Raw genomic sequence first — 46,025 nt, 5'->3', positions numbered from 1 at the left:
CCGCACCGGCGACGGCGGCCGCACCGGCGACGGCGGCCGCCGCGCCGGCCGCCAGGTCCGCGCCGTCCGAGCTCTCCGGCATCGCCGCCCTGCTGCAGGGCGGCCGCCTGCTCGCCATCATCCCCGCCTTCATCCTGCTCGGCCTCGGCCTGGCGTTCACGCCCTGCGTGCTGCCAATGGTGCCGATCCTGTCCTCGATCATCGTCGGCGAAGGCCAGCAGAGCGGGCGCGGGCGCGGCTTCGTGCTGTCGCTCTCGTATTCGATGGGGATGGCGATCGTCTACACCCTGCTGGGCGTGGCCGCCGGCCTGCTCGGCGAAGGCCTTGCCGCGGCCTTGCAGAATCCCTGGGTACTGGGTGCTTTTGCCCTCTTGATCGCGGCGATGTCGCTGTCGATGTTCGGTGTGTTCCAGCTGCAGGTGCCGGCCGCGCTGCAGACCCGCCTCGCCGACGCCTCCGGGCGCCAGGCTTCCGGCAAGCTGGCCGGGGTGTTCGTGATGGGCGCGATCTCGGCCCTGATCGTCGGCCCCTGCGTGGCCGCCCCGCTGGCCGGGGCCCTGGTCTACATCAGCCAGACCCGCGACGTGCTGATCGGCGGCGCCGCGCTGTTCGCGATGGCCGTCGGCATGAGCATCCCGCTGCTGCTGGTCGGCGTCTCGGCCGGCTCGCTGTTGCCGCGTGCCGGTTTGTGGATGGAGTCGGTCAAGCGCTTCTTTGGTGTGCTGATGCTGGCGATGGCCCTGTGGATGGTGGCGCCGGTGCTGCCTGGCCTGCTGCAGATGCTGCTGTGGGCCGCGCTGCTGCTGGGTTACGGCTTCTACCTCCTGCGCGCCGCCGGCAAGCCGCGCCACTGGGCCGGCATGGCCTTCGGCGCGGCGCTGGCCGTGCTCGGCGCGACCCAGCTGGTGGGCCTGGCCAGCGGCGCGCGCGATCCGCTCGCGCCGCTGTCGCGCTTCGCCGGCGGCGCCCCGGCCGAGGGTCTGGCCTTCACCCGCATCAAGACCGTCGAGCAGCTCGACGCCGCGCTGGCCGCCACCAATGGCAAGACCGCCATGCTCGACTTCTACGCCGACTGGTGCGTGTCCTGCAAGGAGATGGAAAAGCTGACCTTCATCGCCCCCAAGGTCAAGTCGCGCCTGGCGAACACCGTGCTGCTGCAGGTGGACGTGACCGCCAACGATGCGGCCGACCGCGCGATGCTGAAGCGTTTCGGCCTGTTCGGGCCGCCGGGCATCATCCTGTTCGACCGGGCAGGGAAGGAGATTCCCGATGGGCGGGTGATCGGCTACCAGGACAGCGCCAAATTCCTGGCCTCGCTGGACCGGCTGCAGTAAAAAAAGGAGCGCCGCGGCGCTCCTTGTTCATGGTGCGGACCGATCAGCCGCGCGCGGTCTCGCCGCCGCGGTGCTGCCAGCCGCCGTGGCCGCCATGGCGGCCGAAGCGCGACTGCATCTGCGCCGCCTTCTCGTCGAAGACCTTCTTCTGGTCCGGCGACAGCACCGAATAGAAGCTGTTCAGGGCGCCCAGGCGCTGCTCCATGAAGGCGGTGCGCTGCTTCTGCAGTTCGATCATCTTCTGGGCGCGCTGCGGCGCCGTCAGGCCGGCCCAGGCGGCGCGGTCATGCTGCCAGGGGCGCTGGGCCGGCTTCATCGAGGCGACGAAGCTGTTCCAGGCGTTTTCCTGGGCCGGCGTGATCTTGAGCTCGTCGTGCAGCTTGGCGATGCGCTCGGCGCGCATCTGCTCGCGCTTGGCCGCGAACTCGGCGCGCTTGGCCTGGTGCGCTTCCTTGCTCAGCTGCGCTTTCGGGTGCGCGTCGGGCGCCTGGGTTTGCGCCTGGGCGCCGATCATTGCGCCGCCCAGCGACAGGGCGGCCAGTCCGGTGAGGAGGGTTTTGCGTAAGGTGTTCATCTCTTTTTTCCTTATCCACTAGTGCGTTGAATGTGGCGGCTGCCACGGCGGCGTGCATCCGACTTCGGATAACTTCGGGAACTTCGGAGAACATCTCCTTGCACGGTGATGTCATCATCGGTGAAAGATGTAAGCGCAGCGTGTCCGCTGTCTCGCCCTTTGTATCAATTTGTTTCCCTGTGCCATCCATATACATGCCGATACAAAGTCGCTGTTCAGGGGTACGCTAAGTCGCGATAATGATGTCATGGATACTCCATCTACCATTCTGATCGTCGACGACGACCGTGACATCCGCTCGCTGCTGGCCGATTACCTGGAAGCGAACGGCTACCGCGCGCTGGCTGCCGCCGACGGCACGGCAATGTGGAAGACGCTGGATGAGTCGCGTCCCGACCTGATCGTGCTCGACCTGAACCTGCCGGGCGAMGAYGGCCTGACCCTGTGCCGCAAGCTGCGCGCCACCTCGACCCTGCCGGTCATCATGCTCACCGCCCGCAACGAGCCGCTGGACCGCATCCTCGGCCTCGAGATGGGCGCCGACGACTACCTGCCGAAGCCCTTCGAGCCGCGCGAACTGCTGGCCCGCATCCGCAGCGTGCTGCGCCGCAGCCACGCGATGCCGCCCAATTCCCAGGCCGAGAACGTGCAGCAGATGAAGTTCTCGGGCTGGACCCTGGACCTCACCGCGCGCCACCTGGTCAACCCGCAGGGCGTGGTCATCATGCTGTCGGGCGCGGAGTTCCGCCTGCTGCGCGTATTCCTCGAACATCCGAACCGCGTGCTGAACCGCGACCAGCTGCTGAACCTGACCCAGGGCCGCGACGCCGATCCCTTCGACCGCTCGATCGACATCCAGATCAGCCGCCTGCGCCAGAAGCTGGGCGAGGACGCACGCATGCCCCAGATTATCAAGACAGTCCGTAACGGCGGCTATGTGCTCGCCGGCCAGGTGAGCGTGGAGCCCGGCGCGTGAAGGCATTCTTCGGCTCGATGACGGGCCGTGTGTTCATCACCCTGCTGCTGGGGATCCTGCTGACCGCCGCGCTGACCCAGCTGCTGGCCGATGCGGAGCGCCAGCGCGTGCTCGACGAGTTCCGCGACCTGCATTCGCTCGACCGCGCCGAACAGCTGATCGTGGCCACCGAGATCGTCCCCGAGTCCGCGCGCAGCGCCTACCTGCAGGTGGCGAACCGCCCCGGCATGCGCCTGGAGGCGGTCGGCCCGAACCCGCCGGCGCTGACCCCGACGCCGAGCGAGTTCGTCGCAGACCTCGACGCGCGCATGAACAAATCCCCCGGCAACAAGCCCTACCGCCTGCAGTCGCTGGCGGTGCGGCCGGAGTCCTGCGCGCGCGCGCGCGAGCAGCCGGTGGTGTTCGGCCTGCTGCGCATGAAGTGGCGCGGCACCTGCGAGAGCATCATGGTCAATCTGCGCGACGGCACTCCGCTGATCCTGTCGGTGCTGCCGCCGCGCTCGGCCACCTCGCCGGAGCGCACCGACTACCGCGGCACGATTTCGCTGTTCCTGGTCAGCATCGCCTTCCTGGCCTACCTGGTGGCGCGCATGACCACGCGTCCGCTCAAGCAGCTGGCCCAGGCCGCGAAAGACCTCGGTAACGACATCAACCACCCGCCGCTGGACCTGACCGGCGCCGACGAGATCCGCCAGGCCAGCGCCGCCTTCAACGCGATGCAGGCGCGGATCCGCCAGTACATCTTCCAGCGAACCCAGATGCTGGCCGCGATCACCCACGACCTGCAAACCCCGCTCACGCGCATGCGCCTGCGGCTGGAGAAGGTCAGCGAGGAAGAGCTGCAGCAGCGCCTGATCGGCGACCTGTCGGCGATGCAGGCGATGGTGAAGGAAGGCCTGGACCTGGCGCGCAGCATGGATACCACCGAGACCATGCAGATGATGGACCTCGATTCGCTGCTCGATTCGGTTTGCGCCGACGCCGCCGACGCCAGCCAGCGCGTGACCCTGAGCGGCACCGCCAACATGGCGCTGCTGGGCCGTCCGATGGACCTGCGCCGCTGCCTGGTCAATCTGATCGACAACGCGGTCAAGTACGGCCACTCGGCCAAGGTGTCGGTGGACCGCATCAACGGCGCGGCGCGGATCCGCATCCGCGACGGCGGGCCCGGCATTCCGGGCGCCGAGCTGGCGCGCGTGTTCGATCCCTTCTACCGGGTCGAGGGCTCGCGTTCGCGCGAGTCGGGCGGCACCGGCCTGGGACTGACGATTGCGCGCAACATCGCCGAACAGCATGGCGGCAGCATCGTGCTGGCCAACCACCCGGAAGGCGGGCTCGAAGTGACGCTCATGCTGCCGGAGTATTACCCAGGGAAGTAACGACGCGGTCATCCCGATGTGCGAAAATCGCCGCGGGGACCACGTGTCGACTGCGTGTATCTCATCCTCATCGATAATCATAAAAATGAAGCCGCCGGCACTGGCGGCATAGGGAGTGGAATGAAAAGGAATCACCTCGGACTCATCGCCGCAGCCGTCATCATCGCGGGCGCCGGCGTCAGTGCTTGCAGCCAGGAGAAGGACGGCGCCAATGGCGGCGCCGGCGGCGGCGCCAAGGGAAAGGGCGGCCAGCCGCCCGCGGTCGTCAACGTGGTGGCGCTGCAGCGCCGCGACGTGCCGGTGGTCCAGCAGGCCAGCGGCACCGTCACCCCGATCCGCACCGTCGACCTGCATCCGCAGACCACCGCGACCATCCGCCAGGTCCACATCAAGGAAGGCCAGTTCGTGAAGGCAGGCGAGCTGCTGTTCTCGCTCGACGACCGCGCCGACCGCGCCAACCAGGACAAGGCCCAGGCCCAGGTCGAACGCGACCGCGCCCAACTGGCCGACCTCGAGCGCCAGTACAAGCGCAGCCAGGACCTGTTCGCCCAGAAATTCATCGCCCAGAGCGCGGTCGACACCCTGAAGGCCCAGGTCGACCAGGCGCGCGCGACCCTGCAGTCGGACATCGCGGCCGCGCGCGCGGCCGGCGTCTCCACCAGCTACACCGCGATCCGCGCGCCGATGTCCGGCCGCGTCGGCGGCATCGGCGTCTATCCGGGCAGCCTGGTGCAGCCGTCCACCTCGCTCACCACCATCACCCAGCTCGATCCGATCACGATCGCCTTCACGCTGCCGGAAGCCAGCCTGCCGTCCCTGCTGGCGGCGCAGAAGCGCGGCAAGATCGAGGTGCAGGCCATCCCCGGCGCCGGCCTGGAGCCGGTCACCGGCACCCTGAGCTTCATCGACAACACCGTCGACCCGACCGCCGGCACCATCAAGGTGAAGGCCGAGTTCGCGAACCGCGACACCACCCTGTGGCCGGGCCAGTACGTGAACACCAAGGTGACGGTGCAGACCATCAAGGATGCCGTGGTGGTGCCGCAGAGCGCCATCATCACCAATGCCCAGGGCACTTTCGTGTACGTGCTGGAGAAGGACCACTCGGCGCGCCAGGTGCCGGTGCAGCGCCTGTACGGCGCCGGCATCGATGCCGCCGTCAGCGGCCTGAGCGGCAACGAGCAGGTCATCACCGAGGGCAAGCAGAACGTGCGCCCGGGCGGCAAGGTGCGCCTGGCTTCCGAAATGGGCAAGGGCGAAGGCAAGGGTAACGGCGCGGGCGAAGGCAAGGGCGCCGGCGCGGGCAGCAAGGGCGGGGCCGCATGAACCTCTCCGAACTATGTATCCGCCGGCCGGTCATGGTCGTGCTGCTGTCGATCAGCCTGATCCTGGTCGGCGTGCTGGCCTACACGCACATCCCGGTCGCGGCGCTGCCCAGTTATAACACCCCGGTCATCAACGTCAACGCCAACCTGTCGGGCGCCAGCCCGGAGATCATGGCGTCGTCGGTCGCGCTGCCGCTCGAGAAGCAGTTCTCGACCATCGCCGGCATCAACCTGATCACCTCGACCAGCACCCAGGGCAATACCTCTCTGACGCTGGAATTCGATTCCTCGATCGACGTCAACAAGGCGGCGGTCGACGTCCAGGCCGCGCTGCTGGGCGCCCAGCGCCAGTTGCCGCAGGAGATGACGGACCTGCCGTCCTACCGCAAGGTCAATCCGGCCGACGCGCCGGTGCTGTTCATGACCATGACCTCGCCGTCGATGAACCTGTCGGAGCTGAACGACTACGCCGAGAACCTGGTGTCGCCGGCGATCTCGACCCTGCCGGGCGTGGCCCAGGTGCAGGTCAACGGCGGCAAGAAGTTTGCCGTGCGCGTGCGCGCCAAGACCGACCTGATGAACGCGCGTAACCTGACGATGGACGAGCTGGCGGCTTCGCTGCGCACGGCCAACTCGAACGCCGCCCTCGGTATCCTGGACGGTCCGCAGCAGACCCTGACCATCCAGGGCCCGCCGCAGATGATGAAGGCGGCCGACTTCGCCGAGCTGATCGTCGCCACCCGCGACGGCCAGCCGGTGCGCCTGAAGGACGTCGCCACCGTCGAGGACAGCTACCAGTCGACCAAGGCCTACGGCGCCTACAACGGCGAGCGCGCGATCGTGCTGCTGGTGCAGCGCCAGCCGGACGCCAACACCGTCGCCGTGGTCGACCACGTGCGCAAGCTGCTGCCGCGCTTCCAGTCGCAGCTGCCGGCTTCGATCAAGATCAACCTGGTCAACGACCGCTCGGTCTCGATCCGCGAGGCGATCCACGACGTCAACTTCACGCTGGCGCTGACGGTCGGCCTGGTGGTGCTGGTGATCTTCCTGTTCCTGCATCGCCTGTCGGCCACCTTCATCCCGGCGATCACGATGCCGATCTCGCTGCTGGGCGCCCTGAGCCTGCTGTACGCGCTCGGCTACAGTCTCGACAACATCTCGCTGCTCGGCATCACGCTGGCGGTGGGCCTGGTGGTCGACGACGCCATCGTGGTGCTGGAGAACATCGTGCGCCACATCGAGATGGGCAAGAAGCCGCTGCGCGCGGCGCTCGAGGGCTCGCGCGAGATGGGCTTCACCATCATCTCGATCTCGGTATCGCTGGTGGCGGTGTTCATCCCGATCTTCTTCATGCCGGGCGTGATCGGCCTGCTGTTCCACGAATTCGCGGTGATCGTCGGCCTGTCGATCCTGGTGTCGGCGGTCGTCTCGCTGACCCTGGTGCCGATGCTGTCCTCGCGATTGCTGCCCGCTCATGAGGCAAATGCGGGCCACGACCACAGCGAAGAGAAGAGCTTCATCGGCCGCCATTTCGAGCGCGCCTTCACCAAGGTCCGCAACGGCTACGAGAAGACCCTCGACCTGGCGCTGCGCTTCCGCTTCGTGGTGCTGCTGATCGCCTTCGGCACCTTCGCCCTGACGGTGGTGCTGTACACGACCATCCCGAAAGGCTTCTTCCCCGAAGAAGACATCGGCCAGCTGCGCGTGTCCACCGAAGCCTCCGAAGACATCTCGTCGGCCGCCATGGTGGCGCTGCAGACCCAGATCGCGGCCATCATCCAGGCCGATCCGGCGGTGCAGGACACGACCTCGTTCTCGGGCGGCGGCAACAACGGCCGCATGTTCGTGGTGCTCAAGCCGCGCGACCAGCGCGACAAGATGCCGCAGATCATGGAGCGCCTGCGCAAGGCGACCCGCAAGGTCGCCGGCATCAACGTCTACATGTCGCCGGTGCAGAACCTGCAGCTGGGCGGCCGCCAGAGCAAGAGCCGCTACCAGTACACGCTGCAGAGCGTGTCGGGCGGCGACATCGGCCACTGGGCTAACGAGTTCCAGGAACGCATGCGCAACAACCCGCTGTTCCGCGACGTCACCAGCGACACCCAGGAGAAGGGCCTGCAGGCGACTCTCGACATCGACCGCGACAAGGCCAACCTGCTGGGCGTGCAGCTGGGCGACGTGCGCACCGCGCTGTACGCCGCCTTCGGTGAACGCCAGGTGTCGACCATCTACTCGACCGCGGCCAGCTACTACGTGATCCTGGAAACGGCCAACGAAGACCGCCAGTTCGAAGACGCGCTGTCGCGCCTGTCGGTGCGCAGCAAGAACGGCCAGCTGGTCCAGCTGTCCAGCCTGGCCACCGTCAAGCGCACGGTCGGCCCGATCGCCGTCAACCACCAGGGCCAGCTGCAGGCGATCACGCTGTCCTTCAACCTGGCGCCGGACGCCCCGTTGGGCGACGCCACCGCGGCGATCGACCAGATGGGCCGCGAGATGAAGATGCCGGCCTCGGTCATCACGAAATATGGCGGGGATGCCGCGGTTTTCCAGGATTCCCAGTCGAGTCAGCTGATCCTGATCATCGCGGCGGTGGGCGTGATCTACGTGCTGCTGGGCGTGCTGTACGAGAGCTTCATCCACCCGATCACGATCCTGGCCGGCCTGCCGTCGGCGGCCGTCGGTGCGCTGATCACGTTGCGCCTGTTTAACCTGGACCTGACGATGATCGCCATGATCGGCATCCTGATGCTGATCGGTATCGTGAAGAAGAACGCGATCATGATGATCGACTTCGCCCTGGACGCCCAGCGCAACCAGGGAATGACGCCGCAGCGGGCGATCCGCGAGGCCTGCATCCTGCGCTTCCGTCCGATCATGATGACGACCCTGGCCGCGTTGATGGGCGCGCTGCCGATCGCCCTCGGCCTGGGGGCCGGCGCCGAGCTGCGCCAGCCGCTGGGCCTGGTGGTGTGCGGCGGCCTGATCTTCTCGCAGGTGATCACGCTCTACATCACCCCGGTGATCTATCTCTATCTCGACAAGTACAGCGGCAAGGGTCCGATGACCGATGACCACCTGGCCGAGCTGGAGTCGCCTCACCATGAGGCGCCGAAGGTCGTCCTGACCAAGGCTGCCTGATCGAAACGATTGCGTTGGTCACCCCCGGTGACCAACGCTCTGTCGCGCCGCTGATACACTCTGTAACATCCATTAATCCGACCAGCTTGTAAGCTGTTAGCGAAGGTCCAACAAACGTGCGCGGGCCGCCCGAAACAGGGTAGACTGCGGCCCTCGGATCATTCTTTGCTACTTCCCGGAAAGTTGTACAGCTATCTTGCGTGACCATTCCCATACTCCATCGGACGAGAGCGATGTGTGCGCACATTGCGGCCAGCCCTTGCCTGGACGAAAGGTAGCGACGTATGGGGAGCGCCGCCTCAATCGTACCGGCCTGATCGTCACGATCGGCCTGCACCTGCTGCTGGTGGCGATCTGGCTGTTCCATCCACAGCGCGACCAGCACGCGGCGCCGCCGAAAGGGGAAGAAGCGATCGTCTGGCTGCCGCCCGAGAAGCCGAGCAAGCCGGCGCCGAAAACCCCGCAGCAGGAATCGAAACAGAGCGCGAAGCCGGCGCCGTCGAAGCCGAGGCCGCGCGTGACCCAGGTCCAGCGCCTGCCCGACACGATCACCTTGCCGAACGAAAAGCCGGTCGAGCAACCCAAGCCGCAGCCGAAGGAAGAGACGAAGCTGCAGCCGGACGAGACCGACATGGCGGCCTATATCGAGAAACGCCGCCAGGCACGCGGCGCCCGCAGCGAGCAGCCGGCCGAGGAAAGCGACGCCCAGCGCGGCATGCGCAACGCCCTCGCCAACGTCGCCGCCATCAACGGCCGCGGCGGCCAGGATCCGAACGAGACCGGCGGCGTGTTCAGCGTCACCAACAAGAGCTTCAGCCACGCCGACCTGAAATTCCGCGGCTGGAACCCGAACTTCAAACGGCGCTGGCTGACCGCGGTGTCGGTGGAGCGCGGCAGCGATCCGGACATCGAGACCGCCATCGTCAAGAAGATGATCGAGCTGATCCGCAAGGAAAAGACTGGCGACTTCGAGTGGGATTCGCATCGTCTGAACAAGGTGGTGACCTTGTCGGCGCGGCCTCAGGATACGAAGGAGCTGATGGACTTCCTGTTCAAGGAAATGTTCCCGGATTACAAGCCACCAAAGTGATCGGAATCCGGCAACAAAAAACCGCGCCTCGGCGCGGTTTTTTCATTGTTCAATTTATTTAAACAATCAAGCCATCGCCTTCAAACGACGCGCCACATCCAGCGCGAAATAGGTCAGCACGCCATCGGCGCCGGCGCGCTTGAAGGACATCATGGTCTCCAGGATGATCTTGTCCGGATCCAGCCAGCCGTTCTGGAAAGCCGCCTGCAGCATCGCGTATTCGCCGCTGACCTGGTAGGCGAAGGTCGGCACCTTGAACTCGTCCTTCACGCGGCGCACCACGTCCAGGTAGGGCATGCCGGGCTTGACCATGACCATGTCGGCGCCTTCGGCGATGTCCAGCGCCACTTCGCGCAGGGCTTCGTCGCTGTTGGCCGGGTCCATCTGGTAGGTGTTCTTGTCGGCCTTGCCCAGGTTGGCGCTTGATCCGACCGCGTCGCGGAAGGGGCCGTAGTAGCCGGAGGCGTACTTGGCCGAGTAGGCCATGATGCGGGTGTGGATGAATTCCCTTTCTTCCAGCGCCATGCGGATCGCGCCGATGCGGCCGTCCATCATGTCCGAGGGGGCGATGATGTCGACGCCGGCCTCGGCCTGGGCCATCGCCTGGCGGGTCAGCATGGCGATGGTCTTCTCGTTGACGATGTAGCCGTTCTCGTCCGGCAGGCCGTCCTGGCCATGGGTGGTATAGGGGTCGAGCGCGACGTCGGTCATGATGCCCAGCTGCGGGAAGTTGCGCTTGAGCTCACGGACCGCGCGCGGCACCAGGCCTTCCGGATTGGTCGCTTCGACGCCGTCATAGGTCTTCAGCGAGGCGTCGACCATCGGGAACAGGGCCAGTACCGGGATTCCCAGGCTCACGCACTCTTCCGCGACCTTCATCAGCAGATCGACCGACACGCGTTCCACGCCGGGCATCGAGGCGACCTGCTGGCGCTGGTTATGGCCGTCGATGATGAACACCGGGTAGATCAGGTCGGACGCGGTGACGGTGTTCTCGCGCATCAGGGCGCGCGAGAACGGGTCGCGGCGCATGCGGCGCATGCGCACGGCTGGGTACTGGGAAGGGGTAATGATCGGCATGTCTTTTCCTTGAAAGGTTCAGAGCGGAGCGTCCTGCGGGGCCTCGTCTTCTTCGGTACCGTCGTCGTCCAGGCCCAGCAGTTCGATGATCTTGTCGTTCGCTTCGTCGATGCCCACGCGCTTGAGGGCCGAGAACAGCTGCACCGTGAACGGGAAGCCATTGCCTTCCTCGTCGACGTAGCTGTCGAGCACCTGTTGCGCCTGGCGCAGCGCATTCGTCGACTCGTTGCGGTTCAGCTTGTCCACCTTGGTCAGGATGCAGTGGATCGGCTTGCCGGTCGGGGCGAACCATTCCAGCATCTGGATGTCGAGCTCGGTGAACGGGCGGCGCGAATCCATGATCAGGACCAGGGCCGCCAGCTGCTCGCGGCGCTGCACGTAGTCGCCCAGCAGCCTTTGCCAGTGCAGCTTGGCGTCGCCCGACACTTCCGCATAGCCATAGCCGGGCAGGTCGACCAGCAGGGCGCGGATCTCGTCGACATTGGTCGCGTCCTTGCGGTGCATGGCCACGTGGGCGCCGCCGATCGAGAAGAAGTTGATGTGCTGGGTGCGTCCCGGCGTCTTGGAGGCGAAGGCGAGTCCCTTCTGGTTGGTCAGGATATTGATCGCCGTCGACTTGCCCGCGTTGGAGCGTCCGGCGAAGGCGATTTCCGGCACCTGGGTGCGCGGCAGGTCGCGCAACTGGTTGACGGTCGTGAAGAAGCGGGCTTGCCAGAGTTTGGACATGGGTGGGGGCGCTTGTTGAAGCGAAAAAGACAACAAAAGAGGCGGTTCGGAAACAAAGCTATTGTACAATAGGGAGTTACCTGTCGTCGGCGCTAAGAACGCGAACGCTCTTCGATGGCAGGACACGAGCATGGCCGCTGCACTGTACGCAAGAATTATTGTCTTAATTTTTTCAGGGTGCTTGAATGAATCGTGTGTTTCTCCCGGCCGCCGGCGCGGCAATCGTAAAGTCCTTGTTGCTCGCGACCCTGGTGGTTGCCGGCAGCGCCTCCGCCGCCGATGCGGCGCATGGCTCCGCTCCGAAGCTTGACCCCGCGAAGGGCGGCTCCCTGTACGACTCCGGCGACAACGCACGCGGCCTGCCGGCCTGCGCTTCCTGCCATGGCGCGGGCGGCAACTCCACCATCGTCGCCAATCCCAAGCTGGCCGCCCAGCCGGCGGCCTACATCCACAAGCAGCTGGTCGACTTCACCACCCCGAACCGCCAGCAGCCGGTGATGACCACCTACGCCAAGATGCTGAGCGACGACGAGAAGTCCAATATCGCCGCCTGGCTGTCGACCCAGCAGGTCAAGCCGGGCGCGGCGAAAAACAAGGACACCGTCGAACTGGGCCGCAAGATCTATCGCGGCGGCATCGCCGACCGCGGCGTGGCCGCCTGCGCCAGCTGCCACGGCGCCACCGGTTCGGGCATCCCGGCCCAGTATCCGCGCCTGGCCGGCCAGCACCAGGACTACACCTTCACCCAGCTGCAGGCCTTCAAGAGCGGCGCCCGCAACAACAGCCCGCAGATGGGCACGCTGGCCAAGCGCATGTCGGACGAGGAAATGAAAGCCGTCGCCGACTATATCGCCGGCCTGAAATAATCCGCCTGCGCGGGAGCGCGACGGGCGGCCGCGGCTGCGGCCGCGTGTTATCTTAGGAAGCGATGAGTACCACCGGAATTGAACTGAAGACCCGCCGCCGCGGCCTGGCCGAGGCGGTCGAACTGGTATCGTCGATGCGCTTCGCGATCACGCTGCTGGTAATGGTGGCGATCGCGGCCATCATCGGCACCGTGATGAAGCAGAACCAGGCCTCGCCCGACTACGTGAACCAGTTCGGTCCGTTCTGGTTCGAGATCTTCCGCAAGCTGGGCCTGTACACCGTCTACAGCGCCTGGTGGTTCCTGGCGATGCTGGCGATCCTGATCGTCTCGACCAGCCTGTGCATCGCCCGCAATGCGCCCAAGATGCTGCGCGACATGCGCAGCTGGCGCGAAAGCGTGCGCGAGGAATCGCTGCGCAACTTCCACCACAAGACCGAATGGACGGCCGCGGGCAGCCCGGTGGCGCTTGCCAGCCGGACCGCCCAGCGCCTCGGCAATGCCGGCTACCGCGTGAAGCTGGTCGACAAGCCGAACGGCGTGCTGGTAGCGGCCAAGAAGGGCGCCGGCAACAAGTTCGGCTATATCTTCGCCCACTCGGCCATCGTCGTGATCCTGCTGGGCGGCCTGCTCGATTCCGACCTGCCCATCCGCTTCCAGCAATGGTTCATGGGCAAGACGCCGTATATGGGCGCCGGCCTGATCTCGCAGATCCCGCCCCAGCACCGCCTGGGCCTGGGCAATCCCAGCTTCCGCGGCAACACCATGATCCCGGAAGGGCAGAACAGCAGTACCGCCATCCTGCAGCAGGCGAACGGCGTGCTGGTGCAGGAGCTGCCGTTCACGATCCACCTGAACAAGTTCATCGTCGACTTCTACTCGACCGGCATGCCCAGGCTGTTCGCCAGCGAAGTCGTGATCCGCGATCACGAGACCGGCAAGAGCTTCCCGGCCAGCATCAAGGTCAACCAGCCGCTGATCTACCGCGGCGTCGCCGTCTACCAGTCCGGCATCGAGGATGGCGGCAGCAAGCTGAAACTGACCGGCTACCCGATGACGGGAAGTTCGGATAAGGCGTTCGCGATCGAGGGCGAAGTCGGCGGCGCGACCGAATTGAAACCCGCCGAACTCCAGCGGGCCGGCGGCGCCTACACGATCGAATGGTCGGGCTTCCGCGCCTTCAACGTCGAGAACACGAAGGAAGGCCAGGACACGCGGGACGTCAAGAAGGGCGAGTCGTTCAACGAGCAGTTCGCGCGCACCCTGTCCCAGCATACGGGCTCGGCCGCCAAGAACGCCAACAACAAGGACCTCAGGAACGTCGGCCCGAGCGTCCAGTACAAGCTGCGCGACAGCACCGGCCAGGCCCGCGAATTCATGAACTACATGCAGCCGGTGACGCTCGAAGGCGCCCAGGTCTACCTGGCCGGCGTACGCAACAACCCGGGCGACCAGTTCAGCTACCTGCGCATCCCGGCCGACGACCAGCACAGCGTGCGCGAATGGATGCGCCTGCGCGCCGCGCTGGCCGATCCCGCGCTGCGCGAGGAAGCCGCGCGCCGCTATGCCGAGCGGGCGATGCCGCAGTCGCGCGATGCGCAGTCAAAGCTCGATCCCGCCCTGGCGCGCCAGCTCGAGGAATCGGCGGCCAAGACCCTGGCGATCTTCGCCGGCGACGGCAAGGGCSGCAGCGGCGGTTATGTGGCGGTCTCGCAATTCCTCGAACGGATTCCGCCGGCCGACCAGGAAAAGGCGGCCAATGTCTTCATGAAGATGCTCAACGGCGTGATGTGGGAGCTGTGGCAGGCTGCGCACGTGCATGCGGGCGAGCCGCCGGTCGAGCCCAGCGAGGCCCACGGCCGCTTCCTGCAGCTGGCCACGAACGCCTTGTCCGACAGTTTCTTCTACGGCGCACCGGTCTACCTCTCGCTCGAGGATTTCACGGAAGTGAAGGCTTCGGTGCTGCAGGTGACGCGCTCGCCGGGCAAGAAAGTGGTCTACCTGGGCTGCCTGCTGCTGGTGATGGGCATCTTCGCGATGTTCTACATCCGCGAGCGCCGCATCTGGGTCTGGGTCAAGGAACAGGACGAGGATGCACATGCGCTGATGGCGATGAGCACCCAGCGCAAGACGCTCGACTTCGAACGGGAGTTCGATGATTTGAAGAACAGGCTGCCGCAAGCGGAGCAAATCGGCGTAAGCTAGGCCTGGCACCGGAGATAGAGAGGACCTATGTCTCAAGCAACCCAACCACCCAGCACGCCTTCGCAGGCGGCATATACGCAGCCGCCGGGCTTCTTCAAGAGCCTGACCGTCATCGACTGGCTCTACGGCGCCGGCCTGCTGGCGGCCGTGCTGTTCGCCCTGCAGCGTTTCGGCAGCTTCATGGACGTCTACGAGCAGGCGATCCTGGTGCTGGCGGCGCCCACCTTCGCCCTGCTGGGCTGGCACTGGAAGCCGGTGCGCTGGCTGATCCCGCTGATCGCCGTGCTGTCGCTGTGGGGCGTGTCGCTGTACGGCGGCTCGCTGGATGCCGCGAACCAGAAATTCTTCCTCAAGTACATGCTGTCGAGCCAGTCCGCGATCCTGTGGATGAGCGCCCTGTTCGTGTTCTCGACCGTGTTCTACTGGGGCGGCCTGATCGCCAGGTCGCCGTTCGGCGCCAGCGTCGGCTCGACCCTGTGCCGGGCCGCCGTGGTGCTGGGCTTCACCGGCATGATGGTGCGCTGGTACGAGTCCTACCTGATCGGCAGCGACGTCGGCCACATCCCGGTATCGAACCTGTACGAAGTCTTCATCCTGTTCTCGATGATCACGGCGCTGTTCTACCTGTACTACGAACAGCGCTACAAGACCCGTCAACTGGGGCCGTTCGTGCTGCTGGTGATCTCGGCCGCGGTCGGCTTCCTGCTGTGGTACACGGTGGCGCGCGACGCCGCCGAGATCCAGCCGCTGGTGCCGGCCCTGCAGAGCTGGTGGATGAAGATCCACGTGCCGGCCAACTTCATCGGCTACGGCACCTTCGCGCTGGCGGCCATGGTCGGCTGCGCCTACCTGCTCAAGTCGCACGGCATCCTGGCCGACCGCCTGCCTGCGCTCGAGGTGCTGGACGACGTCATGTACAAGTCGATCTCGGTCGGCTTCGCCTTCTTCACGGTGGCGACCATCCTGGGCGCGCTGTGGGCGGCCGAGGCCTGGGGCGGCTACTGGTCCTGGGACCCGAAGGAGACCTGGGCCCTGATCGTCTGGCTGAACTACGCGGCCTGGCTGCACATGCGCCTGATGTCCGGCCTGCGCGGCCGCCCGGCCGCCTGGTGGGCCCTGATCGGCCTGCTGGTCACCACCTTCGCCTTCCTGGGCGTGAACATGTTCCTGTCGGGCTTGCACTCCTACGGCAAGCTTTGAATGACAGTCCGATTACAAATCTGTCAGAAGGCTCTACGGTAACAGCTAACCGGGAACAGATGGTGTAAGGTTGATATGTCCGGCGCATGTCGTGCGCCGGACATGCTTAGTGGAGCCAGCCATGCTGATCAAACGAAACCCGAACGGTATCGACTTGCCGTTTCCTTCCGAAATTACGCCGCGCGAGGTCTATGAAGGCCGGCGCAAGTTCATCGCGCAGATCGCCGCCACCGCCGCGGTTGGCTCCTCGCTGTGGGAGCTCGCCAACCGCGAAGCCTTTGCGCAGGGCGCTCCCGCCGCCAAGCTGGCCGCCACCCGCAACGCCGCCTTCTCGACCACCGAAAAGCCGACCTCCTTCGAGGATGCGACCCACTACAACAACTTCTACGAATTCGGCACCGATAAATCCGACCCGGCCCAGAACGCCCATACGCTGCGCACCCGGCCGTGGACGGTGCAGATCGACGGCGAAGTCAAGAAGCCGCTCACCCTCGACATCGACCACCTCACCAGGCTGGCGCCGCTGGAAGAGCGCATCTACCGCCTGCGCTGCGTCGAAGGCTGGTCGATGGTGATTCCCTGGGTCGGCTACTCGCTGGCCAACCTGATCAGGCAGGTCGAGCCGAACGGCAATGCGAAATACGTGGAGTTCACCACCCTGGCCGACAAGCGCCAGATGCCCGGCGTCGGCAGCCGCGTGCTGGAATGGCCCTATGTGGAAGGCTTGCGCATGGACGAAGCCATGCATCCGCTGGCCCTGCTCACGGTGGGCATGTACGGCCAGGTGTTGCCGAACCAGAACGGCGCGCCGGTGCGCGTGATCGTGCCCTGGAAATACGGCTTCAAATCGGCCAAGTCGATCGTGCGCATCCGCTTCGTGCGCGACCAGCCGCGCACCGCCTGGAACACGGTGGCGCCCGAGGAATACGGTTTCTATTCGAACGTGAACCCGAACGTCGACCACCCGCGCTGGTCCCAGGCCAGCGAGCGCCGCATCGGCGAAGGCGGCTTCTTCGCGCCGAAGCGCAAGACCCTGATGTTCAACGGCTATGATCAGGTGGCTTCCCTGTATAGTGGGATGGACTTGAAGAAATTTTTCTGACCAAGGAACGATGACAGCCAACGCGACCCAAAGACCGGCCATCAAAAAGCCGTCTCTCGGCCCGACGCCCAAGCAGCTCGCCGCGCTCAAGGCCGTGGTGTTCGTGCTGGCGCTGCTGCCGTTCGCGCGCATCGTCTGGCTGACGGTTCGGCAGGTGCCGGTCGACCCGGTCGAGTTCGTGACCCACGGGACCGGCGACTGGGCCCTCTACCTGCTGTGCGCCACCCTGGCGATCACGCCGCTGCGCCGCTTCACGGGCTGGAACTGGCTGATCCGCCTGCGGCGCATGCTGGGCTTGTACACTTTCTTCTATGCGCTGATGCACTTCCTCACCTTCCTGTGGGCCGACCACCGCTTCGACTTCGGCGCCATGTGGAAGGACGTGCTCAAGCGCCCCTTCATCACGGTCGGCTTCATCGCCTTCGTGCTGCTGCTGCCGCTGGCCGCGACCAGCACCAACGCCATGATCAAGCGCCTCGGCCGGCGCTGGGCCCAGTTGCACCGCCTGATCTACCTGATCGCGCCGCTGGCGATCCTGCATTACTGGTGGATGAAGGCGGGCAAGCACAACTTCGAGCAGCCCATCGTCTGGGGCCTGGTCGTCGCCGTGCTGCTCGGCCTGCGCGTGGTCTGGAGCTGGAACCGCGCGCGCAGTCCCGCTCCCTCGCGATCGGTGGGTTCCTGACGTGATGAAGGGGCCTTCCGTCATCGGCCTGCTGCTGGCACTGGTGCTCGTGCTGGTGCTGGCCGCGTCGCGCTTCCGTACCGGCTCGTCGGTCGACCGCTGCCTGGTGCTGGACGGACGCTGGAACGAGCAGGCCGCGGCCTGTGCACGCCAGGCCTGGCCGGAAGACCGTTCCCGCGGAAGAGATTAAGAGTTACAAATCGGCGCTGCAAACCGTGCAATCTGACCTAGAATTCAGTAAGGATCGCACTTGAGGACGTCGACATGGACACCCGTACGAAAGGCGCGGCGAAACGCCTGATTCTTTCGCTGGCGGCCGCAAGCCTGTCGGGCTGCGTCTACGCGCCGCCGCCCTATGCCGCCTACGATGCCTACGGCTCGGCGCCGGTGGCGGCCTCTCCCTATTATTACCCCTACAGCTACGGCTACCCGACCTATGTCGGGCCGCCGCTCTCGCTGAGCTTCGGCTTTTACGAGCACAGCTACCGCGGCGGCTATCGCGGCGGCTGGGGCGGCGGGCGCGGCTGGGGAGGCCGCGGCGGCTGGGGTGGACGGCACTGAGCGCTAGCGTACCAGCGAACGCGGCGTCGGCGCGAGGCGCAGGGTTTGCGGCGCCCCTGCCATGCGCGCCGCGGCGACCGCCTGCATGGCACGCCAGCGCTGGTCCGCCGCCAGCGTCTTCAGGTGCCTGTCGTAGGCGTCCGCATCGTCGAAGGCGGCAAAGCTGACGAACACGTTTTCCTTTTCCCGCACCGGCAGGCGCTCGAAGGTATTCCTGCTCCTGTCCGTCACATACTGGGCGAGGATGCGCGCGCCGCGGCCTTCGAGCAGCGGCGCCATCTCGCGCCGGAACGCGGCGGCGAATTCCGCCAGTGTGTCTTCCCGCAAGTAATAGATCGTCGCGACCACCAGGCGGCTGGCGGCAATGTCTCCCCTGGCCGGGCGGGCCAGGCCGTCGAGGGCGAAGCCGCTGCCGGCGAAGGCCGGGTGCAGCAGCAGCACGTTGTCGTTGTCGGCCAGGGTGGCGTTGGCCTGGTTCCGGTTGGCCTGCCATACGGGACCGTAGTAGAAGGCGGCAAGGGCGTCGTGGCGCTTCTGCATGTCCGCAAAACCGCGCACCCACACGAAACGGTCGGGGTCGGCGAGGTCGCGGAAGGTGGCGGCGATGCGCATGCCGGTGGCTTCCTGGCTTTCGATGAAGCGGTCCTCGAACAGGGAGATGAGTTCGTCGCGCTTGCCCGGGTACATCGTGTACTGGCGCAGCTCGACGATCGGGCAGCAATCCTGGGCGGCCATGGCGGCGGACGAGCTCAGCGCGCAGGCCAGCGCCGCGCCGGAAAGGATACGGCGGCTCATGCCTGCCACCCTTGCACGACGGTGACGATGCCGGTGCCGACCAGCAGCATGCCGACCGCGCGCGTGGCCAGCCCGCTGGCGCCGAGCGAGCCGCCGGCCCTTTGCGCCAGCAGGGCGACGCCGCCGTAGACGCCGGCCTGGGTGCCGGCCGTGATCAGGCCCAGCGCGGTGGCCTGGGCCCAGATCGGTCCCTGGGCCGGCTTCAGGAATTGCGGGAAGATCGCCAGCATGAACACATAGGCTTTCGGGTTCAGCAGGCAGGTCGCCATCCCCTTCAGGAACACGGACGACGCCGGCTGCGCGGGGGCGTCGGCGCGCACCTCGAGCGTGGTGGCGCCGGCGCGCGCCAGGTTCCAGCCGATCCAGGCGATATAGGCCGCGCCGGCCACCAGCAGCACATTGAACAGCGCGGGCCACAGCCGCACGATGGCGGCCACGCCGAGCGCGCCCATCGCGATATGGCAGACGCCGCCGGCGACGATGCCGCCCACCGCGGCCAGGCCGGCGCCGCGCCCGCCGGTCAGGGCATTGGCCAGCACATAGGCCATATCGAGCCCGGGCAGGGCGATGATGCCGAATACAAGGACAAAATACAGCCAGAGCGAGCCGCTGCCGTTCATGTTCGCCTCCATGGTCAAAATGTCAGCGTAAGCGGTATATAGGTCATAATCGGTCCTATGTACCATCCGACCACCCGCGTTCTCGCCTTGCTCGAACTGCTGCAGACCCATGGCCGCATGAGCGGCGCCGAATTGGCGCCGCGCCTGGGCGTGGACCGCCGCACCCTGCGCCGCTACGTCGGCAAGCTGGAAGACATCGGCATCCCCATCACGGCCGAGCGCGGACGGGCGGGCGGCTATGCGCTGATGCCCGGCTTCAAGCTGCCGCCGATGATGTTCACCGAGGACGAAACCCTGGCGCTCTCGCTCGGCCTGCTCGCCGCGCGCGGACTCGGGCTGGCCGAGGCGGCGCCGGCGGTGGCCAGCGCCCAGGCCAAGCTGGAGCGCATCATGCCCGACCAGCTTCGGCGCCGCGTGCGCGCCGTCGACGAAACCGTCAAGCTCGATGCGGCGCGCGCGCTGGCGCCGGCCAACAACCAGCCGCTGGTGCTGCTGACCGGTGCGGCCCAGGCTTGCCGCCGGGTGCTGCTGCGCTACCGCGACCAGCACGGCAAGGAGTCCGTGCGCCGCTTCGATCCCTATGGCGTGGCGCTGCGCCACGGGCGCTGGTACGCGGCCGGCATGTGCCATCTGCGGCAGGCGTTGCGCACTTTCAGGCTGGACCGGGTCGCGGGCGTGGAGCCGCTGGAGGAAGATTTCGAGCGGCCGCCCGGCTTCGATCCGATGGCCCACGTCGTGCGTTCCATCGCGACCCTGCCGCGCGCCTTTTCCATTGAAGTGCTTTTGAAGGCCGACCTGGCCTCGGTGCGGGCCCACCTGTTTGCCGAAGCGGGAGTATTGGAGGAAACGGCCGGCGGCGTGGTGGTGCGCGCCCAGTCCGACGAACTGGACTGGTTCGCGCGCCAGCTGGCCGGCATGCCCTTCGAGTTCGAGATCCGCCACCCTCCAGAGCTGAGGGCGGCGGTGGGGGACTGCGTCCGGCGCCTGCTGCGCTGCACCGGGGAGTAATGCTTATTTGACGATACTTACTTGACGATGGTTTCCAGCGCAAACAGCTCTTCCGGCGTCTCGCGGCGGCGGATCAAATGGACCTGGTCGCCGTCGACCAGCACCTCGGCCGCGCGGCCGCGGGTGTTGTAGTTCGAGGCCATCGTGAAGCCGTAGGCGCCGGCCGCCATCATCGCCAGCACGTCGCCCGGCTCGACCGCCAGGTCGCGGTCGCGCGCCAGCCAGTCGCCCGATTCGCAGACCGGGCCGACCAGGTCGTACTTCACGGTGCCGCCTGCGCGCGGGACCACCGGCTTGACGTCCATCCAGGCCTGGTACAGGGCCGGACGGGCCATGTCGTTCATGGCGGCGTCGATCACGCAGAAGTTCTTTTCCTCGCCCGGCTTCAGGAATTCCACCGACATCAGCAGCACGCCGGTATTGCCGACGATCGAGCGGCCCGGTTCGAAGATCACCTTGATCGGCTTGCCCTCGTACTTCTCGGCGCGCCAGGCGTCCACGCGCGCGAACACGCGCGACACGTAATCGCCGATCGCCACCGGGGCGTTGTCGCCGGTGCCGTAGTCGATGCCGAGGCCGCCGCCGACGTCCAGGTGGTGCAAGTGGATGCCTTCGCCGGCCAGAGTGTCGATCAGCTCGATCAGCTTGTCCAGCGCTTCCAGCAGCGGTGCGTCATCCAGCAGCTGCGAACCGATGTGGCAGTCGATGCCGACCACTTCCAGGTGCGGCAGGGACGCCGCGGTACGGTAGGTGTCGAGCGCGTCCGAGAAGGCCACGCCGAACTTGCTGGCCTTCAGGCCGGTGGCGATGTAGGGGTGGGTCTTGGGATCGACGTTCGGGTTCACGCGCAGCGACACCGGCGCGCGCTTGCCGCGGCGGCCCGCCACCTCGTTGATGCGGTGCAGTTCGGGGATCGATTCGACGTTGAAGCACAGGATGCCCTGGTCGAGCGCCAGCTCGATCTCGGCCACGGTCTTGCCCACGCCCGAGAAGATCACCTTGCCGGGATCGCCGCCGGCCGCGATCACGCGCAGCAGTTCGCCGCCGGAGACGATGTCGAAGCCGGCGCCTTCGCGCGCCAGGATGTCGAGGATGGCCAGGTTCGAATTCGCCTTCATCGCATAGCAGACCAGGGCATCGCGGCCCTTGGCCGGCGCCGCATAGCCGCGGAAGTTCTGCAGCAGCTGGGCCTTCGAATACACGTAGGTCGGGGTGCCGAAGCCTTGGGCGATGGCGGACAGGGGGACGCTTTCGGCGTGCAGGACGCCGTCTTGGAACGAGAAGTGCGACATGGTTACTGTTGGCTGGCCGGGGTGGGCGGGTTGGTGGCTTGGGTATTGTTGGCGTTCGATCCCGCGCTCGGCGTGGTCGTGCCGGCGGCCGGTGCCGGCGGCGTGGCGGTGGTGGCCGGAACCACGGCGGCCGGGGCCGGAGCGGCGGGGCGGGCCGGCGGCTTGGGCATGTAGAGGGGGCCGGGCTGGCCGCAGGCGGACAGCAGGACCAGCGTGGCCACAGCAAAGGCCGGGAGCGCAAATGGGGACTTCACGATTAGAATCACGGTTTGATTAGCAGACCTTGGAGTGTAGCATGACCGAAACCGAATTTTTGGACCTCGCCGAGTCCACCCTGAACGAGATCGAACTGGCCTTCGATCGCCTGTTCGAGCAGGACGTCGTCGACGTCGAATGCAAGCGCAGCGGCAATGTGCTTGAGATCGAATTCGTCGACAACGGTTCGAAAATCATCGTCAACAGCCAGGCCCCGCTGCAGGAGATGTGGGTGGCAGCGCGTGCCGGCGGCTTCCACTACAAGCGCGTCGGCGACCAATGGCGCAATACCCGCGACGACAGCGAGCTGTTCACCTCGCTGTCCGACTACGCCACCCAGCAGGGCGGGGCGCCGGTCAAATTGCGCTGAGGACGCCCAGCAGGGCTTCCATGTCCACCGGCTTGACGAAATGATGGTCGAAGCCGGCGGCGCTGGTCCTGGCGCGGTCCGCGTCCTGTCCATAGCCGGTGATGGCGATCAGGATCGCCTGCGCCATGTGCGGCAGCCGGCGCAGGTGCTGCGCCAGTTCGTTGCCGTCCATGTCCGGCAAGCCGATGTCGAGCAGGCAGGCGCCGAAGGGCTCGGCGGCGGCGGATGCCAGTGCCGCGTGGGCGCTCTGCACGACCACGACCCGGTAGCCGGCGGTTTCCAGGAACAGGCCGAGCATCTGGCCGGCATCGTCGTTATCGTCGACGACCAGCAGGCGCAGTCCATGGGTGTCGCTCGGCGCCTCGCCGTGCTGCGCAGGGGCGGCGCCGGCGCCGGGCGTCTCGACCCGCGGCAGGCTGACCGTGAAGCGGCTGCCCTTGCCGGCGCCCTCGCTGAACGCCGAGACCCTGCCGCCATGACGCGCCACCAGGTTCCGGACCAGCGCCAGGCCGATGCCGAGCCCGCCCTGGGAACGGTCGGAGCTGCGTTCAGCCTGTGCGAACAGGTCGAACACCCGGTCGAGCATCTCGGGGACGATGCCGATGCCGTTGTCGGTGACGGTATAGTCAACGCTGTCGCTAGTGGCGTGCAGCGCCACCGCGATCTCGCCGCCCTCGGGCGTGTATTTCGCGGCGTTGTTCAGGATATTCGCGACCACCTGCACCAGGCGCTTCTGGTCGCCGTGCACGAAGGCGGTGTCGCGCGGCAACTGGATCGACACGCGGTGCCGCCGGCTCTCGATCAGCGGGCGCACCTGCTCGACGGCGGCGGTGACGATCTGCCTGGCGTCCAGCAGGGTTTCGTCGAGCGTGACCAGGCCGCGCGATACCCGCGACAGGTCGAGCAGGTCGTCGATCAGGCCCGTCATGTGCTTCACCTGGCGCGAAATGATCTCGCTGGTCTGGCGGATCTTTTCGCGGTCGAGGTCGGGGATGCGGAGCAGGTCGGAGGCCGCGCGGATTGGCGCCAGCGGGTTGCGCAGCTCATGCCCCAGCATGGCCAGGAACTCGTCCTTGCGCTGGTCGACTTCGCGCATCGCATACTGCCTGCGGCGGGCGCGCAGGGCCGACTGCGCGGCGCTCACCAGGGTCATGCCCTGCGCCGGACGCTCCAGCAGCGAGACATTGCCCAGTTCCAGGTAGCGGTGCTGCAGGCCGGGCGCCGCGGCGCCGCGCCGGCTCATGATCAGGACCGGCAGGTCGGACCAGTCCGGTTGGTGGTCGATGAAGTGCCTGAGGACGCGCACGAAGTCCGGCGTGACCGCTTCGTCGCCGACCAGCACCGCACCGGCGCCGCGCCCGAGTTCGTCGATCAGCTGGCCAGGCTGGGCGCACACGCCGCAGGCGATGCCGGCGCGCCCGAACAGCTCCTCGATCAGGCGCGCGTCCTTGCCCACCGGTGCATGGATCAGGATGCGCTCTTCGAGATCGTTGGCCTGCATCAGTTCGCAGAAGCGGGATCGTGCCGTCCGCCGTCCGGGTCCAGGATGGTCGGTACGCCCGTCAGGACACCCTGGAAATTCCTGAGCACGGCGCCGACGGCGATGCCGTTTTGGGTGATGTCGAACTGCCGAAGCGTGGTCTCGTGCGCGCTGCCGCGCTTCTTGAACACGGAGATCGCCTTCTGGACGGCGCCCTGGGCTTCGAAATAGCGCAGGATCAGGACATTGTCCGCCATGTAGCTGACATCCATTCCGGTCGACATGCTGCTGCCGACGATGCCCTGCTGGACACCGACCAGGAAGGTCGCCACCCCGCGCTGCCCCAGGTAGGTCAGCACTTCGTGCAAATGGGTCGACAGGAAACCGGCTTCCGGCATCGCATTCATGTAGCCGTTCAGGCTGTCGATCACGATCACCCTGGCGCCCTGGTCCGCCGCGCCGCATACGGCATGGGTGAATTCGCCGGGCGACATCTCTGCCGGATCGATCTGGTGGACGTTCAGCAGGCCGGATTCGAAAGGCGTGTGCAGGTCGAGGCCGATGCCTTCGCTGCGGTTCAGCAGGGTATTGAAGGATTCCTCGAACAGGAACATGGCGGCGCGCTGGCCGCGGTCGGTCACCGCCTTCACGAACTGGATGGCGACGCTGGACTTGCCGGTGCCCGGCGGCCCCGACACGAGGGTGCTCGATCCTTCCTCGATCCCGCCGCCCAGCAACTGGTCCAGCTTGGCAAGGCCGCTGCCGAGCTGGGCGCGCCGGACGATCTTGCGCGACTCGGCGGCGACGATGCGCGGGTAGACCACCAGGCCGCCGGTGACGATCGAATAGTCGTGCGGGCCGCGCCGGAAGGCGACCCCGCGGTATTTCAGGACCCGCACCAGGCGCCGTTCGGCGCCGTACTCGGAATCGATGTGCTGCAGCGAGATAACGCAATGGGCGATACTGCGCACCTGCTGGTCGCCCTTGAGCGAGGTCTTGTCGTCGAGTAGCAGGGCGGTGCAGGAACGCTTCGAGAAGTACTGCTTGAGCGCCAGCACATGGCGCCGGTAGCGCAAGGGAGTGCCCGACAGGAGCTGCAGCTCGGACAGCGAATCGAGCACGACCCTGCTCGGATTGAGCTTCTCGACCAGCCTGATGATCATGTTGTTGGTTTCGCCCAGCTCGACTTCGGACGGATCCATCACCGTGTACTGCTCGCTGGGGTCGAGCAGGCTTTCATCCGGTATCACTTCCTGGACGGAGATGCCGTCCAGCGACATGCCGTGCGTCTCGGCGACCGCGCGCAATTCGACTTCGGTCTCGGCCAGGGTGATGTACAGCACGGTCTCGCCGCGCGCCGCGCCTTCCGCCAGGAATTGCAGCGCGAGTGTCGTCTTGCCGGCGCCGGGATCGCCTTCGACCAGGTAGAGCCTGTCCCTGGTGAGGCCGCCGCCGAGGACGTTGTCGAGACCGGCGATGCCGGTCGAGATGAATGCGGTGCTGGAAGTGTTCTGGGTGCTCATGACAATGTCTTGCGCAGAGGGTGCCGCATTGTTCCTAAACCATCATGATTACATAGTTTTTGCAACAATACGTGCACCGTAGACCAGTCCTCAGAACAGCTCGTTCCTCACCGCGTCGCGGGTCTTCTGCTGGTCCGCCGGCGGCTGCGCGCCGACGTCCAGCGACTGCACGCCGGTGCCCGGCGGGTTCTCCACGTAATAGTACTCGTCGCCGTACTGCACCAGGCCGGCCGGCACCTGGCGCTCCGCCACCGGCACGTCCTTCAGCGCCTTCTGCATGAAGCCGATCCAGATCGGCAGCGCCAGGCCGCCGCCGGTTTCGCGGTTGCCCAGGTTGCGCGGCTGGTCGTAGCCCATCCAGGCGATGCCCACCAGGTGCGGCTGGTAGCCGGCGAACCAGGCGTCGATCGAGTCGTTGGTGGTGCCGGTCTTGCCCGCCAGGTCGGGACGCTTCAGCATCTGCTGGGCCTTGGCGGCGGTGCCGAAGCGGGCCACGTCGCGCAGCATGCTGTCCATCAGGTAGGCGTTGCGCTCGTCGATCACGCGGTTGGCGTCGACGCCGGCGCGTTCCGGACGCGCTTCCGACAGCACCTTGCCGTCCGCGTCGGTCACCTTCGAAATAATGTAGGGCATGACGCGGTAGCCGCCGTTCGCGAACACGGAATAGGCGCCCGCCATCTGCAGCGGCGTGGTGGCGCCCGCGCCCAGCGCCAGGGTCAGGTAGGGCGGGTTCTTGTCGGCGTCGAAGCCGAAGCGGGTCGCGTATTCCTGGCCGTAGCGGGCGCCGATCTTGTTCAGGATGCGGATCGAGATCATGTTCTTCGACTTCATCAGGCCGCGCCGCATCGTCATCGGGCCCTCGTACTTGCCGTCGTAGTTCTTCGGCTCCCAGGCCTGGCCGCCGGTCGAGCCGGCATCGAAGGAAATCGGAGCGTCGTTGATCAGGGTCGCCGGCGAGAAGCCGCGCTCCAGCGAGGCCGAATAGATGAAGGGCTTGAACGAGGAACCCGGCTGGCGCCAGGCCTGCGTGACGTGGTTGAACTTGCTGCGGTTGAAGTCGAAGCCGCCGATCAGGGCGCGGATCGCGCCGTCGTCCGGGCTCACCGCCACGAAGGCCGATTCCACCTGCGGCATCTGGGTGATGCTCCAGGCCGAGCCGCCGTCCTGGGTCACGCGGATCACGGCGCCGCGGCGCAAGCGGCGGGTCTCGGCCGCTTTCGGCGACAGCCATTCGCGCGCGAAGGCCAGGCCGGGTCCGGTGATCCTGATCTCTTCGCCGGAGGCCAGCACCGCCGTCACCTGGGTGGGCGAGGCCTGCTGCACGATGGCGGCGAGGATGTCGTCGGAATCGGGATGCTCGGCCAGCTCGGCCTCGATGGCTTCATCGGCCTCGGCCTTGGTTGAAGGGATCTCGATGTATTTTTCCGGGCCGCGGTAGGGGTGGCGGCGCTCGTAGTCCATCACGCCGCGGCGCAGCGCCAGGTAGGCGGCGTCCTGGTCGGCCTTGGTGATGGTGGTGAACACGTTCAGGCCGCGCGTATAGGTGTCTTCCTTGAACTGCTCGTAGACCAGCTGGCGCGCCATCTCGGCCACGTATTCGGCGTGCACGCCGAAGGCCGTGCTGTCGGTCTTGATCTTCAGTTCCTCGTTCTTCGCGGTCTCGTACTGCGCATCGGTGATGTAGCCGAGGTTGTGCATGCGCTGCAGGATGTACTGCTGGCGCAGGCGCGCGCGCTTCGGATTCACCACCGGGTTGTAGGCCGAGGGCGCCTTCGGCAGGCCGGCCAGCATGGCCGCTTCGGCCACCGTGATGTCCTTCAGGTCCTTGCCGAAGTAGATCTGGGCCGCCGACGAGAAGCCGAAGGCGCGCTGGCCCAGGTAGATCTGGTTCATGTAGACCTCGAGGATCTGGTCCTTGCTCAGGTTCTTCTCGATCTTCCAGGCCAGCAGGGCCTCATAGGCCTTGCGCTTCAGGGTCTGTTCCGACGACAGGAAGAAGTTGCGCGCCACCTGCTGGGTGATGGTCGAGGCGCCCTGGCGCGCGCCGCCGGTGGCGTTGTGCAGGGCCGCGCGCAGGATGCCCCAGTAGTCGACGCCGCCGTGCTCGTAGAAGCGGTCGTCCTCGATCGCCAGCACGGCCTTCTTCATCACGTCCGGGATGTCCTTGAAGTGCACCAGGGTGCGGCGCTCCTCGCCGAATTCGCCGATCAGGACGTTATCGGCGGTGAAGATCCTTAATGGCATCTTCGGCCGGTAGTCGGTCAGGGTATCGAGGGCGGGCAGGTTGGGGTAGGCCATCGCCAGCGCGAACACGACCACCAGCACGCCGCACACCGCCAGGCCGGACAGGGCCGCCAGCAGGGTCAGGACGATACGCTTCGGGCTGTGCTTGCTGGAAGGCGGCGGGGAGGGCGGGGTCGGCGCCCCGTTCGAAGATGCTTTCATGCGCATGAATGGTTCGCTGTGTTGATCAGATTCATTATAAGGCAGGGGCGATATCGAAACACTGCTGGTCAAGTCGATAACAGGTGTGTAAACGGTGACAATATTGATCTACGACAGGGAAAAACCAACTGTCGTTTTCCTGCTTCGGACCAAAGTGTTCCCATGTAGAAATATCTTGTCTGAGGTCATCCTTATTGCTACGATTTAACACAGTGCCTTCAGTATGCACATAAATAAGGCGCACCAAGTCGCTGGTTTTTCTAAACAAATAATTCCCCAACGCGGGCGTTCAATAGCCGTTCTTCAGGAACGCAAAGAAGCAAAGAGGGAGCAACGCTCGTGATCAGTCTAGGTTCCTTGTTCGGACAGTCCAACCCGCCCTTGATCGGGATCGACATCAGTACGTCCGGCGTGCGACTGGTGGAGCTGGCGGACGCCGGCAAGGGCGCGCTGCGGCTGGAGCGCTATGCTTCCGAGCCGCTGCCGCGCGGTACCGTGGTCGACGGTAACATCGAGAATATCGAAGCCGTATCGGAAGCGGTGCTGCGCGTCTGGAAGAAGAGCGGCAGCAGGGTCAGGCATGTCGCGCTCGGCATGCCGCCGGCCGCCGTCATCACCAAGAAAATCATCCTGCCCGCGGGCCTGGCCGAAGACCAGCTCGAAGTGCAGGTGGAGTCCGAGGCCAGCCAGTATATCCCGTTTGCATTGGACGAGGTCAGCCTGGACTTCGACGTCATCGGCGCGGCGCCGAACTCGCCGGAAGACATGGAAGTGATGCTGGCGGCGGCGCGCCGCGAGAAGGTCGAGGACCGGGTCGCGATCGCCGAGGCGGCCGGCCTCACCGCCACCGTGATGGACATCGAATCGTATGCGGCGCGTTCGGCGGCCCAGCGCGCGATCGAAGAGGAGGGCGGCGCCAGGGAGGGGCAGATCGTGGCCCTGTTCCAGATCGGCGCCCAGGCCACCCATATCTCGGTGCTGCAGAACGGCGAGACCATCTACGAACGCGAACAGCCCTTCGGCGGCATCCAGCTGACCCAGGACATCGTGCGCGCCTACGGCCTGTCCTTCGAGGAGGCGGAAGCGCGCAAGAAGGCCGGCGACCTGCCGGACAACTACGGCGCCGACCTGCTGACGCCCTTCCTGGAAAACGCCGCGCTGGAAATCACGCGCGCGATCCAGTTCTTCTTCACCTCGACCCCGTACACCCGCATCGACCAGATCTACCTGGCCGGCGGCTGCGCACAGGTGGCCGGCCTGCCCGACATCATCGCCAGCCGCACCCGGATCAGCTGCAGCGTGATCTCGCCGTTCAAGGGCATGCAGCTGGCGCCCTCGGTGCGCGAACAGCAGCTGCGTCACGAAGCGCCGGCCTACCTGGTCGCCTGCGGCCTGGCACTGCGGAGGTTTGGCTGATGATCCGGATTAACCTGCTTCCCCACCGGGAAGCGAAACGCAAGCAGAAGCAGGCGGCGTTTGCCGCGCTGCTGGCCCTCGGCGGCGTGCTCGGCGGGGCCCTGGTGCTGATGGTGGGCGGCTATAACGCCAGCGTCATCGCCACGCAGAACCAGCGCAACGAGGTGCTCAAGCAGGCCAACGCGGAACTCGACGTCAAGATCAAGAAGATCGCCAACCTGAAGTCCGAGATCGAGGCGCTGAAGGCGCGCCAGCAGGCGGTCGAAGACCTGCAGGGCGACCGCAACCAGCCGGTCTACCTGCTCGACGAACTGGTGCGCCAGACGCCGGAAGGGGTCTACCTGAAGAGCTTCAAGCAGGATGGCCAGAAGGTGCTGCTGACGGGCGTGGCGCAGTCGCAGGAACGGGTCGCCGAACTGCTGCGCAACCTGTCGGGCAATTCGCCGTGGCTGGAGCGCCCGGAACTGGCCGAGGTGCGCGCCGCCACCCTGGCCCAGAGCAAGACCGGACGCAAGGTCGTCGAATTCACGCTGAACGTGTCGATCAAGCGCGCGCGTGAAAAAGAAGAGATCGCCAAAGAGAACGCGAAGCCGGGACCGAAAAAATGAACATCGATCTGAAACAGCTGGGCGCCGACATCGCCTCCCAGTTCGAAGGCCTGCAGGGCCGCCATCCCGGCCTGTGGCCGCTGGCGCCGCGCCTGCTGTGCGCGGCCGGCGTGATGGCCGCCGCGATCGGCCTCGGCTACTTCTTCTACTGGAGCGGCCAGTTCGAGGAGCAGCAGGCCCTGGCCGCGCAGGAGCAGACCCTGCGCGACGCCTACAAGGCCAAGATGGCGCAGGCGATCAACCTGGACGCGCTCGAAGCCCAGCAGCAGCAGGTCAACCGCTACGTCGAACGCCTCGAGAAGCAGTTGCCGAGCAAGGCCGAGATGGCGGCCCTGCTGTCGGACATCAACCAGGCGGGCCTCGGCCGCGGCCTGCAGTTCGAGCTGTTCCGGCCGGGCCAGGCGGTGGTGAAGGATTACTATGCCGAGCAGCCGATCGACATCAAGGTTACCGGCAGCTACCACGACATCGGCGAATTCGCCGCCGACGTGGCGAAGATGCCGCGCATCGTCACCCTGAACAACCTGGCGCTCAGCACCGGCAAGGACGGCATGCTGTCGCTCGACGCCATCGCCAAGACCTTCCGCTACCTCGACCAGGACGAGCTGGACGCGCAATCGAAGGCCAGGAAGAAAAAGAAGAAGGAGGCCAAGGCGTGAGCGGGTACATGATGAAGCGGGCCGGCGCCCTGGCGGCTGCGGCGCTGCTGCTGGCCGGCTGCGGCGACAGCGACGTCAAGGAAGTGCGCGACTGGATGGACCAGGTCAAGCACGACACCCGGCCGGCCGTGAAGCCGCTGGCCGAACCGAAGGATTTCATCCCCTTCGCCTACGGCGACAGGGAAGCGGTGGATCCCTTCAATCCGAACAAGCTGCTGAACCAGCTGGCCAAGGCGGCGGAGACGTCGCCGGACCCGAACAAGCCCGACCTGAAGCGCCCGCGCGAACTGCTCGAGAACTTCCCGCTCGACACCATGCGCATGGTGGGCACGATGCAGAAGGGCGGCGCGAACTATGCGCTGCTGCAGGTCGACCGCGCGGTCTACCAGGTCCGCGCCGGCCAGCGCATTGGCCAGAATTTCGGCATCGTCACCCGCGTGGGCGACGACGCCATCAATATCCGTGAAGTGGTGCAGGACGCTGCCGGCGAGTGGGTCGAGCGCATCGCGAAGCTTGAGCTGCAAAGCAAGGAGAATCATAAATGACCCGACTTGGAAGCATCGCCCTCGGCCTGGTGCTGGCCTTCGGCGCCGGCAGCGTCTTCGCACAGGACAACGCGATCGAATCGATCAGCGCCAACCAGCAAGGCAATAACGTCGTCATCAACGTGGCGATGAAGGAGGCCCCGGCCAGGCTGCCGATCGGCTTTTCGATCACCAACCCGGCGCGCATCGCGCTCGATTTCGGCTCTACCGCCAACGCCACCGGCAGGAGCGCCCAGGACATCAACCTGGGCGACGTGCGCGGCGTGAACGTGGTGCAGGCCGGTGAGCGCACCCGCCTGGTGCTGAACCTGAAGCGTCCGCTGAGCTATGCCGCCGCGATCGACGGCAAGTCGGTGATCCTGACCGTCGAAGGCTCGGGCGGCGTGGCGCAGGCGGTCAACGCGGCCGGCCTGCCGGCCCATCCGGCGGCCCCGGCGGCGGTGCGCCAGAACCTGCGCGACCTCGATTTCCGCCGCGGCGCCAATGGCGAAGGCCGCATCGTGGTCGACCTGCCGAACAGCCAGGTGCCGGTGGACGTGCGCCAGGCCGGCAACCAGATCACGGTCGACTTCCTGCGCACCGGCCTGCCGGCCACGCTGCGCCGCCGCCTCGACGTGACCGATTTCGGCACCCCGGTCACGAAGATCACCACCACGCCGCAAGGCGAGAACGTGCGCATGACGATCGACGCCCAGGGCAACTGGGAACAGAGCGTGTACCAGAGCGACACCCAGCTGGTCATCGACGTCAAGCCGGTCAAGGAAGACCCGAACCGCCTGGCCCAGGGAGCGCAGGGCTACAAGGGCGAGAAGATCTCGTTCAACTTCCAGAACGTCGAAGTGCGCGCCGCCCTGCAGGCGGTGGCCGACATCTCGGGCCTGAACATCATCGCCAGCGATTCCGTCAGCGGCAGCCTGACCCTGCAGCTGAAGCAGGTGCCGTGGGACCAGGCGCTGGACGTGATCATGCAGGCCAAGGGCCTCGACATGCGCAAGAACGGCAACGTGCTGTGGATCGCGCCGAAGGAAGAGATGCTGACCAAGGAAAAGCTGGAGCTCGAGCAGAAGGCCCAGATCGCCGACCTCGAGCCGCTGCGCTCCGAGATCTTCCAGCTGAACTACCAGAAGGCCGAAGCCTTCCGCACCGTGTTCGGCCTGGACGGGGGCGGCGCGGCCGGCGCCAGCAACCGCGTGCTGTCGAAGCGCGGCAGCGCCACCATCGATCCGCGCACCAACCAGGTGTTCGTGACCGACATCGCGTCCAGGCTGGAAGAGGTGCGCAAGCTGATCCAGAAGGTCGACATCCCGACCAAGCAGGTGCTGGTCGAGGCGCGCCTGGTCGAGGCCAACGACGGCTTCTCGCGCAACCTCGGCGCCAAGCTGGGCTTCGCCGACATGCGCACCATCCGCGGCGGCGACTCCGGCTACCAGGTCAGCGGCAACCAGCGCGTGGCGGTCGGCGGCAACCTGAACGGCATCGGCCAGACCACCGGCCAGCTGGCCCTGACCAGCGATTCCTACAACAACACCCAGCTGGTCAACCTGCCGGCGGCGCCGATCAACGGCGTCAATGCGCCGACCATCGCCTTCTCGCTGTTCTCGTCGGCGGCCAACCGCTTCCTGAACCTGGAGCTGTCGGCGCTGGAAGCGGACGGCAAGGGCAAGATCATCTCCAGCCCGCGCGTGGTCACCGAGGACAACGTGGCGGCCGTGATCGAGCAGGGCGTCGAGCTGCCCTACCAGCAGGCGACCAGCAGCGGCGCGACCTCGGTCACCTTCAAGAAGGCCAACCTGCGCCTGGAAGTGACGCCGCAGGTCACGCCGGACGGCAACGTGGTGCTGGAAGTCGACGTCAACAAGGATTCGAAAGGCGAGAGCACCGCCTCCGGCTTCGCCATCAACACCCAGCACGTGAAGACCAAGGTGATGGTCGAGAACGGCGGCACCGTGGTGCTCGGCGGTATCTACCAGCAGACCGAGACCTCGAACGACTCCAAGGTGCCGCTGTTCGGCGACCTGCCGGTGGTCGGCTACCTGTTCAAGACTACGGCGCGCTCGACCTCGAAGACCGAGCTGCTGGTATTCATCACCCCGAAGATCGTGACCGAGCACCTGCAGAACGCGGCACACTGAACCAGTCAACACAATCGACAAGAAGAAGGCAGACATGAGCAATACCAACATCGCGCGCCGCGGCGCGCCCGTCGCCACCGCGCTGCTGATGGCGCTGGTACTGAGCGCCTGCGGCGGTGGCGGCGGCAGTCCTGGCGCCGTGACCGGCGGCGGCGGCGGTTCCACCGGCAGCGGCAGCGGCGGCACCGGCACCGGCGGCACCACCGTGACCGCCAGCCCGAGCGTGAGCGTGGGCTTTACCGGCGCCGGCGGCGCCGCATCGAACGCCCTGTCGAGCGCGACCCCACTGACGGTCAAGGCGACCGTGCTCGACGCAAACAAGAAGCCGGTGCCGAACGCAATCGTCACCTTCGCTACCGACAATAGCCTGGCGGTATTCTCGCCCTCGTCGGGCACCGCGCTGACCGACGTGAACGGCGTCGCCAGCGTCACCATGCGTCCCGCCAGCGCAGCCTCGGGCGGCGCCGGCACCGTCACCGCCACCAGCACCGTGGCCGGCAGCGCCGTGACGGGCAACTCCAACTTCTCGGTCGGCGCCACCGCGCTGTCCTTCGGCGCCCTGAGCGCTTCCTCCGCCTCCATCCAGGCCTACGAATCGACCGACCTGTCGGTGAGCGTGATGAGCGGCGGCGCCGCCTACACCGCGCAGCCGGTCAACGTGAGCTTCAGGTCGGACTGTGCCGACAAGGGCAAGGCGACCCTGGCCGCCACCGTGGCGACCAACAACGGCGTCGCCAAGACCGTCTACCGCGACAAGGGCTGCGGCACCAGCGATGTGATCACCGTGTCGGCGGACGGCATCTCCACCCAGTCCACGCTGTCGCTGACGATCGCGCCGCCGCGCGCGGCCTCGGTGCAGTTCGCATCGGCATCGCCGACCAGCCAGTCGCTGGTGGTCCAGGGGCAGGGCGGCATCAACCGTACCGAAACCGCGCTGCTCACCTTCAAGGTGGTCGATACCTTCGGCAACCCGCTGGCCGGCCAGCAGGTCACCTTCCAGCGTTACCCGGACACTGCCGACGTCACGATCAACAAGCTCAGCGATACCACCGACGCCAGCGGCAACGTCGTGACCACCGTGAATTCGGGCTCGACCGCCACCTCGTTCAAGGTGCGCGCCACCTTGCCGAACACGGGCGCCAACGGCAATCCGGATATCTCGACCCTGTCGGACTCGATCGTCGTGACCACCGGCAAGCCGGTGCAGCGCGCGTTCTCGATCGCGACCGACAAGTTCAATTTCGAAGGCTGGAATGTCCAGAGTTCGCCGACCAATCCGGCCGCCACGGTCTCGGTCAGCCTGGGCGACGCCTTCTCCAACCCGGTGCCGGACGGTACCCCGGTGGTCTTCCAGACCAACCTGGGCATCATCGGCACGTCCGACAAGGGCGGCTGCAACACCACCAACGGCACTTGCGCGGTGCCGCTGCGCGCCCAGGCGCCGTTCACCGCCACCCCCGGCGTGCCGGCCACGGCATGCAACAGCATCACGCCCGACAGCACCCGTGCCGGCCTGGCGACGATCTGCGCCAGCACCACCGACGGCACCAACTTCCTGACTGCGCGGACCGCGGTGTTCTTCAGCGGCGGCTCGGCCGTCAACACCTTCATGAACGGCAGCAGGGTCTCGTTCAATGCACTGACGCCGAATGACCTCGGCTCGATCAGCGCCAGCGCCACCAAGGTGTTCCAGCTGCAGTTCAATGACGTGAACAACAACCCCTTGCCGGCAGGCAGTACGGTGGCCATCACGAGCATGCTCAACGGTAACGCGGCGGCGGTCCAGCCGGCCACCGTGCCGAACATCGCGCCGCATAGCAGCAGCAACGTGGACGACCCGAGCGGGATCGCGGTCAGCGGCAACCAGGGCTCGACCCACACCTTCAGTATTTCGGGCTCGAATCCGACCAACTGCACGACCACCGTACAGTCCTCGTTCAACGTCACCGTCACCACGCCGGCGCCGTTCAGTACGGTAACGACCATTCCTTTTAAACTCACGTTCACCTGCCCGTAATACAATGCACTGAAACCGGTAGCAACTGAACGAATCACGCGGCGGCCAGGTTATCCTGGCCGTTTGCTTTTTGAGCGATCGAGAATAGTGCCTCACTGCAAGAACAACAACATCTTCCTCGTCGGCCTGATGGGCGCCGGCAAGACGACCATCGGGCGCATGCTGGCGCGCCGCCTGGGCATGCACTTCGTCGATTCGGACCATGAGATCGAAGCCCGCACCGGCGCCTCGGTGCCCTGGATCTTCGAGATCGAAGGCGAGCCCAGCTTCCGCCGGCGCGAAGCCGACATGATCCGCGAACTGACGGCCGGCAGCGGCCTGGTGCTGGCCACCGGCGGCGGCGCGGTGCTGAATCCGGACAGCCGGCGCCTGCTGTCCGAGCGCGGCACCGTGATCTACCTGCGGGCCAGCGTCAACAGCATCCTGGCGCGCACCTCGCACGACAAGAACCGTCCGCTGCTGCAGACCGCCGATCCGCGCAAGAAACTGGAAGACCTGACCGCCCAGCGCGAACCCCTGTACCGCGAGATCGCCGACCTCGTCATCGACACCGGCCGGCCTAACGTACAATCGATGGTTCAGACAATACTGGACCAGCTGGCCGCGCTGGATGCGGCGCGCCAGCGGACCAAGGCACGCACACACATGAACGAACAAGCCTTTACTACCCTCAACGTCGATCTGGGCGAACGCAGCTATCCGATCCTGATCGGACGCGGCCTGCTGGACGACGGCGAACTGCTGACCCGCTATATCGGCACAAGCAGCGGCGCCGGCGGAAAAGTCGCGATCGTCACCAACACCACGATCGCGCCGCTGTACCTGGAAAAGGTGGCGGCGCCGCTGCGCGCGAGCGGACGCGAGATCGTCACCATCGTGCTGCCGGACGGCGAGGAATATAAAAACTGGCAGAGCCTGAACCTGGTGTTCGACGCCCTGCTGGCCAACAAATGCGACCGCAAGACCACCCTGGTGGCGCTGGGCGGCGGCGTGATCGGCGACCTGACCGGTTACGCGGCCGCCAGCTATATGCGCGGCGTGCCCTTCGTGCAGATCCCGACCACCCTGCTGTCCCAGGTCGATTCCTCGGTCGGCGGCAAGACCGGCATCAACCACCCGCTCGGCAAGAACATGATCGGCGCCTTTTACCAGCCGCGCGCCGTGATCGCCGACACCGCCACCCTCGACACCCTGCCGGCCAGGGAACTGTCGGCCGGCCTGGCCGAGGTGATCAAGCATGGCGCCATCCTCGACCTGTCCTTCTTCGAGTGGATCGAGGCGAACATCGGCAAGCTGGTCGCGCGCGATCCGGCCGCGCTGGCCCACGCCATCCTGCGCTCCTGCGAGATCAAGGCCGACGTGGTCCGCCGCGACGAACGCGAAGGCGGCCTGCGCGCGGTGCTGAACTTCGGCCACACCTTCGGCCACGCGATCGAGAACGGCCTCGGCTACGGCGCGTGGCTGCACGGCGAGGCGGTCGGCTGCGGCATGGTGATGGCGGCCGACCTCTCGCACCGCCTTGGCCTGCTGGGCGCCGACGACGCCCTGCGCGTGCGCCGCCTGGTGAAGGCGGCCGGGCTGCCGGTCGAAGCGCCGGACCTGGGCGCCGATCGCTGGATCGAGCTGATGGAAGTCGACAAGAAGAACGAGGGCGGCGCCATCAAGTTCATCCTGCTGAAACCCCTGGGCAGCCCGAGCATCACCGGGGCGCCGCGCGAGCAGCTGCTGGCGACCCTGGACGCCAACGTCGCGACTGTCGGGAGAGGGCGGGGATGATCGATTTCGACGCCCACCTGGCACCCTATGCGGCGCACTCGTCGAAGTCCCGTGGGCGTCGCCATCCCGAACCCGCGGCCGGCTCGCGCAGCGAATTCCAGCGCGACCGCGACCGCATCATCCACTCCACCGCCTTCCGCCGGCTGGAATACAAGACCCAGGTCTTCCTGAACCACGAGGGCGACCTGTTCCGCACCCGCCTGACCCACTCGATCGAAGTCGCCCAGATCGCGCGCACCTTGGCGCGCAGCCTGCGCCTGAACGAGGACCTGGTCGAAGCGGTCTCGCTGGCCCACGACCTCGGCCACACGCCCTTCGGCCACGTCGGCCAGGACGTGCTGAACGAATGCATGAAGGACCATGGCGGCTTCGAGCACAACCTGCAGAGCCTGCGCGTGGTCGACCACCTCGAAGAGCACTACGGCGCCTTCGACGGCCTGAACCTGACCTTCGAAACGCGCGAAGGCATCCTGAAGCATTGCTCGCTGACGAATGCGCGCCAGCTGGGGGAACTCGGCCAGCGCTTCATCGACAGGCACCAGCCCAGCCTGGAAGCCCAGTTGGCCAACCTGGCCGACGAGATCGCGTACAACAACCACGACATCGACGACGGCCTGCGCTCCGGCCTGCTGACCATGAAGCAGATGGAAGAGGTGGAACTGTTCGCGCGCCTGCACTACCAGGTCGTGCAGCAGTACCCCGGCCTGCCGGGCCGGCGCGAGCTGTACGAGACGATCCGCCTGATGATCACGGCGATGACGGCCGACCTGGTCGAGACCTCGGCGGCACTGCTGCTCGAGGCCGCCCCGAAGAGCATCGACGAGGTGCGCGCGGGACCGCCCCTGATCCGCTTCTCGCCGAAGATGCGCGAAGAGACCACGGCCCTGAAACGCTTCCTGTACGCCAACCTCTACCGCCACTACAAGGTCAACCGCATGCGCGTGAAAGCCAGCCGCATCGTGCGCGAACTCTTCGACGCCTTCATGACGGACCCGGTGCTGCTCCCCTTCGACTACCAGGTGGCATCCGGCGACACCATGAAGCAGGCCCGCAAGATCGCCGACTACATCGCGGGCATGACGGACCGCTACGCGATCCGCGAACACAAGCGGATTTTCTCTCTGGATGAGTTGTAAAAATTCGGGGTCAGAGCACTTTTCGGCCCAAATTCGGGGTCAGAGCACTTTTTCGAACAATTCCTCGCGCTCAACACCATCAGGGCCAAGCTGGCGGCTCTCGTGGTGGGCTTGCGCGATCTGCCTAAAAAGATGGCAGCAGGACGTTGCCCAGAAAAGTGCTCTGACCCCGAATTTGTTCAGCCGAACAGGGAGGGCTGGCCGAGCTGGCCCAGCAGTTTCTTGATGGGTGCCGGCAGTGCGGCTTCTTCGATTCGGGCCAGGTCCCACCACACGTGGCTAGCAGGGAGCTCGGCGCGCGACGCCAGCCCGATCCGGTAGGGGTGGATGTGCAGCTTGTAGTGCGTGAAGCCGTGTTCCAGCGGCAGCAGCGTTTCCGTCTCGTCGACCATGCCGAACCTGGCGGCCGCCTCCGACGCCGCGCCCCGGTCGAGTTCTTCGTCCTCATCCAGCGCCACATGCCCGTCGACTTCCGGCAGCGACAGCAGGCCGCCCCAGATCCCGGTGCCGGGCCGCTGCTCGAGCAGCACCTGGCCGCGGTCGATCACGACCAGCATCTGCGCGCGCTTTTCCGGCGTCGCCTTTTTCGGTTTGCGCACCGGCAGTTCGGCGGTGCGCCCTAGGGCGTGGGCCACGCAGCGATCCTGCAACGGACAGCGGCCGCAGTCGGGTTTCGAGCGCGTGCACAGGGTCGCGCCCAGGTCCATCAGGCCCTGGGTATAGGATTCGATCCCCTCGCCACCTTCGGGCAGCAGCGCCTCGGCGCGGCGCCACAAGGCGTCTTCGACCGGCTTCAGGCCGGGATACTGGTCGATGCCGAACACGCGCGCGAACACGCGCTTGACGTTCCCGTCCAGGATCGCGGCGCGCGTGCCGCTGGAAAACGCGGAGATGGCGGCGGCGGTCGAGCGCCCGATGCCGGGCAGGTCGGCCAGCAGCGCCGGATCGGACGGGAACACGCCGCCATACTCGGCGACCACGCGGCGCGCGCAGGCGTGCAGGTTGCGCGCCCGGGTGTAGTAGCCCAGGCCCGCCCAATACGCCATCACCTCGTCGACGGGGGCGTCGGCCAGCGCCTGCACAGTCGGGAAGCGCTCCAGGAAACGCGCGTAATAGCCCAGCACCGCGGCCACCTGGGTCTGCTGCAGCATGATCTCGGACAGCCAGATGCGGTAGGCGTCGCGCGTGTTCTGCCAGGGCAGGGCGTGGCGGCCGTGCTGGCGCTGCCAGTCGATCACGGCGCGTGAAAAGCCGGGGTCTTCCAGCTCGCTCAAATCAAATTCGGTCAATCGTTTCATGCTATTTCCAAAACCTGCGATGCCGATGCCGGCGCCGCGTCCTGCGAAGCCTCCAGCACCTGCGTCACCGCGCCCGTCAGTGCGGACAATTTCGTCTTGACCTGCTCGAGTGCCTGCTGGGCCGATTCGAAGGCGGCGATCTTCTGTTCCAGGCTTTCGGTGGCGTCGTGGATGCGCTGGATCGACGATTGCCGGTGGCGCAGCTGTTCGCGGTGCTGGCGGATCTGCGCTTCGAGCGGCGCCATGATCACCTTCAGCCAGGCCTCGACATCGGCATTCGCGGCGCGGAACGTGTGTTTGACGCGCGCGGCGATGGTGTCGACGAAGCGCTCCAGCATCGTGCCGCGGCTGGTGATCAGCAGGGTCGCGGTGCCGGACTGCTTCTGCCAGATCGCTTCGACGGCGTCGACTTCGCTGCGGTAGCGCGCCAGCGACAGGGGCATCGGCATCGCCAGCGCCAGGCCGTGTTCGGCCGAGAAGCGGCGGTACATGGTCTCCATCATCGCGCCGATCTCGCCGATCTTGGCGGTGGAGGCGTCCAGCCTGGCGCGCGCCTCGTCGAAGAAGGTCCGTACCGGCGCGCGCATGCCGGTGGCGAACAGCACGCCTTCCATCGCGGAGCGCACCGCATCGACCTGCTCCTGCAGCACGTCCATGCCGATGCTGCTGTACAGCTCCGTCGACAGGGTCGCGAACACGGCGCGCGTGCCCTGCAGCTTGAACAGGCTGGCGTCGAATTCCTTTTTCTCCATCTCGACGCGGCGCATCATGTGGGCGATCACGCCCTGGTTCTTGCCGCGCAGGCTTTGCAGCTCCTGCAGCTGCTCGACCAGGTCGCGGATGCGCGCGCCCAGCAGCGCCTGCTGGCCGGCCGTGATGGCGTCCATGTCTTCGCGCAGCTGGCGGCGCAGGATGTCCTGGCGCGCCGGAATGAGTTCGTTGAACAGGGCCGATTCCAGCAGCCCGATGCGGCTCTTCTCGAACAGCGCCATGTCCTGGTTGACGCGCCCGACCAGGCCCTTCTGGGCCGATACCGGGAACACCTGGGATGTTTCGAGGCCGAGCAGCTGGGCCGCGCCGGCCTGCTGGCGCGCGATCGCGGCCTCGTTCTCCGCTTCCGTGCGCAGCTCGTCCCACAGGGCGTCGATCTTGTTCAGCACGACGATACGCCCCGGGCCGGCGCCGATGTGGGTGCGCCAGACTTCGATGTCGCTCTTCGTCACGCCGGTCTCGGCGGCCAGGATGAACAGCACCGCGTGCGCGTTCGGGATCAGGTTGAGGGTCAGTTCCGGCTCGGTGCCGATCGCGTTCAGGCCCGGCGTGTCGAGGATGACCAGGCCCTGCTTGAGCAGCGGATGCGGGAAGTTGATCAGCGCATGCCGCCATTGCGGGATCTCGACCAGGCCATCGTCGCCGAGGGCACCAGCCAGATCGGGGTCTTCCGGATCGTAGAGGCCGTAGCTGCGCGCATCGGTGACGCTCACGCGGCGCGTCAGGCTGACCTGGCGGAAGGTCTCGATCATGCGCTCGGGCGATTCGAGCTCGAGCGGCAGCACGGTCCAGGCGGCGGGATCCTCGCGGTAGTCGCTGGTGGCCAGGCGCCCGGCGCGGGTCTCGATCGGCAGCAGGCGGATGCAGGCCGGCAGCTGCGGATCCCATGCCAGCTCGGTCGGGCACATGGTGGTGCGGCCGGGACTGGACGGCACGATGCGCTGGCCGTAGTCGGCAAAGAAGATCGCATTGATCAGCTCCGATTTACCGCGCGAGAATTCGGCCACGAAGGCCACCGACAGGCGGTCGTCGCGCACCCGGGCCAGGGCCCGCGCCAGCCGCTGTTCGGCCGCGCCGTCCAGCAGTTCGGCCGCTTGCACCCAGCCGCGGTAGCGTTCCAGCGCCTCGGCGACACTGGCGCGCCAGGCCCCGTATTGTTGAATATCTTGCATTGTTGTGCCGCCTATCTTTGGCTTACTTCTGGCAGGTCGCGCAGTAGAACGTCGACCGCTGGCCCTGCACGATCTGGCGCACGGGCGCGCCACAGTTTCTGCAAGGCACTCCTGCACGATCATAGACGAAATATGTCTGCTGGAAATATCCGGACTGCCCATTTACTGCAATAAAGTCACGCAGGGTACTGCCACCTTGCACGATCGCGGCGGCAAGGATCTCGCGGATGGCCTCGGCCAGCTTGTCATAGCGGGCGCGGCTGATACGCGACGCCGCCGTCTTCGGATTGATGCCGGCGCGGAACAGGCTCTCGCAGGCGTAGATATTGCCGACGCCGACCACGATGTCGCCGGCCAGCAGCACCTGCTTGATGGGCGCGTTGCGGCGCCTCGTCTCGCGGTGGAGCAGGGCGCCCGAGAAGCCGTCCTCGAGCGGTTCGACGCCCAGGCCGCGCAGCAGGATGTGCTGCTCGAGTTCGCCGTCGTCGTTGCCGTGCCAGAGCACGGCGCCGAAGCGGCGCGGATCGTGCAGGCGCAGCACGCGCCGGCCTTCGGGGCCCGCATTTTTCTCTCGGACGATCAGGTCGACATGGTCGTGTTTTTTCAGCTCGACCCCCTCCGGCAGCACCCGCAGGTGGCCGGACATGCCGAGGTGGATGATCAGGGTGCCGTGCTCGAAATGGATCAGCAAATACTTGCCGCGGCGGCTGGTCGACAGGATTTCGCGGCCTGCCAGCAGCGCGTCCAGGTTCGGCGGAAACGGCCAGCGCAGGCCTTCGCGCCGCAGCACGACCTGTTCGACGACACGGCCTTCCAGGTGCGGAGCGACGCCGCGCCGAGTGACTTCTACTTCCGGGAGTTCGGGCATATCAGGGAAAGATGCAGGGAAGAACAGTGGAAAAGTATGTAAATTCGTGTTGCAACGGCGCACGCGCGGCAGGCGTTAAGCGTAGAATCGGTCCATCTTGTTGATGCGGGATCGACCTTGAAAAACACTTTCGCCATTGTAACCCTCTCGGCCCTGCTGTCTGCATGCGCTGTGGCGCCCAAGCAGCAGCCGGCCGGCCAGGCCGACCATTCCGACCAGCCGCTCGCCGCCGCCGAGGCGCAACGCCGCGCCGCCGCCGGCGAGCCGGCCCAGGACAGCGCCCAGCAGGGGGACGAGCAACTGCCGAATGTGACGATGACGCCCCAGATGATGTCCCAGCTCATGGGTGCCGAGCTGGCATACAAGAAGGGCGACTGGCAGGGGCCCTACCTCACGCTGATGAGCCTGGCCCAGCAGACCAGGGATCCGCGCCTGGCCAAGCGCGCCGCCGAGATGGCGCTGTCGGCCAAGCAGCCCGACGACGCCCTCGCCGCGGTGAAGCTGTGGCGCCAGTACGCACCCAACTCCGACGAGGCCAACCAGTACTATCTGGGGCTGGTGGTCCTGTCCGACAACCTCTCCGAAGCGGAAAATGTGCTGAAGCAGCGCCTGGCCGACGCCACCCCGGGCGCCCGCGGCCTGATGATGTTCCAGATGCAGCAGCTGGTGATGCGCGCCAAGGACAAGGACGCCGCCATCGCCATGCTCGATCGCCTGGTCGCGCCCTACGGCAACATGATGGAAACCCACGTGGTGCTGGCCCAGTCCGCCCTGGCGCGCGGCGCCAAGGAAGATGCCTTGCGCGAAGCCCGCGCCGCGCTGCAGATCAAGCCGGATTCCGAGATCGCCGTCCTGACCCTGGCCCAGGTGACGGAGGGCGACGACCAGTCGGCGAAGGTGCTGGCCGACTTCCTGGCCACCCATCCGGACGCCAGGGAAGTGCGCACCGCCTACGCCCGCATACTGGTTAACGCCAAGCAGTACGAGGCCGCGCGCAGCGAATTCCTGGCGCTCGACAAGGCCCAGCCGAACAATCCAGGCACCCTGTACGCGCTCGGCATCCTGTCGATGCAGATGAACGACAACCAGGGCGCCGAGCAGTACTTCACGCGCTTCGTCGACGTCATGGAAAAGGCCCCGGAAGAGGAGCGCGACCCGACCAAGGCCGTGCTGATCCTGTCCCAGCTGGCCGAGGACCGCGGCGACATCCCGGGCGCGCTGGCCTGGCTCGACCGCCTCGACACGAACGACCCGAAGCTCCAGTTCGGCTCCGACCTGCGCCGCGCCCAGCTGACCGCCAAGCAGGGCGACCTGGCCGGCGCCCGCAAGCTGCTGGGTACGCTCAAGCCCGCGGAGCCGGCCGAGCAGGCCCAGGTCCTGCTGGTCGAAGCCCAGCTGCTGCGCGATGCCGGCAAGAACCAGGAAGCCTTCAAACTGATGGAGCAGGGCCTCAAGCGCTTCCCGGAAAACACGGATTTCCTTTACGACTACGCCCTGATGGCCGAGAAGATGGGCAAGCCCGCGGTAATGGAGAAAGCGCTGCGCCAGGTGATCGCCAAGGCGCCCGACAACCAGCATGCGTACAACGCCCTCGGCTATTCGCTGGCAGAGCGCAACGTGCGCCTGAAGGAAGCCTACCAGCTGATCGACAAGGCCCAGAAGATGGCGCCGAGCGATCCCTTCATCATGGACAGCATGGGCTGGGTGCAATACCGCATGGGCAAGCTGGACGAGGCCGAAGCCCAACTGCGCAAGGCCTACGCGCTGCGCAACGATCCGGAGATCGCCGTCCACCTGGGCGAGGTCCTGTGGAAGAAGGGCCAGCACGACGATGCGCGCAAGCTGTGGCGCGAGGCGCGGGCCAAGGATCCGAAGAACGATGCGCTCAAAAGCACGCTGACCCGCTTGCGCGCATCGCTCTGACAGAATCTTTCAAAAAATGGCTATTTTTGAAATAATATTTCATCAATTCGCCAGCTTTTATTAACGTCGTCCCCGCGCAGGCGGGGACCCAAGTTCGTACCGATGCCGATCAAGTTTCCATTTCGCCTGCTAGCAGCCGCCACCATCGCCTTCACCTTGGCCGGCTGCGCCACCTCCACCGCCAATCTGTCCACCGCCTCGGTCGCCGCCTACCGCGACACCATCGACCTGAACGGCAAGATCGCGGTGACCTACCAGAACAATAACGAGACGAACCGGGTCGGCGGCAAATTCAGCTGGACCCAGCGTCCGGGGCACGTCGAGGTATCGATGTTCGACCCCTTCGGCCAGACCGTTGCCGAGATCAGCGTTACGCCGGACTCCGCCACGCTGACCCAGCCCAAGCGCGAACCGCGCACGGAAAAGGACATCGACACGCTGACCCGGCAGGCGCTCGGTTATTCCCTGCCGGTGGCCGGCCTGCGCGACTGGCTGCAAGGCTATGCCACGGATGCCCAGGGCAAACGCTTCGTGGCATCGCCGGCCAACAACAATGTGTTCACGCGCGATGGCTGGAACCTGCGCTTTGCCGAGTGGCAGGACAAGCCGGGCCCAAACGGCGCGCCACTGCCCAAGCTCATCCAGGCGAACCGCGGCGCCACCGCCGATAGCGGCGACCTGTCGATCAGCATCACGATCTTCCCGGAAAGCTGAGATGGCGCTGTCTTCCCTGCACGGCTGCCCCGCGCCAGCCAAGCTCAACCTGTTCCTGCACGTGACCGGCCGCCGCCCGGACGGCTATCACCTGCTGCAATCGGTGTTCCAGCTGATCGATAAAAGCGACACCCTCGACTTCGACCTGCGCGCCGACGACCGCATCGTGCGCGTCAACGACGTGCCCGGCGTGCCGGAAGAGCAGGACCTGATCGTGCGTGCCCTGCGCGCGCTGCAGGCCGAGTTTCAGCGCCGCCACGGCAGGCTGCCGCCCGGCATCAGCGTGCGCATCGACAAGCGCCTGCCGATGGGCGGCGGGCTGGGTGGCGGATCGTCGGACGCCGCCACCGCGCTGATGGCCGCGAATCATTTGTGGCAGGCCGGCCTGAGCGATGCGGAACTGATGGCGATCGGCCTGCCGCTGGGCGCCGACATTCCTTTCTTCCTGTTCGGCGAGACCGCGTTTGCCGAGGGAGTAGGAGAGGCGCTGYAGGCGGTGCCGGGGCCGGATTGCTGGTATGTGGTGATCGAGCCGGGTGTTTCTGTGCCCACTGCGGCAATTTTTACGGCGCCCGATTTGACAAGAAACACTAAACCCGTCAGAATAGCGGACTTCCTAGGGCATCAAGCCGAATCGAAAGATTCAGCGGGGTTCGGGAAAAATGATTTGCAGGACGTGGCAATTCGCCTGTTCCCGCCGGTAGCAGAGGCGGTCGAATGGTTGAGCGGTCATGGGGCGGCCAGGATGACTGGCTCCGGAGCGTGCGTGTTCAGCGCGTTTTCCACAGAGCAAGAAGCAGAGCAGGTGCTGAAGCAGGTACCGGCGAAGTGGACAGCGTGGAAAGCAAGTTCGATAACGAAACATCCGATGAAATCGCTCTTGCAAATCAACGAGTTGTAGAATAAAATTTTGCCTGTCAGCGCAACGGCAACAAGCTAAAGCGGTGATAAGAAGCAAAAGC

General features: G+C 66.2%; 39 protein-coding genes. 26 read left to right on the top strand and 13 right to left on the bottom strand.

Features of this window, described 5'->3' with window-relative positions:
• Positions 1-1,334 (top strand): protein-disulfide reductase DsbD (gene dsbD / locus AC1DIX_RS22680; protein WP_477327608.1); only part of this gene is annotated, 1,334 nt, incomplete at its 5' end.
• 43 nt (positions 1,335-1,377) lie between these two features.
• On the opposite strand, the gene AC1DIX_RS22675 is transcribed toward dsbD, so the two are convergent.
• Positions 1,378-1,908 carry a Spy/CpxP family protein refolding chaperone gene (locus AC1DIX_RS22675; protein WP_477327606.1) on the bottom strand — a complete coding sequence of 177 codons (531 nt, stop codon included), beginning with the start codon at positions 1,906-1,908 and terminating at the stop codon, positions 1,378-1,380.
• A gap of 247 nt (positions 1,909-2,155) precedes the next feature.
• On the opposite strand from AC1DIX_RS22675, the gene AC1DIX_RS22670 reads away from it, so the two are divergent.
• The 5 genes from AC1DIX_RS22670 to AC1DIX_RS22650 all read left to right on the top strand — a co-directional run bounded on the left by AC1DIX_RS22670 (position 2,156) and on the right by AC1DIX_RS22650 (position 9,816).
• A complete protein-coding gene (locus AC1DIX_RS22670; protein ID WP_477327604.1) occupies positions 2,156-2,884 on the top strand; it encodes a response regulator in 729 nt (242 codons plus the stop codon).
• The gene (locus AC1DIX_RS22665) at positions 2,881-4,263 is read left to right on the top strand and encodes an ATP-binding protein (protein WP_441934852.1); all 1,383 of its coding nucleotides are present in this window, start codon (positions 2,881-2,883) and stop codon (positions 4,261-4,263) included. The genes AC1DIX_RS22670 and AC1DIX_RS22665 overlap by 4 nt, the downstream gene beginning before the upstream one ends.
• A 120-nt stretch (positions 4,264-4,383) precedes the next feature.
• Positions 4,384-5,589: an efflux RND transporter periplasmic adaptor subunit gene (locus AC1DIX_RS22660; RefSeq protein WP_441934853.1), complete on the top strand. Its 1,206-nt coding sequence runs from the start codon at positions 4,384-4,386 to the stop codon at positions 5,587-5,589.
• Positions 5,586-8,726, top strand: a complete 3,141-nt coding sequence (locus AC1DIX_RS22655) for an efflux RND transporter permease subunit (protein WP_477327602.1) — start codon at positions 5,586-5,588, stop codon at positions 8,724-8,726. Before AC1DIX_RS22660 ends, AC1DIX_RS22655 begins: the two co-directional genes overlap by 4 nt.
• Before the next feature lie 259 nt (positions 8,727-8,985).
• Complete coding sequence (locus tag AC1DIX_RS22650; protein ID WP_477252101.1) at positions 8,986-9,816, top strand: hypothetical protein; 831 nt, start codon at positions 8,986-8,988, stop codon at positions 9,814-9,816.
• Between the two features lie 66 nt (positions 9,817-9,882).
• On the opposite strand, the gene hemB is transcribed toward AC1DIX_RS22650, so the two are convergent.
• Both hemB and yihA read right to left on the bottom strand, forming a co-directional pair.
• Positions 9,883-10,896, bottom strand: coding sequence for a porphobilinogen synthase (gene hemB, locus AC1DIX_RS22645; protein ID WP_441934856.1), 1,014 nt, complete (start codon positions 10,894-10,896; stop codon positions 9,883-9,885).
• Positions 10,897-10,914: 18 nt separating this feature from the next.
• The gene (gene yihA / locus AC1DIX_RS22640) at positions 10,915-11,622 is read right to left on the bottom strand and encodes a ribosome biogenesis GTP-binding protein YihA/YsxC (RefSeq protein WP_441934857.1); all 708 of its coding nucleotides are present in this window, start codon (positions 11,620-11,622) and stop codon (positions 10,915-10,917) included.
• A 185-nt stretch (positions 11,623-11,807) separates the two neighbouring features.
• Between yihA and AC1DIX_RS22635 the strand changes: the two genes are divergently transcribed.
• The 7 genes from AC1DIX_RS22635 (at position 11,808) to AC1DIX_RS22605 (ending at position 18,240) form a co-directional block, all read left to right on the top strand.
• The gene (locus AC1DIX_RS22635) at positions 11,808-12,488 is read left to right on the top strand and encodes a c-type cytochrome (protein WP_441934858.1); all 681 of its coding nucleotides are present in this window, start codon (positions 11,808-11,810) and stop codon (positions 12,486-12,488) included.
• A gap of 62 nt (positions 12,489-12,550) precedes the next feature.
• Positions 12,551-14,692: a cytochrome c biogenesis ResB family protein gene (locus tag AC1DIX_RS22630; protein WP_477327600.1), complete on the top strand. Its 2,142-nt coding sequence runs from the start codon at positions 12,551-12,553 to the stop codon at positions 14,690-14,692.
• Positions 14,693-14,719: 27 nt separating this feature from the next.
• Positions 14,720-15,892: a c-type cytochrome biogenesis protein CcsB gene (gene ccsB / locus AC1DIX_RS22625; RefSeq protein ID WP_477327598.1), complete on the top strand. Its 1,173-nt coding sequence runs from the start codon at positions 14,720-14,722 to the stop codon at positions 15,890-15,892.
• Between the two features lie 121 nt (positions 15,893-16,013).
• Positions 16,014-16,994, top strand: coding sequence for a protein-methionine-sulfoxide reductase catalytic subunit MsrP (gene msrP, locus AC1DIX_RS22620; protein WP_441934861.1), 981 nt, complete (start codon positions 16,014-16,016; stop codon positions 16,992-16,994).
• Positions 16,995-17,004: 10 nt separating this feature from the next.
• On the top strand, positions 17,005-17,679 hold the full coding sequence (locus tag AC1DIX_RS22615) for a protein-methionine-sulfoxide reductase heme-binding subunit MsrQ (protein WP_477327596.1): 675 nt from the start codon (positions 17,005-17,007) through the stop codon (positions 17,677-17,679).
• A 4-nt stretch (positions 17,680-17,683) separates the two neighbouring features.
• Positions 17,684-17,869: a hypothetical protein gene (locus tag AC1DIX_RS22610; protein ID WP_441934863.1), complete on the top strand. Its 186-nt coding sequence runs from the start codon at positions 17,684-17,686 to the stop codon at positions 17,867-17,869.
• Positions 17,870-17,943: 74 nt separating this feature from the next.
• On the top strand, positions 17,944-18,240 hold the full coding sequence (locus AC1DIX_RS22605; protein ID WP_441934864.1) for a hypothetical protein: 297 nt from the start codon (positions 17,944-17,946) through the stop codon (positions 18,238-18,240).
• Positions 18,241-18,243: 3 nt separating this feature from the next.
• On the opposite strand, the gene AC1DIX_RS22600 is transcribed toward AC1DIX_RS22605, so the two are convergent.
• Both AC1DIX_RS22600 and AC1DIX_RS22595 read right to left on the bottom strand, forming a co-directional pair.
• A complete protein-coding gene (locus AC1DIX_RS22600) occupies positions 18,244-19,035 on the bottom strand; it encodes an NIPSNAP family protein (RefSeq protein WP_477327594.1) in 792 nt (263 codons plus the stop codon).
• Positions 19,032-19,655 carry a LysE family translocator gene (locus AC1DIX_RS22595; protein ID WP_477252091.1) on the bottom strand — a complete coding sequence of 208 codons (624 nt, stop codon included), beginning with the start codon at positions 19,653-19,655 and terminating at the stop codon, positions 19,032-19,034. Before AC1DIX_RS22595 ends, AC1DIX_RS22600 begins: the two co-directional genes overlap by 4 nt.
• 57 nt (positions 19,656-19,712) lie before the next feature.
• Here AC1DIX_RS22595 and AC1DIX_RS22590 point away from each other — a divergent pair, with 57 nt between their 5' ends.
• Complete coding sequence (locus AC1DIX_RS22590) at positions 19,713-20,663, top strand: helix-turn-helix transcriptional regulator (protein WP_477327592.1); 951 nt, start codon at positions 19,713-19,715, stop codon at positions 20,661-20,663.
• Between the two features lie 17 nt (positions 20,664-20,680).
• Here the strand turns inward: AC1DIX_RS22590 and lysA are convergent, their stop codons facing one another.
• A complete protein-coding gene (lysA, locus tag AC1DIX_RS22585) occupies positions 20,681-21,955 on the bottom strand; it encodes a diaminopimelate decarboxylase (protein WP_441934868.1) in 1,275 nt (424 codons plus the stop codon).
• 2 nt (positions 21,956-21,957) lie between these two features.
• The gene (gene lptM / locus AC1DIX_RS22580; protein WP_441934869.1) at positions 21,958-22,209 is read right to left on the bottom strand and encodes an LPS translocon maturation chaperone LptM; all 252 of its coding nucleotides are present in this window, start codon (positions 22,207-22,209) and stop codon (positions 21,958-21,960) included.
• A 41-nt stretch (positions 22,210-22,250) separates the two neighbouring features.
• Between lptM and cyaY the strand changes: the two genes are divergently transcribed.
• Positions 22,251-22,580 (top strand): iron donor protein CyaY, encoded by a 330-nt coding sequence (gene cyaY, locus AC1DIX_RS22575; RefSeq protein WP_477327590.1) that lies wholly within the window; start codon positions 22,251-22,253, stop codon positions 22,578-22,580.
• On the opposite strand, the gene AC1DIX_RS22570 is transcribed toward cyaY, so the two are convergent.
• The 3 genes from AC1DIX_RS22570 to AC1DIX_RS22560 all read right to left on the bottom strand — a co-directional run bounded on the left by AC1DIX_RS22570 (position 22,567) and on the right by AC1DIX_RS22560 (position 28,028).
• Entirely contained in the window at positions 22,567-24,081 is a 1,515-nt protein-coding gene (locus AC1DIX_RS22570) for a hybrid sensor histidine kinase/response regulator (protein ID WP_477327588.1), read from the bottom strand. The two genes, cyaY and AC1DIX_RS22570, sit on opposite strands and share 14 nt — an antisense overlap.
• Entirely contained in the window at positions 24,081-25,583 is a 1,503-nt protein-coding gene (locus AC1DIX_RS22565) for an ATPase domain-containing protein (RefSeq protein WP_477327586.1), read from the bottom strand. The genes AC1DIX_RS22570 and AC1DIX_RS22565 overlap by 1 nt, the downstream gene beginning before the upstream one ends.
• 90 nt (positions 25,584-25,673) lie before the next feature.
• Complete coding sequence (locus AC1DIX_RS22560; RefSeq protein WP_477327584.1) at positions 25,674-28,028, bottom strand: penicillin-binding protein 1A; 2,355 nt, start codon at positions 28,026-28,028, stop codon at positions 25,674-25,676.
• 339 nt (positions 28,029-28,367) lie between these two features.
• Between AC1DIX_RS22560 and AC1DIX_RS22555 the strand changes: the two genes are divergently transcribed.
• The 8 genes from AC1DIX_RS22555 (at position 28,368) to AC1DIX_RS22520 (ending at position 38,317) form a co-directional block, all read left to right on the top strand.
• Positions 28,368-29,444, top strand: a complete 1,077-nt coding sequence (locus AC1DIX_RS22555; protein ID WP_441934874.1) for a pilus assembly protein PilM — start codon at positions 28,368-28,370, stop codon at positions 29,442-29,444.
• On the top strand, positions 29,444-30,052 hold the full coding sequence (locus AC1DIX_RS22550) for a PilN domain-containing protein (RefSeq protein WP_477327582.1): 609 nt from the start codon (positions 29,444-29,446) through the stop codon (positions 30,050-30,052). Before AC1DIX_RS22555 ends, AC1DIX_RS22550 begins: the two co-directional genes overlap by 1 nt.
• Positions 30,049-30,711 (top strand): type IV pilus inner membrane component PilO, encoded by a 663-nt coding sequence (locus AC1DIX_RS22545; RefSeq protein WP_441934876.1) that lies wholly within the window; start codon positions 30,049-30,051, stop codon positions 30,709-30,711. Before AC1DIX_RS22550 ends, AC1DIX_RS22545 begins: the two co-directional genes overlap by 4 nt.
• Positions 30,708-31,256: a pilus assembly protein PilP gene (locus tag AC1DIX_RS22540; protein ID WP_441934877.1), complete on the top strand. Its 549-nt coding sequence runs from the start codon at positions 30,708-30,710 to the stop codon at positions 31,254-31,256. The genes AC1DIX_RS22545 and AC1DIX_RS22540 overlap by 4 nt, the downstream gene beginning before the upstream one ends.
• Positions 31,253-33,388, top strand: a complete 2,136-nt coding sequence (locus AC1DIX_RS22535) for a type IV pilus secretin PilQ (RefSeq protein WP_477252081.1) — start codon at positions 31,253-31,255, stop codon at positions 33,386-33,388. Before AC1DIX_RS22540 ends, AC1DIX_RS22535 begins: the two co-directional genes overlap by 4 nt.
• Before the next feature lie 34 nt (positions 33,389-33,422).
• Complete coding sequence (locus AC1DIX_RS22530; protein WP_477327580.1) at positions 33,423-35,405, top strand: Ig-like domain-containing protein; 1,983 nt, start codon at positions 33,423-33,425, stop codon at positions 35,403-35,405.
• An 87-nt stretch (positions 35,406-35,492) separates the two neighbouring features.
• The gene (aroKB, locus tag AC1DIX_RS22525; RefSeq protein ID WP_477327578.1) at positions 35,493-37,181 is read left to right on the top strand and encodes a bifunctional shikimate kinase/3-dehydroquinate synthase AroKB; all 1,689 of its coding nucleotides are present in this window, start codon (positions 35,493-35,495) and stop codon (positions 37,179-37,181) included.
• On the top strand, positions 37,178-38,317 hold the full coding sequence (locus AC1DIX_RS22520; RefSeq protein ID WP_477327576.1) for a deoxyguanosinetriphosphate triphosphohydrolase: 1,140 nt from the start codon (positions 37,178-37,180) through the stop codon (positions 38,315-38,317). Before aroKB ends, AC1DIX_RS22520 begins: the two co-directional genes overlap by 4 nt.
• A gap of 179 nt (positions 38,318-38,496) precedes the next feature.
• On the opposite strand, the gene mutY is transcribed toward AC1DIX_RS22520, so the two are convergent.
• From mutY to mutM, 3 genes are read right to left on the bottom strand one after another with little or no spacing between them, the layout of a single operon-like run.
• Positions 38,497-39,615 (bottom strand): A/G-specific adenine glycosylase, encoded by a 1,119-nt coding sequence (gene mutY, locus AC1DIX_RS22515; protein ID WP_477327574.1) that lies wholly within the window; start codon positions 39,613-39,615, stop codon positions 38,497-38,499.
• Positions 39,612-41,558 (bottom strand): dynamin family protein, encoded by a 1,947-nt coding sequence (locus AC1DIX_RS22510; protein WP_477327572.1) that lies wholly within the window; start codon positions 41,556-41,558, stop codon positions 39,612-39,614. Before AC1DIX_RS22510 ends, mutY begins: the two co-directional genes overlap by 4 nt.
• Positions 41,559-41,580: 22 nt before the next feature.
• The gene (gene mutM / locus AC1DIX_RS22505) at positions 41,581-42,426 is read right to left on the bottom strand and encodes a bifunctional DNA-formamidopyrimidine glycosylase/DNA-(apurinic or apyrimidinic site) lyase (RefSeq protein ID WP_441934884.1); all 846 of its coding nucleotides are present in this window, start codon (positions 42,424-42,426) and stop codon (positions 41,581-41,583) included.
• A gap of 117 nt (positions 42,427-42,543) precedes the next feature.
• Between mutM and AC1DIX_RS22500 the strand changes: the two genes are divergently transcribed.
• From AC1DIX_RS22500 to ispE, 3 genes are all read left to right on the top strand, one after another.
• Positions 42,544-44,349 carry a tetratricopeptide repeat protein gene (locus AC1DIX_RS22500; protein WP_477327569.1) on the top strand — a complete coding sequence of 602 codons (1,806 nt, stop codon included), beginning with the start codon at positions 42,544-42,546 and terminating at the stop codon, positions 44,347-44,349.
• Between the two features lie 102 nt (positions 44,350-44,451).
• Positions 44,452-45,063: an outer membrane lipoprotein LolB gene (locus AC1DIX_RS22495; protein WP_441934886.1), complete on the top strand. Its 612-nt coding sequence runs from the start codon at positions 44,452-44,454 to the stop codon at positions 45,061-45,063.
• A gap of 1 nt (position 45,064) precedes the next feature.
• The gene (gene ispE / locus AC1DIX_RS22490; RefSeq protein ID WP_477327567.1) at positions 45,065-45,964 is read left to right on the top strand and encodes a 4-(cytidine 5'-diphospho)-2-C-methyl-D-erythritol kinase; all 900 of its coding nucleotides are present in this window, start codon (positions 45,065-45,067) and stop codon (positions 45,962-45,964) included.
• Positions 45,965-46,025: the final 61 nt, after the last annotated feature.

The sequence above is a fragment of the Massilia sp. 05N420 genome, from assembly GCF_056397205.1.
This window is presented reverse-complemented; position numbering and strand designations above follow the sequence as displayed.

Excerpts from the sequence above, each read along its gene's own strand:
- msrP (WP_441934861.1), top strand. The coding sequence starts at position 16,014 with ATGCTGATCAAACGAAACCCGAACGGTATCGACTTGCCGTTTCCTTCC.
- AC1DIX_RS22615 (WP_477327596.1), top strand. The coding sequence starts at position 17,005 with ATGACAGCCAACGCGACCCAAAGACCGGCCATCAAAAAGCCGTCTCTC.
- AC1DIX_RS22550 (WP_477327582.1), top strand. The coding sequence starts at position 29,444 with ATGATCCGGATTAACCTGCTTCCCCACCGGGAAGCGAAACGCAAGCAG.
- AC1DIX_RS22595 (WP_477252091.1), bottom strand. The coding sequence starts at position 19,655 with ATGAACGGCAGCGGCTCGCTCTGGCTGTATTTTGTCCTTGTATTCGGC.
- AC1DIX_RS22610 (WP_441934863.1), top strand. The coding sequence starts at position 17,684 with ATGAAGGGGCCTTCCGTCATCGGCCTGCTGCTGGCACTGGTGCTCGTG.
- AC1DIX_RS22605 (WP_441934864.1), top strand. The coding sequence starts at position 17,944 with ATGGACACCCGTACGAAAGGCGCGGCGAAACGCCTGATTCTTTCGCTG.
- AC1DIX_RS22660 (WP_441934853.1), top strand. The coding sequence starts at position 4,384 with ATGAAAAGGAATCACCTCGGACTCATCGCCGCAGCCGTCATCATCGCG.
- lysA (WP_441934868.1), bottom strand. The coding sequence starts at position 21,955 with ATGTCGCACTTCTCGTTCCAAGACGGCGTCCTGCACGCCGAAAGCGTC.
- cyaY (WP_477327590.1), top strand. The coding sequence starts at position 22,251 with ATGACCGAAACCGAATTTTTGGACCTCGCCGAGTCCACCCTGAACGAG.
- AC1DIX_RS22635 (WP_441934858.1), top strand. The coding sequence starts at position 11,808 with ATGAATCGTGTGTTTCTCCCGGCCGCCGGCGCGGCAATCGTAAAGTCC.
- AC1DIX_RS22530 (WP_477327580.1), top strand. The coding sequence starts at position 33,423 with ATGAGCAATACCAACATCGCGCGCCGCGGCGCGCCCGTCGCCACCGCG.
- AC1DIX_RS22565 (WP_477327586.1), bottom strand. The coding sequence starts at position 25,583 with ATGAGCACCCAGAACACTTCCAGCACCGCATTCATCTCGACCGGCATC.
- AC1DIX_RS22570 (WP_477327588.1), bottom strand. The coding sequence starts at position 24,081 with ATGCAGGCCAACGATCTCGAAGAGCGCATCCTGATCCATGCACCGGTG.
- AC1DIX_RS22560 (WP_477327584.1), bottom strand. The coding sequence starts at position 28,028 with ATGAAAGCATCTTCGAACGGGGCGCCGACCCCGCCCTCCCCGCCGCCT.
- AC1DIX_RS22535 (WP_477252081.1), top strand. The coding sequence starts at position 31,253 with ATGACCCGACTTGGAAGCATCGCCCTCGGCCTGGTGCTGGCCTTCGGC.
- AC1DIX_RS22600 (WP_477327594.1), bottom strand. The coding sequence starts at position 19,035 with ATGAGCCGCCGTATCCTTTCCGGCGCGGCGCTGGCCTGCGCGCTGAGC.
- AC1DIX_RS22520 (WP_477327576.1), top strand. The coding sequence starts at position 37,178 with ATGATCGATTTCGACGCCCACCTGGCACCCTATGCGGCGCACTCGTCG.
- mutY (WP_477327574.1), bottom strand. The coding sequence starts at position 39,615 with ATGAAACGATTGACCGAATTTGATTTGAGCGAGCTGGAAGACCCCGGC.
- hemB (WP_441934856.1), bottom strand. The coding sequence starts at position 10,896 with ATGCCGATCATTACCCCTTCCCAGTACCCAGCCGTGCGCATGCGCCGC.
- AC1DIX_RS22675 (WP_477327606.1), bottom strand. The coding sequence starts at position 1,908 with ATGAACACCTTACGCAAAACCCTCCTCACCGGACTGGCCGCCCTGTCG.
- AC1DIX_RS22545 (WP_441934876.1), top strand. The coding sequence starts at position 30,049 with ATGAACATCGATCTGAAACAGCTGGGCGCCGACATCGCCTCCCAGTTC.
- AC1DIX_RS22655 (WP_477327602.1), top strand. The coding sequence starts at position 5,586 with ATGAACCTCTCCGAACTATGTATCCGCCGGCCGGTCATGGTCGTGCTG.
- AC1DIX_RS22590 (WP_477327592.1), top strand. The coding sequence starts at position 19,713 with ATGTACCATCCGACCACCCGCGTTCTCGCCTTGCTCGAACTGCTGCAG.
- mutM (WP_441934884.1), bottom strand. The coding sequence starts at position 42,426 with ATGCCCGAACTCCCGGAAGTAGAAGTCACTCGGCGCGGCGTCGCTCCG.
- AC1DIX_RS22510 (WP_477327572.1), bottom strand. The coding sequence starts at position 41,558 with ATGCAAGATATTCAACAATACGGGGCCTGGCGCGCCAGTGTCGCCGAG.
- ccsB (WP_477327598.1), top strand. The coding sequence starts at position 14,720 with ATGTCTCAAGCAACCCAACCACCCAGCACGCCTTCGCAGGCGGCATAT.
- yihA (WP_441934857.1), bottom strand. The coding sequence starts at position 11,622 with ATGTCCAAACTCTGGCAAGCCCGCTTCTTCACGACCGTCAACCAGTTG.
- AC1DIX_RS22495 (WP_441934886.1), top strand. The coding sequence starts at position 44,452 with ATGCCGATCAAGTTTCCATTTCGCCTGCTAGCAGCCGCCACCATCGCC.